General features: G+C 43.4%; 59 protein-coding genes, 1 pseudogene and 1 riboswitch. Of the genes and pseudogenes, 49 read left to right on the top strand and 11 right to left on the bottom strand.

Features of this window, described 5'->3' with window-relative positions; translation table 11 throughout:
- Positions 1-4 precede the first annotated feature (4 nt).
- From dnaG to QN079_RS11235, 12 genes are all read left to right on the top strand, one after another.
- Positions 5-1843, top strand: coding sequence for a DNA primase (gene dnaG / locus QN079_RS11290; RefSeq protein ID WP_015510081.1), 1839 nt, complete (start codon positions 5-7; stop codon positions 1841-1843).
- Positions 1844-1866: 23 nt separating this feature from the next.
- On the top strand, positions 1867-2973 hold the full coding sequence (rpoD, locus tag QN079_RS11285; RefSeq protein ID WP_005229298.1) for an RNA polymerase sigma factor RpoD: 1107 nt from the start codon (positions 1867-1869) through the stop codon (positions 2971-2973).
- A gap of 308 nt (positions 2974-3281) precedes the next feature.
- Complete coding sequence (locus tag QN079_RS11280; protein ID WP_159160878.1) at positions 3282-5177, top strand: cell division site-positioning protein MapZ family protein; 1896 nt, start codon at positions 3282-3284, stop codon at positions 5175-5177.
- A 118-nt stretch (positions 5178-5295) separates the two neighbouring features.
- Positions 5296-6003, top strand: a complete 708-nt coding sequence (locus tag QN079_RS11275) for an AzlC family ABC transporter permease (protein ID WP_289229769.1) — start codon at positions 5296-5298, stop codon at positions 6001-6003.
- Positions 5996-6313, top strand: coding sequence for an AzlD domain-containing protein (locus tag QN079_RS11270; RefSeq protein ID WP_015510078.1), 318 nt, complete (start codon positions 5996-5998; stop codon positions 6311-6313). Before QN079_RS11275 ends, QN079_RS11270 begins: the two co-directional genes overlap by 8 nt.
- A 34-nt stretch (positions 6314-6347) precedes the next feature.
- Positions 6348-7211, top strand: a complete 864-nt coding sequence (locus QN079_RS11265) for a CvfB family protein (protein ID WP_015510077.1) — start codon at positions 6348-6350, stop codon at positions 7209-7211.
- Positions 7212-7320: 109 nt separating this feature from the next.
- Positions 7321-7770 (top strand): ferric iron uptake transcriptional regulator, encoded by a 450-nt coding sequence (gene fur / locus QN079_RS11260; protein WP_015510076.1) that lies wholly within the window; start codon positions 7321-7323, stop codon positions 7768-7770.
- 232 nt (positions 7771-8002) lie between these two features.
- Positions 8003-8893, top strand: a complete 891-nt coding sequence (gene xerD, locus QN079_RS11255) for a site-specific tyrosine recombinase XerD (RefSeq protein WP_015510075.1) — start codon at positions 8003-8005, stop codon at positions 8891-8893.
- Between the two features lie 14 nt (positions 8894-8907).
- Positions 8908-9657, top strand: a complete 750-nt coding sequence (locus QN079_RS11250; protein WP_005229314.1) for a segregation/condensation protein A — start codon at positions 8908-8910, stop codon at positions 9655-9657.
- Positions 9650-10234, top strand: a complete 585-nt coding sequence (gene scpB / locus QN079_RS11245) for an SMC-Scp complex subunit ScpB (RefSeq protein WP_289229768.1) — start codon at positions 9650-9652, stop codon at positions 10232-10234. Before QN079_RS11250 ends, scpB begins: the two co-directional genes overlap by 8 nt.
- Before the next feature lie 2 nt (positions 10235-10236).
- On the top strand, positions 10237-10953 hold the full coding sequence (locus tag QN079_RS11240) for a pseudouridine synthase (protein ID WP_074536680.1): 717 nt from the start codon (positions 10237-10239) through the stop codon (positions 10951-10953).
- A 79-nt stretch (positions 10954-11032) separates the two neighbouring features.
- Positions 11033-11157, top strand: a riboswitch (FMN riboswitch).
- A gap of 150 nt (positions 11158-11307) precedes the next feature.
- Positions 11308-11901, top strand: a complete 594-nt coding sequence (locus tag QN079_RS11235) for an ECF transporter S component (RefSeq protein ID WP_010749232.1) — start codon at positions 11308-11310, stop codon at positions 11899-11901.
- 59 nt (positions 11902-11960) lie between these two features.
- On the opposite strand, the gene QN079_RS11230 is transcribed toward QN079_RS11235, so the two are convergent.
- Positions 11961-12176 (bottom strand): ferredoxin, encoded by a 216-nt coding sequence (locus QN079_RS11230; RefSeq protein WP_005229322.1) that lies wholly within the window; start codon positions 12174-12176, stop codon positions 11961-11963.
- Positions 12177-12202: 26 nt separating this feature from the next.
- Between QN079_RS11230 and QN079_RS11225 the strand changes: the two genes are divergently transcribed.
- The 15 genes from QN079_RS11225 to QN079_RS11155 all read left to right on the top strand — a co-directional run bounded on the left by QN079_RS11225 (position 12203) and on the right by QN079_RS11155 (position 29243).
- Positions 12203-13198: a helix-turn-helix domain-containing protein gene (locus tag QN079_RS11225; RefSeq protein ID WP_289229767.1), complete on the top strand. Its 996-nt coding sequence runs from the start codon at positions 12203-12205 to the stop codon at positions 13196-13198.
- Positions 13192-14574: a RecQ family ATP-dependent DNA helicase gene (locus tag QN079_RS11220; RefSeq protein WP_289229766.1), complete on the top strand. Its 1383-nt coding sequence runs from the start codon at positions 13192-13194 to the stop codon at positions 14572-14574. Before QN079_RS11225 ends, QN079_RS11220 begins: the two co-directional genes overlap by 7 nt.
- A gap of 72 nt (positions 14575-14646) precedes the next feature.
- On the top strand, positions 14647-15270 hold the full coding sequence (locus tag QN079_RS11215; RefSeq protein WP_015510072.1) for a LysM peptidoglycan-binding domain-containing protein: 624 nt from the start codon (positions 14647-14649) through the stop codon (positions 15268-15270).
- 105 nt (positions 15271-15375) lie between these two features.
- On the top strand, positions 15376-16047 hold the full coding sequence (gene cmk, locus QN079_RS11210; RefSeq protein ID WP_289229765.1) for a (d)CMP kinase: 672 nt from the start codon (positions 15376-15378) through the stop codon (positions 16045-16047).
- Positions 16048-16259: 212 nt separating this feature from the next.
- Positions 16260-17474 carry a 30S ribosomal protein S1 gene (rpsA, locus tag QN079_RS11205; RefSeq protein ID WP_005229333.1) on the top strand — a complete coding sequence of 405 codons (1215 nt, stop codon included), beginning with the start codon at positions 16260-16262 and terminating at the stop codon, positions 17472-17474.
- Positions 17475-17637: 163 nt separating this feature from the next.
- Positions 17638-18948, top strand: a complete 1311-nt coding sequence (der, locus tag QN079_RS11200) for a ribosome biogenesis GTPase Der (protein ID WP_289229764.1) — start codon at positions 17638-17640, stop codon at positions 18946-18948.
- Between the two features lie 234 nt (positions 18949-19182).
- Complete coding sequence (hbs, locus tag QN079_RS11195) at positions 19183-19458, top strand: non-specific DNA-binding protein Hbs (protein ID WP_003126821.1); 276 nt, start codon at positions 19183-19185, stop codon at positions 19456-19458.
- 567 nt (positions 19459-20025) lie between these two features.
- Positions 20026-21714: a dihydroxy-acid dehydratase gene (gene ilvD, locus QN079_RS11190; RefSeq protein WP_015510070.1), complete on the top strand. Its 1689-nt coding sequence runs from the start codon at positions 20026-20028 to the stop codon at positions 21712-21714.
- Between the two features lie 2 nt (positions 21715-21716).
- Complete coding sequence (ilvB, locus tag QN079_RS11185; RefSeq protein ID WP_115232578.1) at positions 21717-23417, top strand: biosynthetic-type acetolactate synthase large subunit; 1701 nt, start codon at positions 21717-21719, stop codon at positions 23415-23417.
- Between the two features lie 4 nt (positions 23418-23421).
- Positions 23422-23898 carry an acetolactate synthase small subunit gene (ilvN, locus tag QN079_RS11180; protein WP_005229349.1) on the top strand — a complete coding sequence of 159 codons (477 nt, stop codon included), beginning with the start codon at positions 23422-23424 and terminating at the stop codon, positions 23896-23898.
- 50 nt (positions 23899-23948) lie between these two features.
- Positions 23949-24938 (top strand): ketol-acid reductoisomerase, encoded by a 990-nt coding sequence (gene ilvC, locus QN079_RS11175; protein WP_005229350.1) that lies wholly within the window; start codon positions 23949-23951, stop codon positions 24936-24938.
- Positions 24939-24949: 11 nt separating this feature from the next.
- Positions 24950-26203: a threonine ammonia-lyase IlvA gene (ilvA, locus tag QN079_RS11170; RefSeq protein ID WP_289229763.1), complete on the top strand. Its 1254-nt coding sequence runs from the start codon at positions 24950-24952 to the stop codon at positions 26201-26203.
- A gap of 163 nt (positions 26204-26366) precedes the next feature.
- A complete protein-coding gene (locus QN079_RS11165; RefSeq protein WP_005229354.1) occupies positions 26367-27416 on the top strand; it encodes a hypothetical protein in 1050 nt (349 codons plus the stop codon).
- Positions 27417-28676 (top strand): tetratricopeptide repeat protein, encoded by a 1260-nt coding sequence (locus tag QN079_RS11160; protein ID WP_005229356.1) that lies wholly within the window; start codon positions 27417-27419, stop codon positions 28674-28676.
- A gap of 9 nt (positions 28677-28685) precedes the next feature.
- Entirely contained in the window at positions 28686-29243 is a 558-nt protein-coding gene (locus QN079_RS11155) for a YpiB family protein (RefSeq protein ID WP_005229358.1), read from the top strand.
- Between the two features lie 44 nt (positions 29244-29287).
- Here the strand turns inward: QN079_RS11155 and QN079_RS11150 are convergent, their stop codons facing one another.
- Positions 29288-30193 carry a YitT family protein gene (locus QN079_RS11150; protein WP_289229762.1) on the bottom strand — a complete coding sequence of 302 codons (906 nt, stop codon included), beginning with the start codon at positions 30191-30193 and terminating at the stop codon, positions 29288-29290.
- A 137-nt stretch (positions 30194-30330) separates the two neighbouring features.
- Between QN079_RS11150 and QN079_RS11145 the strand changes: the two genes are divergently transcribed.
- The 4 genes from QN079_RS11145 to QN079_RS11130 all read left to right on the top strand — a co-directional run bounded on the left by QN079_RS11145 (position 30331) and on the right by QN079_RS11130 (position 32784).
- Positions 30331-30681: a nucleotide pyrophosphohydrolase gene (locus QN079_RS11145; RefSeq protein WP_005231912.1), complete on the top strand. Its 351-nt coding sequence runs from the start codon at positions 30331-30333 to the stop codon at positions 30679-30681.
- A complete protein-coding gene (locus QN079_RS11140; RefSeq protein WP_289229761.1) occupies positions 30668-31882 on the top strand; it encodes a CCA tRNA nucleotidyltransferase in 1215 nt (404 codons plus the stop codon). The genes QN079_RS11145 and QN079_RS11140 overlap by 14 nt, the downstream gene beginning before the upstream one ends.
- 7 nt (positions 31883-31889) lie before the next feature.
- Positions 31890-32258 (top strand): thioesterase family protein, encoded by a 369-nt coding sequence (locus QN079_RS11135; RefSeq protein WP_289229760.1) that lies wholly within the window; start codon positions 31890-31892, stop codon positions 32256-32258.
- Between the two features lie 67 nt (positions 32259-32325).
- Entirely contained in the window at positions 32326-32784 is a 459-nt protein-coding gene (locus QN079_RS11130) for a hypothetical protein (RefSeq protein ID WP_005229368.1), read from the top strand.
- Positions 32785-32818: 34 nt separating this feature from the next.
- On the opposite strand, the gene QN079_RS11125 is transcribed toward QN079_RS11130, so the two are convergent.
- The 8 genes and pseudogenes from QN079_RS11125 to QN079_RS11090 all read right to left on the bottom strand — a co-directional run bounded on the left by QN079_RS11125 (position 32819) and on the right by QN079_RS11090 (position 40801).
- A complete protein-coding gene (locus QN079_RS11125; protein ID WP_005229370.1) occupies positions 32819-33094 on the bottom strand; it encodes a hypothetical protein in 276 nt (91 codons plus the stop codon).
- Positions 33095-33237: 143 nt separating this feature from the next.
- Positions 33238-34563, bottom strand: a pseudogene (locus QN079_RS11120) (Y-family DNA polymerase); the annotation flags it as partial.
- Between the two features lie 113 nt (positions 34564-34676).
- Positions 34677-36539 carry a group II intron reverse transcriptase/maturase gene (ltrA, locus tag QN079_RS11115; RefSeq protein ID WP_002337637.1) on the bottom strand — a complete coding sequence of 621 codons (1863 nt, stop codon included), beginning with the start codon at positions 36537-36539 and terminating at the stop codon, positions 34677-34679.
- A 1033-nt stretch (positions 36540-37572) separates the two neighbouring features.
- A complete protein-coding gene (locus tag QN079_RS11110) occupies positions 37573-37959 on the bottom strand; it encodes a VOC family protein (protein WP_289229759.1) in 387 nt (128 codons plus the stop codon).
- A 64-nt stretch (positions 37960-38023) separates the two neighbouring features.
- Complete coding sequence (gene fosX, locus QN079_RS11105) at positions 38024-38434, bottom strand: FosX/FosE/FosI family fosfomycin resistance hydrolase (RefSeq protein ID WP_289229758.1); 411 nt, start codon at positions 38432-38434, stop codon at positions 38024-38026.
- A 645-nt stretch (positions 38435-39079) separates the two neighbouring features.
- Positions 39080-39283, bottom strand: coding sequence for a hypothetical protein (locus QN079_RS11100; protein ID WP_015510062.1), 204 nt, complete (start codon positions 39281-39283; stop codon positions 39080-39082).
- A 271-nt stretch (positions 39284-39554) separates the two neighbouring features.
- Positions 39555-39704: a 50S ribosomal protein L33 gene (gene rpmG / locus QN079_RS11095; RefSeq protein ID WP_005229384.1), complete on the bottom strand. Its 150-nt coding sequence runs from the start codon at positions 39702-39704 to the stop codon at positions 39555-39557.
- Positions 39705-39841: 137 nt separating this feature from the next.
- Positions 39842-40801: an ABC transporter substrate-binding protein gene (locus QN079_RS11090; RefSeq protein ID WP_289229757.1), complete on the bottom strand. Its 960-nt coding sequence runs from the start codon at positions 40799-40801 to the stop codon at positions 39842-39844.
- Positions 40802-41003: 202 nt separating this feature from the next.
- Here QN079_RS11090 and QN079_RS11085 point away from each other — a divergent pair, with 202 nt between their 5' ends.
- The 9 genes from QN079_RS11085 to QN079_RS11045 all read left to right on the top strand — a co-directional run bounded on the left by QN079_RS11085 (position 41004) and on the right by QN079_RS11045 (position 47261).
- Positions 41004-41795 (top strand): ABC transporter ATP-binding protein, encoded by a 792-nt coding sequence (locus tag QN079_RS11085; RefSeq protein ID WP_289229756.1) that lies wholly within the window; start codon positions 41004-41006, stop codon positions 41793-41795.
- Complete coding sequence (locus QN079_RS11080) at positions 41792-42772, top strand: FecCD family ABC transporter permease (protein WP_086338042.1); 981 nt, start codon at positions 41792-41794, stop codon at positions 42770-42772. The genes QN079_RS11085 and QN079_RS11080 overlap by 4 nt, the downstream gene beginning before the upstream one ends.
- The gene (locus QN079_RS11075) at positions 42772-43749 is read left to right on the top strand and encodes a FecCD family ABC transporter permease (RefSeq protein ID WP_087627760.1); all 978 of its coding nucleotides are present in this window, start codon (positions 42772-42774) and stop codon (positions 43747-43749) included. Before QN079_RS11080 ends, QN079_RS11075 begins: the two co-directional genes overlap by 1 nt.
- 90 nt (positions 43750-43839) lie before the next feature.
- Positions 43840-44379 (top strand): 5-formyltetrahydrofolate cyclo-ligase, encoded by a 540-nt coding sequence (locus QN079_RS11070; protein WP_289229755.1) that lies wholly within the window; start codon positions 43840-43842, stop codon positions 44377-44379.
- A 12-nt stretch (positions 44380-44391) separates the two neighbouring features.
- On the top strand, positions 44392-45060 hold the full coding sequence (locus QN079_RS11065) for a rhomboid family intramembrane serine protease (protein ID WP_005229393.1): 669 nt from the start codon (positions 44392-44394) through the stop codon (positions 45058-45060).
- A 30-nt stretch (positions 45061-45090) separates the two neighbouring features.
- The gene (locus QN079_RS11060) at positions 45091-45300 is read left to right on the top strand and encodes a YqgQ family protein (protein ID WP_005229394.1); all 210 of its coding nucleotides are present in this window, start codon (positions 45091-45093) and stop codon (positions 45298-45300) included.
- Positions 45300-46271: an ROK family glucokinase gene (locus tag QN079_RS11055; RefSeq protein ID WP_005229395.1), complete on the top strand. Its 972-nt coding sequence runs from the start codon at positions 45300-45302 to the stop codon at positions 46269-46271. The genes QN079_RS11060 and QN079_RS11055 overlap by 1 nt, the downstream gene beginning before the upstream one ends.
- A gap of 83 nt (positions 46272-46354) precedes the next feature.
- Positions 46355-46756 carry a rhodanese-like domain-containing protein gene (locus QN079_RS11050; protein ID WP_005229396.1) on the top strand — a complete coding sequence of 134 codons (402 nt, stop codon included), beginning with the start codon at positions 46355-46357 and terminating at the stop codon, positions 46754-46756.
- 148 nt (positions 46757-46904) lie between these two features.
- Positions 46905-47261: a DUF488 domain-containing protein gene (locus QN079_RS11045; RefSeq protein WP_016610725.1), complete on the top strand. Its 357-nt coding sequence runs from the start codon at positions 46905-46907 to the stop codon at positions 47259-47261.
- 56 nt (positions 47262-47317) lie between these two features.
- Here the strand turns inward: QN079_RS11045 and QN079_RS11040 are convergent, their stop codons facing one another.
- Entirely contained in the window at positions 47318-47485 is a 168-nt protein-coding gene (locus tag QN079_RS11040) for a DUF3042 family protein (protein ID WP_017144401.1), read from the bottom strand.
- Between the two features lie 150 nt (positions 47486-47635).
- Here QN079_RS11040 and QN079_RS11035 point away from each other — a divergent pair, with 150 nt between their 5' ends.
- The 9 genes from QN079_RS11035 (at position 47636) to argF (ending at position 56480) form a co-directional block, all read left to right on the top strand.
- Positions 47636-48793, top strand: a complete 1158-nt coding sequence (locus tag QN079_RS11035; RefSeq protein WP_010749309.1) for a galactokinase — start codon at positions 47636-47638, stop codon at positions 48791-48793.
- A gap of 41 nt (positions 48794-48834) precedes the next feature.
- Positions 48835-49833 carry a UDP-glucose 4-epimerase GalE gene (galE, locus tag QN079_RS11030; protein WP_005229400.1) on the top strand — a complete coding sequence of 333 codons (999 nt, stop codon included), beginning with the start codon at positions 48835-48837 and terminating at the stop codon, positions 49831-49833.
- Between the two features lie 3 nt (positions 49834-49836).
- The gene (galT, locus tag QN079_RS11025) at positions 49837-51321 is read left to right on the top strand and encodes a UDP-glucose--hexose-1-phosphate uridylyltransferase (RefSeq protein WP_289229754.1); all 1485 of its coding nucleotides are present in this window, start codon (positions 49837-49839) and stop codon (positions 51319-51321) included.
- A 32-nt stretch (positions 51322-51353) separates the two neighbouring features.
- Positions 51354-52334, top strand: a complete 981-nt coding sequence (locus QN079_RS11020) for a LacI family DNA-binding transcriptional regulator (RefSeq protein ID WP_060792273.1) — start codon at positions 51354-51356, stop codon at positions 52332-52334.
- A gap of 264 nt (positions 52335-52598) precedes the next feature.
- Positions 52599-53324 carry a tRNA (adenosine(37)-N6)-threonylcarbamoyltransferase complex dimerization subunit type 1 TsaB gene (gene tsaB / locus QN079_RS11015; RefSeq protein ID WP_142965321.1) on the top strand — a complete coding sequence of 242 codons (726 nt, stop codon included), beginning with the start codon at positions 52599-52601 and terminating at the stop codon, positions 53322-53324.
- A complete protein-coding gene (gene rimI / locus QN079_RS11010; RefSeq protein WP_005237007.1) occupies positions 53308-53850 on the top strand; it encodes a ribosomal protein S18-alanine N-acetyltransferase in 543 nt (180 codons plus the stop codon). The genes tsaB and rimI (QN079_RS11010) overlap by 17 nt, the downstream gene beginning before the upstream one ends.
- Positions 53843-54316: a ribosomal protein S18-alanine N-acetyltransferase gene (gene rimI / locus QN079_RS11005; protein ID WP_005229417.1), complete on the top strand. Its 474-nt coding sequence runs from the start codon at positions 53843-53845 to the stop codon at positions 54314-54316. The genes rimI (QN079_RS11010) and rimI (QN079_RS11005) overlap by 8 nt, the downstream gene beginning before the upstream one ends.
- Positions 54309-55328 (top strand): tRNA (adenosine(37)-N6)-threonylcarbamoyltransferase complex transferase subunit TsaD, encoded by a 1020-nt coding sequence (gene tsaD / locus QN079_RS11000; RefSeq protein ID WP_015510054.1) that lies wholly within the window; start codon positions 54309-54311, stop codon positions 55326-55328. The genes rimI (QN079_RS11005) and tsaD overlap by 8 nt, the downstream gene beginning before the upstream one ends.
- Positions 55329-55466: 138 nt before the next feature.
- Positions 55467-56480, top strand: coding sequence for an ornithine carbamoyltransferase (gene argF / locus QN079_RS10995; protein WP_005229421.1), 1014 nt, complete (start codon positions 55467-55469; stop codon positions 56478-56480).
- Positions 56481-56524 lie beyond the last annotated feature (44 nt).

Genomic DNA, 56524 nt, shown 5'->3' with positions numbered 1-56524 from the left:
GTGGATGGCACGAATTCCTCAAACGGTCATTGACGACATTCGCGAACGTAGCAATATCGTCGATATCGTGGGACAGTATGTCCAGTTAAAGAAGTCTGGAAAAAATTATTTTGGTTTGTGTCCGTTCCATAATGAAAAATCACCTTCTTTTTCCGTTGCAGAGGACAAACAAATTTTTCATTGCTTTGGTTGTGGTCGTGGTGGAAATGTGTATGGTTTCTTACAGGAGCTTGAAGGGATCAGTTTTCCAGAAGCAGTCGTCAAAGTAGCAGAAATGAATGATATTCCTCTTGATCCGCAATATCAGCAGTCTGAAGGCATCAATGAAGCGACCTCACAAACGAGTCAATTGATTGCGTTACATGAAAAAGCCGCTGAAGTCTATCATCACATGTTGGTGAATACGGCTGCTGGACAAGAAGCGCTTGATTATTTATTAGATCGTGGATTGACGATGGCACTGATCGAAGAGTTCAATATTGGCTTTGCACCGAATGAACGCTCGTTTTTGGAGAAAGTTTTTTTGAATGAAAAAGCCAAAGCAGAGTTTTTTCCTGATACAGGACTCTTTGTTCAGCGCAACGATGGCTCACTGGCGGATCGCTTTTACCAGCGAATCATGTTTCCGATCCGCAATCCTCAGGGGAAAACGATTGGTTTTTCTGGTCGGTGGTTAGCAAGCGAAAAAGTCGGTGATCAAGACCAACCAAAATATTTAAATAGTCCTGAAACGATTCTTTTCAATAAACGCGAGGTTCTTTTCAACTTTGACAAAGCGCGACGAGCGATGCGTAAAGATGGCCAAGTGTATTTATTTGAAGGATTTATGGACGTGATCGCCGCTTGGCAAGCAGGGATCGAAAATGGGATCGCCTCGATGGGGACCAGCCTGACCAATCAGCAGATCGCTCACATCGAGCGAGTGGCACAAGAAGTGATTCTTTGTTACGATGGAGATAGTGCAGGGGTTGAAGCCACGAACCGTGGGATCGATCTTTTGCAAAACAATAGCCGCTTGAAATTATCTGTGGTTCGAGTGCCGGAACGGATGGACCCAGATGACTATTTGCGCAAATATGGGACAGAAGCTTTTTATAAATTAGCTGTACATGGGAAAGAAACCGTCTTTGCTTTCAAAATGGATTACCATCGAGCAAATCGAAATTTGGCCAATGAGAAAGAGCAGCTAGATTATGTCCAAGTCGTTTTAAAGGAATTACAGCGGGTGGATTCTTTGCTGGAGCAAGACCGTTATTTGACTCAGTTGTCCACAGAGTTCAACTTGAGCCGTGAGACCTTGCAGCAGCAGCTCAAGCAAAACCGGCAAGAGCAGCAGCCGCGGCAAGATGCACCGCCGCCAGCGCCAACAACCAATAATCCTATGGTCTTTACGCCGCCAACGCGGCAGCAGCCCAAAACACAGGTAGAAAAAGCACAAGAATTATTATTGTACCGTTTGTTTCATGACAGTACGTTAAACCATCGCTTTCGAGCGAGTGGCATATCCTTTATCCATGATCGTTACCAACAGCTTTATCTGCTGTTTGATGCGTATATGGAAACAGAAGAACACTTTGTTTTAGCAAAGTTCTTAGATTTTTTAAAAGAAGATTCAATGAAAAAAATGGTGATCGATATTGCAGATCTTAAAGCTTCTGAGGAAGGGACTGAACAAGAATTTCAGGACATTCTGCAGGTATTTCAAAAGTCGGGCATTGCTGAAGAAATCAATCAAAAACGAATCCAGCAGCAAGAAGCAAGACAAAAAGGAAACCAGCAATTAGAACTTGAACTTGCGATCGAAATCATTGATTTAACCAAACGGTTGAAACAAGCTAAATAGCGAACTGAAAGGGGCTTTCTTTCATGGCAGAAGAAACAAAAAAAACGTATGACAAAGCAGTTGCCGAATACATCCGAGAAAACAAAACAAAGGGGCAAGTTGTTTACGATGACATTACGAATCGTTTAGCAACGCCGTATACTTTGGATGCTGATGCAATGGACAAATTAATTCAAAAACTGGAGGATTCAGGCATCAGTGTCGTGGATGAAAATGGAGAGCCTTCAGTCCATAGTCTAAAGAGCAATGAAAAACGACAAGAAACACAACCTCAAGAAGATCTGTCTGCACCAACTGGTGTGAAAATCAATGACCCCGTTCGGATGTACTTGAAAGAAATCGGTCGTGTGCCGTTATTGACCGCAGAAGAAGAAGTGGCGCTCGCACTGAAAATCGAAGAAGGCGATCAAGAGGCAAAACAGCGTTTGGCAGAAGCCAACCTACGTTTGGTCGTTAGTATTGCCAAACGTTATGTGGGTCGAGGAATGCAATTCCTTGATTTGATCCAAGAAGGAAACATGGGCTTGATGAAAGCCGTTGAGAAATTCGACTACCGCAAAGGGTTCAAATTCTCGACGTATGCGACCTGGTGGATCCGTCAAGCGATCACCCGTGCGATCGCTGACCAAGCGCGAACCATTCGTATTCCTGTGCATATGGTGGAAACCATCAACAAATTGATCCGTATTCAACGGCAATTGCTGCAAGACTTAGGGCGCGAACCGACACCAGAAGAAATCGGCGCAGAAATGGATCTGCCGACGGAAAAAGTTCGTGAAATCTTGAAGATCGCTCAAGAACCTGTTTCATTAGAAACACCGATCGGTGAAGAAGACGATTCTCATCTAGGTGATTTTATTGAAGACCAAGATGCCACAAGTCCAGCAGAGCATGCGGCTTATGAGCTGTTGAAAGAGCAGCTAGAAGATGTACTGGATACGTTGACTGACCGTGAAGAAAACGTGCTGCGCTTGCGTTTCGGAATCGATGATGGTCGTACTCGGACATTAGAAGAAGTCGGCAAAGTCTTTGGGGTAACGAGAGAACGGATTCGTCAGATCGAAGCAAAAGCATTACGGAAACTACGCCATCCATCTCGTTCAAAACAATTGAAAGATTTCTTAGAATAATCAAGGTTTATCGACTTTCCAAAGGAACCCTTTGGAAAGTCTTTTTTATTCAGATTCTGTCCTCTCGACACAAGATTGGTAAAGAACTTAATAAAAACGTAACCAAGCAAGTGTTGGCTAATTGCCAAGAATGTGATAAATTTAATTTTGTGCATCTGCATCAAAACGTAACAAACAACGAAGTGTCAAAAAAGACCCATTATTTGCTGGTCTAAAAAAAGAAGCAGTAGGTACAGCAAGCGTCTGATGAAAGAGGCGACTGCTTCATAAAAGGAAATGCAAAAAACAAAAGGAGTCAGTTTGAATCAATGAAGAAGACATGTCCTGAATGTGGATTTCAAGCAATAGAAGAAACACCCGTTTGTCCCAATTGCGGGTTCCAATGGAACCAGGCAAAGGAGAATGAACTGGAACCAACATCTGACTCTTCCGTTACGCCAGAAGAGCCACAGAATAAAAATGATGATATTCGCTGGTCAGACTTTAAAAACGTCCCGATCGGAAAAATGGAGGAGCACTTAGGTGATCGGCCATCCTCAAATGAAGAAACGATCGACCTCGCGCAGCAAGGGACTTTTTCCGATGAGCAACATGTAACCCCCACATCAGCCTCTAAAAAAGAAGCTGAGGAAAAAACGGAAGTAGAAAGTTCTAGCGCAACGCAAGAGCATGCGACATCAGCCAGTGAGGAAGCAAGTGAAACCGATGCATTAAGTACGGAGGAACAGCATGACGCTGATATTTTGGCTGCTTATATCCGCCAACACAAACTTGATGAAGAAGAAAAAGCCGCTGCTCTAGAAGCAGAAGCCGCCACTGATGATTTGTCTGCTACTGAAGAAGAAAGTCAGGAACAAGCCAGTGAGGAACCTCTACTGATAAGCGAAGATGAACCAGTGACGGATCCAGTCATTGAAGAAGCGAAGAAGCAGCCAGAACCAGTGATCGATCCAATTCCTGAGCCGATCACCGCAGCGGATGAAGCACCGAAAAAGGCGACTACTGAAGAAAAAACGTCGACGCCTAGCGAAAAAAAGAAGAGTCCTCGCAAAGCACTCTATATTACAGCGGCTTGTTTATTAGTGGCAGCTGGTGGCGGTTGGGCGTATTACTATCAACAGCAGCAACAAGAAACAGCCCGAGAAACGCAACTGGCGCAGGAAAACCGTACACTCGATCAAATTGAAAATGAGCTGAATGATTTTTATACAAATGATGAACGAGTGTTCATTAAAAACGACAAAACATCAGAACAGCTGACGGCTGTGACGAATCAGTTGGCAGAGTTTCAAGACCATGAACGGTACGATGCCTTGTCACAAGAAGCTGCGACGATCGCTGACAAACTAGCAACTTTGACCGAGATCAACAGCTATTTTAGCAGTCCTGCCGTTGTGGAAGATCAATTGGAAGAAGTCTCATTGAAAGAAGCGGCTGCCGTCACAATGGCGAAGCGTGAGAACGGGGATGCCTTTGATGAGTTGATCAATCAAGCCATCGACATGGGACAAAAAGAGTTCAGTGCGATCGAGGAAGTTCAAAATGCGGTGAAGAGCATGGTGGCTTTAAGTGGTGATGGTGAAGCACCTGAAAGTGTCACCCGTGAGAACTACAATGCCTTGATGAAAAAAGTCCAAGCTTTACCGATCGATTCATTGGTGGAAAGTCTCACTGCTGATCTGCGCAAAGTCGATACTGCGTTGACGAAGCGTGAAACCGCTACGCAAGAAGCAGCGGCACAACAACAAGCGGCCCAAGAAGCAGCACAAGCGGCGGCTTCTGAGAACAACGCTTCCGCTTCGAGCGGCGGTTCTACAAGCGCTGCGACGCCTGCACAAAGCACGTCTGAAGAAGAGTATGTGCTTTCGCCAAATACGCCAACAAATACCAATAATCAGCCAATTATTCCAGCCCGTCAAAGTGATTTGAATGATGTAAACAATAGCGCTTGGGTGTGGGCAGATGGTGTCCAAGAAAAAATCATTGCCACAGCGATTGCCCGTGGTTACGTGGTTGATGGTGGTTATACTTTTGAACGTGTGCGGATCGTCAACGGCGAAGGCTATTACAATTTTTATGCGACAAATGCCCAAGGCAGCTTGCTTAAAGGAACGGATGATTCAGCGTTCCCGCTATACTTATTTACGGTAAACGCCAAAACTGGCTATTTCAGAGGCAATGGGAACGATCACACCGTTCGCTAAGTCTCCTGAGTCACTAGAAAACTTTCAGAGTTATTACATGCACATGTGAAAAATACTTGTTTCCCCTCCCTGTTTTCGATATGATGAAAGATAATCGTTCAAACAGGGAGGGTTTTTTGTGCAGAAAATAGAAAGATATGATCGCTTTGAAGATGGGGTCATTGCTTGTGTACCAACGATTCTTGGGTACTTAGGGATTGGTTTTGCGATGGGGGTCGTAGGAAAAGGTGTTGGGTTGTCGATTCTTGAAATTATTTTAATGTCTATTATTGTCTATGCAGGCAGTGCTCAATTTATTATTTGTGCATTACTCGCGATTCAAGCACCTTTCATGACGATCGTCGCAACCGTCTTTTTAGTGAATTTACGACATTTCTTAATGAGCTTATCAGTGGCTTCCTATTTTAAAAAGACTCCTTTGCTTTCTGCTATTGGGATTGGGACGCTTTTGACTGATGAGTCCTATGGCGTTTTGACGACGGCACTGCAACAAGACAAACCAGTCACAGCGAAATGGACCCATGGGTTGAACGTGATGGCGTATTTGAGTTGGATCTTCGCAACCTTTTTGGGCGGACTATTAGGCTCGTTTATTCCAGATCCAGAAGCGTTAGGCTTAGATTTTGCCTTGGTAGCCATATTTGTTGGTCTTTTTTTATTTCAAGTAGAGCGACCCCTCAAGAAGAAAACCCAGCAAACGCTCTTAGTACTCGGGTCAGTTATGGGGACATTGATTTTATTTATGCGTTTTTCTACTGCTGAGATCGCGGTAATTGCTGCGACCTTGGCAGGATGTTTGGTTGGGACGGTGACACATCATGACTAATTTTGTTATACTAATGCTAGCATGTGGGTTGGTTACTTGGATTCCGCGGATCGTTCCTTTTTTATTTTCTAAAAAGCTCGTATTTCCGAAACCTTTCACCATCTTTTTGAGTTACTTGCCGTTGTGTATTTTGGCGGCATTGTTGGTTCAAAATTTGCTGATCTTTCGAGAAGGGCAATTTCCCATCTTGAAAGTCAAAGAAACTATTGCCTGTATCCCAGCATTGTTGGTGGGGTATTATACAAAAGATTTGATGAAGATCGTTATCACAGGCGTTATTGCTATGGCACTGCTGCGTTTCTTTTTCTAGCAACGGGCAGTTTTTATGAAGAAGGAGAGAATAGATGAAAGACTTATTAGCATCCGTATTTAGCGGATTGATCATTGATGAAAATGAACAGAATTATTTTGTTCAAAAAGGCGGGGTTACCTTCCGACTAGCCAAGGAAGAAGGCGAACATCATTTAGGTGAAGCCGTCGAAGGGTTTGGCTATCAAAACCAAAAGCAAGAAAATGTACTCACTACGAATATTCCGAAAAGCCGCAAAGGGCATTATGCCTTTGGTACAGTCACAGGAAGCCGTCGCGACTTAGGTGTTTTCGTCGATATCGGTTTAAAAGACAAGGACATGGTGGTTTCATTAGATGAATTGCCAACAATGCGGGAACTTTGGCCCAAAAAAGGCGATCGTTTGATGGTCAGCTTGCGCGTCGACGACAAAGAGCGTATATGGGCTTCGTTAGCAGATGAGAAAATCTTCAAGGCACTGAGTAAGAATGGTACGGAACAGATGAAGAATCAAGATGTTACAGGTACCGTGTATCGCTTAAAACTAGCGGGAACCTACTTATTGACGGATGATTTTTATATTGGCTTCGTCCACCCATCAGAGCGCTATCAAGAGCCGCGTCTTGGGGAAGTTGTCAAAGGACGAGTGATTGGGGTTCGTCCAGATGGCGTCTTGAACCTTTCGTTGAAACCAAGAGCTCACGAGGCGATTTCAAATGATGCCGCCATGGTCCTAACCTTTTTAGAACGAGCACCAGAAAATAAAATTCCTTTTACCGATAAATCAGCACCAGAAGAGATTTTACAAACGTTTGGTATTAGTAAAGGCCAATTTAAACGGGCGTTAGGAACCTTGATGAAACAGCGTTTGATTGAGCAAAAAGATGGCTTTACGATTCTTGTTAAAAAACCTAATTGAGAATACTTGTTTCTTTTGCTGTTCTAATTTATAATGATTACAATGTTTGTCTTGGGTGATTCTCACTCAAATTAGAATCGTTATAAATTAGCGGCATACGGAGGCAACTATGAACACAACAGCAGCGTTAAAAAAGACCAAGAAACAATTGCACGAGTCGGGGTTCAAATTAACTCCTCAGCGAGAAGCAACGTTGTTGGTCTTATTAGAAAATGAGAAAGATCATTTATCCGCCGAAGAGATTTTCTTCTTTGTGCGCAAAAAAAATTCTGAGATTGGCTTAGCAACCGTCTATCGAACATTGGAGATTTTGACGGATTTGAAAATCGTCGATAAAGTCAGTTTTAATGACGGTGTCGCTCGTTATGACCTACGTAAAGAAGGCGCCAAGCATTTCCATCATCACTTGTTGTGTTTGGAATGCGGCAATATCGAAGAGGTTGAAGAGGATCTGTTGGGCACAGTCGAAGAGATCGTCGAACAAAAGTACCATTTTTTAGTAAAGGATCATCGGTTGACATTTCATGGTGTCTGCCAAAAATGCCAAAACAAAGCCTAGTGTCTGTAGCTGGGTAATTTGAAAAAAATTTGTTATCACCCGAATGATAGTCAGATGGTTTCGATAGGAAGAGTGCTCTTTTTTCCAATTTGAAAGAACCAAAAAATCTGCTATGATTCGGGTGTTTCCTTGGGAAAAAGATACGGGTAGATGCCTCTTTTTTGTTGGCAAGCTACTATCTAAACGAGCCAGAATTTGATATGATAAAAAAGCTGAAAGTAGAGGAAGCCCCATGAACGAACAAATTATTGATTATCTTCATTATTTGACCATTGAGCGCGGGCTATCCCAAAATACCCGTGCCAGCTACCAGCGGGATCTGCAACAGTATCTTGCGTTTTTACAAAAAAAACAAGTGACGCAGTGGCAACAGATCGACCGAGTGATCGTTTTGTCTTTTTTGCAAAGTTTGCAAGAGGCGGGAAAATCCTCGGCAACCGTGATTCGGATGGTTTCCAGTTTGCGAAGATTCCATCAATATTTGCGTCAAGAACGGTTGACAGATCATGATCCGATGCAGCATATTGATTCGCCGAAAAAACAGCAGAAGCTACCTGACACTTTGAGTTTGCAGGAAGTGGAGCGCTTGATCGAAACACCAGATACTCGAGCGGTGTTGGGCATTCGCGATCGAGCGATTTTGGAAGTGATGTATGCGACAGGCTTGCGCGTCAGCGAGTTGATCGGCTTGAAACTGAATGATTTGCATTTAAGTATGGGCTTGTTGCAAACAACCGGGAAAGGCGACAAAGAACGGATCGTCCCACTAGGGGATTTAGCGATTCAATGGATCGAAACGTATCTCAGCGATGCACGTCCGTATTTGACGAGAAAAACACCGGATGAAAGCCACCTGTTTGTAAACAACCACGGTACGCAGCTGTCTCGTCAAGGGATCTGGAAAAATTTAAAAGCCTTGGTTCGACAAGCTGGGATCACCAAAAATGTGACTCCCCATACACTGCGCCATAGTTTTGCGACCCATCTATTAGAAAACGGGGCAGATCTGCGAACGGTTCAAGAGCTGTTAGGACACGCAGATATCTCGACCACTCAGATTTACACGCATATAACGAAGAAACGGATGACGGAAGTGTACAAGCAGCACTTTCCGCGCGCCTAGAAATCGAGGATGGAATGGAAGAAATCAAAATAAAATTAGCTGTCTTTGAAGGACCGTTGGATTTGCTGCTTCATTTGATCAAAAAACTGGAAATCGATGTTTATGACATTCCAGTTGCAACCATCACCGAACAATACATGCAGTATATCCATGCCATGAAAATTTTAGAATTAGAAGTCGCTGGTGAATATTTAGTCATGGCGGCAACTCTGATGGCGATCAAAAGCCAGATGCTGTTACCGAAACAAGAGCTGATTGCTGAAGTGGAAGAGTACGAAGAAGATCCACGAGATATGCTGGTGGCACAGCTGCTAGAATACCGCAAATTTAAGTATGCAGCCGAGCAGCTTTCCGAAAAAGCGGAAGAGCGCAGTTTGTATTATACGAAAGATCCGATGGATGTCGATGAATACAAAGAGGAAGAAGATCAGTTAAGAGCCAATCAATTTAATACGATCGATCTCTTTTTGGCTTTTCAAAAAATGATCGAGAAAAAGAAAAATCGCCAAGTACTAGAAACCAAAATTTCTCCTGATGAAAGCACCATCGATGAAAAGATGGCGGCGATTCAGCTGGAGATGCAACATGTCAGTGCCAAAAAAGGCCGCAGCTTTGATTCGTTTTTTACGACCTACAATAAAACAGAAGTTGTGGTAACTTTTATGGCACTATTAGAATTAATGAAAAAAGGAACGATTCGAGTAGAGCAAACAGACAATTATGCGTCGATTCTGCTCTATCCAACAGGTAAAGAAGATGAGTAAATATAGTGAATTAGAAGCGATCTTATTCGTCGTCGGTGATGAGGGGATCGGACTTGAAGAATTGAGTTACTTAGTCAAAAGCAATACTGCCAGTGTCTATCAGCATTTGCAGGAACTAAATCAGCAATATGAAGAAAATGAACATACTGCGTTGCATATTCTTGAAGTGGGCAATCATTTTATTTTGACCACCAAGAAACAATTTGCCCCTTTATTGAAGAAATATGCTGAATCACCGATGGGCTGCTCGTTGTCGCAGGCCGCTTTAGAAACGTTGTCGATCATTGCTTACAAGCAGCCGATCACTCGGATGGAAGTAGAAGAGATTCGAGGCGTCCAATCTAGCGGATCGGTTCAAAAATTGGTGGCAAAACGACTGATTGAAGAAAAAGGCCGCGTTGACGGACCAGGACGAGCGATCCTATATGGTACGACGGAATACTTTATGGATTATTTTGGCTTAAAAAGTTTGGCTGAATTACCCGATATCCAATCCATGGAAGATGAACTTGAAGAAGATGCACCGTTTGATCTTTTTTACGACCGCTACAAACAAGCAGAAACAGAAGGAGAATGAAGATGGAACGTTTGCAAAAAGTGATTGCCCATGCTGGCATCACCTCAAGAAGAAAAGCTGAAGGATTGATAACCGAAGGCCGAGTGCGCGTCAACGGGCAAGTGATCAAAGAATTAGGGGTCCAAGTTAGTTCAAAAGATGTTGTTGAAGTCGATGGTGTACCAATCGAACAAGAACAACACGTCTATTATCTATTCTACAAACCTCGTGGTGTGATCTCAGCTGTAACGGATGATAAAAAGCGCAAAGTCGTTTTGGATTATTTTGCTGAAGTTCCTGAACGGGTGTATCCCGTCGGGCGCTTGGACTATGATACCTCTGGTTTGTTATTGCTGACAAATGATGGGGAATTGTCACAGACACTGATGCATCCGAAACACGAAGTCGACAAAGTGTACGTTGCCAAAGTCAAAGGGATTGCGGATAAAAAGCAGCTGCTCCCATTGACAAAAGGGATTCGGATCGAAGGTCGTAAGACGGCACCTGCTCGCTTTGAGATCTTGTCGACAGACCAAACAGCGCAATCTAGTATTGTGCAATTGACGATCCACGAAGGACGCAACCATCAAGTCAAAAATATGTTAAAAGCAGTTGGTTTGCCTGTGCAAAAATTAAAACGGGAAAATTATGGTCCGTTAGATTTGAAAGGTCTTCGTCCAGGGGAATACCGAGAGCTGACGAAGAAGGAAGTCAGCCAGCTGAAAAACAGTGCAAAATAATTGAAAAGTATCTGAAAACGTAACTATTGTTAATTTTTAGATTTTGTGTATAATAGGACATGTAATAAATAGAATAAAGGTTCGTCTTCAGGGGCAGGGTGCAATTCCCGACCGGTGGTTATAGTCCACGACCTATTTCTTCGGAAATAGCTGAATCGGTGAAATTCCGATACCGACAGTACAGTCTGGATAAAGAAGATAGAGCGTATTTGATTTGCTTATGGCTATTTCGAATGCCCTCTTTTTTCCCTGTGGAAAAAAGAGGGTATTTTTTGTCTGGCGCCGACAAGAAAGCCGAGGAAATTTAATAGGTTCGTTTGAAGAGGAATCCTGAACTTAGGAGGATTTATACTGATGAACAACAAAACAAGAAAAATGGTGACGATCGCCATGTGTGCTGCTATGGGAACAATTTTGCAATTTATCGCTTTTCCGATTTTCCCAGCATTTAGCTTTTTAAAGATCGATTTTAGTGATATTCCCGTGATGATCATGATGTTTTTATTTGGTCCTTGGAGCGGGGTATTGACTGCTTTCATTCGTTCGGTGCTGCATTTGTTCTTATCTGGTTTTTCACCTGCTGATATGGTGGGGGATACGGCAAGCTTTTTAGCATCATGTGCCTTTACTTTGCCAATGTACTACTTTTTCCGCAAAGGTATTCACACCAAAAACAAAATGGTTGGTGTCATCAGCGGTATCTTGTCGGTAACGATTTTTATGAGTGTGGCGAACCTATTTGTGATCACACCGCTTTACCTGCGCTTTTTCGGGGTTACAGCCGATCAATTTTTAGGAATGTCTTTGCCGCAATATGTGGCGATCGGGATCTTACCTTTCAATTTGGTCAAAGGCGCAATCGTCAGTGCTGTCTTTTTAGCACTTCACGCCAAACTGCTGCCATGGTTGGCTCGTAAGCAGCCCCATCATTCTGCTATAGGAAAATAAAAAAATGAGCCGACTTGCTGTTGCAGACGAAAGGTCTGTCAATGGCAAGTCGGCTTTTTTTATTTTTCCATGATAATCGCACGGGTAGGGCATTTGCGATAAGCAGTTTTGACTTTTTCTTGTTGGTCTTCTATGATAAACTGTTGCCGAGCATTCGGTTCTTGGGCAAATAAAACGATCCCGTCTTCATCATAATCGAAGATCTCGGGGGCATAGATCGCACATAGGCCACAAGCAATGCAGCGCTCAGGAATAATTTTACAGCGTTGTGACATTTTTTAGTCCTTTCTGGAGGGGAAATATGGATTCTTTTATTTTAGCGCTGTTTTCTGATACTGACAAGCTGCGCCCATCGACACTTTATCAAATTCTCATTGGTAAGCGTACTAGCTCTGTCTTGAGTTATGCTTTTTTTTATGATCGCTTAGGTCTCTTTCAATCGTTGCCCCAGTTGAATGAGAAAGCGTATCAACAGACGCTCGCTGACTTGATCCAACGAGGGGCTCTAAGTCGAGATTCAGATGGTCTGCTGCTCAAAACGACCGCTATAAACAGCCAGCAGCCAGGTGAACGATTGTTGCGTTATGCGAATTACTTTCGTTATGGACGAACGACGGAGGAGGCTTGGCGTTTTGTTCGGCTGCTGGTTCAAGCAGCTGCGTATCAAGGCGTGACCAATCAGTATATTCCCGTTGAAAACACGCCACTCTATACAGAACCTGTCCGTCAGCTGATCCGTCACAATCCTGACATCAAAAAGTGCTTGTATCAAGAGTTAACAGCAATTTTTGACCAGCTTCCCGCAGAAGTGGCAGATTTTTTAGCGGGCACCTTATCGGGTCCAGATATTCTAGGGCAGGCGTTTTTTCAGCTTTTACCAGAAAATGTTCGAAGTAAGCCTTGGGACACTCTTTATGTAGGAGCTTCGATCCATCAATTTTTAACCTTGATCGAAAAAACGCCCCAGACGATCCTGTTTCGAGGATTGTCGCCTTTTCTAAAGAGAAGTTTAAACCAAAGCATGGTGGAAAGCCGAGCATTGTTTTTGCGAGGCGATTCTGTCGAGCAGATTATGGAAAAAAGAAGGATCAAACGAGGAACTGTTAATGATCATTTGATTGAGTGGGCATTGCTTGATCCCACGTTTCCTTTTCAGCGCTTTGATACAGCGTTGTTGAAAAAGCTGCCAGAAGCTTCTTGGAAAAATAGCTATCAAGAATTACAGGCGCTTCTTACGACTGATTTTTTGACGATTCGTTTGTTACAGATTGCTCAGAAGCGAGGGATTCGATGTTAGAAGATGCGCTGAATCAGTATTTTGGTTTCAAAACATTCCGCCAAGGACAAAAAGAAGTCATCGAAAGTGTTTTAGCACAGCAAGATACGTTAGCGATTCTACCTACTGGGAATGGCAAAAGTCTGTGCTATCAGCTGCCAGGGTACCTAGTAGACGGGATCGTGATCATTATCTCGCCGTTAGTCTCTTTGATGGAAGATCAAGTCTACGGCTTACAAAAGCAAAGGGAAAAACGCGCGATTGCGTTTAATAGTCAATTGGACCTTGCCGATCGCCAGTATGTGATGCAGCATTTGCAGAAGTACAAGTTTTTGTTTTTAAGTCCAGAAATGATCGTACAAGAAGCTGTTTTGCATCAATTGGAACAGGTTAAGATCGCCATGCTCGTGGTGGATGAAGCCCACTGTGTTTCGCAATGGGGCATTGATTTTCGACCAGAGTACTTGCAGCTTGGTGAAGTAAAGAAACGCTTGAAGGCACCCGTTACGTTAGCCTTGACGGCCACTGCAACAGCACAAGTGGAAGAAGACATACGGCAAGTATTATTAGCAAAGAACGCCAATGTCTACCGTTATTCGATGAACCGCAGCAATATCGGCTTGTTCGTAGAGCAAACGACAGACAAAGATGCGGCATTAGCAGACTATCTCAGCCGCTTAGGCGGGGCTGGGATCATCTACTGTTCCACAAGAAGCAAAGTCGAAGAAGTCTATAACAAACTGCGTCAGCGCTATCTGGTAGGCTATTATCATGGTGGTCTCGCGAGTGATCAAAGAAAAACATTGCAGCAGCAGTTTTCTCAGAATAAATTAAAATTACTCGTTGCTACCAATGCCTTTGGGATGGGGATCAATAAGGAAGATATTCGCTTTGTGATCCATTATGATCTACCTGATTCGTTAGAGAATTACAGTCAAGAAATCGGGCGAGCTGGTCGTGATGGCAAACAAAGCAATGCGATTTTGCTTTATCAGGAACATGATGAGCAGATCCATTACTTCTTTCAGCGAGAAAATAAAGAAGAACGCCTTGCTTTAGAACGAATGATTCAGGAGAAGAGGAAAGAACCCTTGACACCGTTGCAAGAAAAGTGGCAGCAAAAAATGAAAGAGTTGGGGACTTCCTTTTGGCTGGAAACATTAAAACGCAATGAACAGCAAAAACAAGAACAATTACAGAAAATGTTGGCTTATATTCATTTTACAGGTTGTCGCCGACAATTTTTACTGGCGCATTTCGGAGAGGAAGCCCAGGAGAATCCTTATTGTTGCGACAATGACGGGATCGAAATAGCGGGTGAAGAACAGCTGCCCGAGAAAAAGGAAGCCCATCATTGGCAGGAACGTTTAATAAAAATTTTTAAAGATATAAATTGAATCGTATTTTGTAGGACAGTTTTTATTTACCTATGGTATAATACATCGGAAGGAAACTAGGAGGGAATACGAGTGAGCAAGAAAGACAATGACTACAATTCAGAAAATCAAGAACCGTGGGAACAACCAATCTATGATACAGAATACGATGATTCTGCATCAAGATCCCAACAAAGAAAACAAAAGCGTGGGAATTCACTCTTTTTGACGATCGTTTTAGTTTTGCTTTTCTTGATCGTGGCAATTCCGGTTGGTGCCGGTATTTGGGTATTGAACCATAACAATGATGCCCCAACCACAGCAAGTTCGAGCAGTACTGTAGAAAGTACGACAGAGTCTTCAACAACCGAATCATCAACGACGGAATCATCCACTACGGAATCGACAAGTGAAACGAGTTCGTCAACAAGTGAATCAAGTTCTTCATCAAGTAGCAGTAGTTCTGCACCAGCTTCAACGACGCCATCAAGTAGTGAACCGGCGCAACAAGAAAACAATGCGGGACAAGAGAATACGCAAACTGATCAAGGTCAAGGCGCAACTGGTACCGAGGAATACACGACAGTCCAAGCTGGCGAAGGTCCTGAACAAGTGGCAGCCCGTACAGGCATCTCAGTTGAAACCCTATATCAATTAAATGGGATTGATCCAAACAACTACATGCTTTACCCTGGCGACACCTTACGAATTAAATAAAAAACCGCTTTGGCGGTTTTTTTTCTTGAAAGAAAGAAGCCAAGGTGGACGATAAGCAGAAACGATGAAGGAATACACATCGTTGGGAAACGAGGAGTAAGAAAAATGAAAAAAATCAACATCGCTATTGATGGTCCTGCGTCATCTGGGAAAAGCACAGTGGCAAAAATCATCGCGAATGACCTGGGATTTATTTATACGGATACTGGTGCCATGTATCGAAGCATCACGTATTTAGCTTTAAAAACGGGCTGTTCACTTGAAGATGAAGCGGCGATCGCTGCTTTGATCGATCAATACCCCATCACTTTTGAACCGACTGAACACGGTCAAGAGGTCTTTGCAGGAGGAGAGCAAGTCACCGAAGCGATCCGTCAGCCAGAAGTAACCAACGCAGTTTCGAAGGTGTCGGCATACCCTGCGATTCGTGAAAAACTCGTCCAACAACAGCAGTTGATCGCTAAAGATGGCGGTGTCGTGATGGATGGGCGCGATATTGGTACGGCGGTTTTACCACAAGCAGAAGTTAAGATTTTTCTGGTAGCAAGTGTGGAAGAACGCGCACAGCGCCGTTTTAAAGAAAATCAGCAAAAAGGGATCAAAACCGATTATGAGACGTTGAAAGAAGAAATCCAGCAAAGAGATTATCTGGATTCTCACAGAGAAGTCTCCCCTTTGAAACAAGCGGAGGATGCGGTTCGAATCGATACGTCTGGTTTAACGATTGAGCAAGTCGTCGAAGCAATCAAAAATACCATCAAAGAAAAAATTGATTAACAAAAACAATGGGTGTTCCCCATTGTTTTTTTATTTTTCGAAACCAAAAGATGAAAGTGAGTAAGAAAACAGAGGTGAAAAGACTTTTTTAACGAAAAAACCGTAGTTTTTTAGGAAAATAAGAGAAATCGCTTTATTTTTTTTTCATTCTATTTTAAACTAAAAGATGTAGTGCAATTATTGCAGAATTGTTGGTTAGGAGGACATGAGAGATGACAGAATTTGAAAATAATCAGGTTGAGAGTGGAAATGAATCAATGGAAGCCGCTTTAGACAATTTCCAAGAAGTAAAAGTTGGAGATATCGTTAAAGGTGAGGTATTGGCCATTGAGGATAAACAAGCGATCGTAGGGATCGAAGGCGCCGGCGTTGAAGGCGTTGTTCCTGCAAAAGAATTATCAACTTTACCTGTTGAAGACATCAACGAAGCAGTCAAAGTTGGGGATGTCTTAGAATTGGTTGTGATTTCAGCAATCGGTAAAGACAAAGAAAACGGCAGCTATCTCCTTTCTAAACGTCGCTTAGACGCGAAAAAAGTTTGGGAAGATATCGAAAAAGATTTCCAAGAAGGAAAAATCATTGAAGCACCAGTCACCAACGTCGTTAAGGGCGGGTTAGTGGTTGATGTAGGTGTTCGTGGGTTTGTCCCAGCATCAATGGTCGAAGACCATTTTGTTGCGGATTTCGAAGATTACAAAGGGAAAACATTGACCTTCAAAATCGTTGAGATCGAGCCTTCAGAAAACCGTTTGATCCTTTCTCATAAAGCAGTTGTCGAAGCAGAAAAAGCAAAACAAAAAGAAGCTTTATTAGCTGATTTATATGAAGGACAAGAAGTAGAAGGAAAAGTAGCGCGTTTGACCGACTTTGGTGCCTTCGTAGACCTTGGCGGCATCGATGGACTTGTCCATGTCTCTGAAATTTCTCATGGACATGTTGGCAAACCGAGTGACGTTTTATCTGTTGGCGATACCGTCAATGTGCGTATCTTATCTGTTGATGCAGACAAAGAACGTGTGTCACTTTCGATCAAAGACACATTGCCTGGACCTTGGACCAATATTGAAGAGCAAGCGGCTGTTGGCAGTGTCTTGACAGGGACTGTTAAACGCTTGACAAGCTTCGGTGCGTTTGTGGAAGTCTTCCCAGGTGTTGAAGGGCTGATCCATATTTCACAAATCTCCCATAAACACATTGCGACACCACATGAAGTCTTACAAGAAGGTGATGAAGTGCAAGTGAAAGTGCTTGAAGTGAACCCTTCAGAACACCGAATCGCATTAAGTATCAAAGCATTAGAAAAAGCCGAAAACACCAATGAAACACAAGAGGTTTCAGAGGACGACTATCAATTGCCAGAAGAATCAACTGGTTTTACTATGGGTGATATCTTAGGTGATGCCTTAAAAGACAGCGACGAAGAGTAATTGTATGCCATCAGCTTATAACGATTCGATGTTTGAATTTGTTATAAGCTGGTTTTTTGTTTGCCAGGAAAGCTTGCAACTTTCCATGGCTTTAGGTAAACTAAGTAAGATTGAATACAAGAAGCAGCGTACAAGGACTGCTTTTTTAAATGGAGGGTAAAAAATGTCAAATCCAACAATAGCGATCGTTGGACGTCCGAATGTGGGGAAATCGACCATTTTCAACCGGATAGCTGGAGAACGAATTTCGATCGTTGAGGATACTCCAGGAGTGACCAGAGATCGTATTTATGCCACCGGTGAATGGCTAGGCCGTGAGTTTAGCGTAATCGATACAGGTGGGATCGATTTAAGTGATGAGCCGTTTATGGATCAAATCAAGCATCAAGCAGAAATCGCCATCGATGAAGCAGATGTCATTGTTTTTATTACGAGTGCTCGTGAAGGAGTAACCGATGCTGATGAGCTTGTGGCTCGTTTGCTGTACAAAAGCAACAAACCCGTGATTTTAGCCGTCAACAAAGTTGATAATCCCGAGATGCGTACCGACATCTATGAATTTTATGGTTTGGGTCTAGGCGATCCATACCCAATCTCAGGAAGTCATGGATTAGGGATCGGGGATGTTCTTGATGAAGCAGTCAAACACTTCACCAATGAAGCAGAAGAAGAAGATGATTCCATCATCAAGTTTAGTTTGATTGGTCGTCCAAATGTCGGTAAATCCTCTTTGATCAATGCAATTCTAGGGGAAGAGCGAGTGATCGTTTCTGATATCGAAGGAACGACTCGTGATGCGATCGATACCCATTTTACCAGCGAAAGCGGTCAAGAATTTACCATGATCGATACCGCCGGCATGCGTAAAAAAGGGAAGGTCTACGAGTCTACTGAAAAATACAGTGTCATGCGGGCGATGCGGGCCATTGAACGCTCAGACGTCGTCTTGATGGTCTTGAACGCTGAAGAAGGGATTCGCGAGCAAGACAAACGGATCGCTGGCTATGCCCATGAAGCAGGACGTGGAATCATTATTGTTGTCAATAAATGGGATACATTGAAAAAAGAAACGAATACGATGCGTGATTTTGAAGAAGAAATCAGAGATGAATTCCAATATTTGGATTACGCGCCAATCATTTTTGTTTCCGCAGTGACGAAACAGCGCTTGAATAAGCTGCCGCGATTGATTGAAGAAGTCAGCATGAATCAAAACATGCGTATTCCATCTGCGTTGTTGAATGACGTCATTATGGACGCTGTGGCAATCAACCCAACCCCAACAGACAAAGGCAAACGTTTGAAGATTTTTTATGCGACGCAAGTAGCTGTCAAACCGCCAACTTTTGTTATTTTTGTCAACGAAGAAGAACTGATGCATTTCTCTTATGCACGTTTCTTAGAAAATCAAATCCGCAAGGCATTCACTTTTGAAGGAACGCCGATTCGGATCATTCCTCGCAGAAGAAAATAGAGATTTTATCATACTTTGTTTCTTTTTACAAAGAAATCTGTCCTTTTCTAGAAAAATGGGAAAAAACCAAAAAAAAACCCCCTAAAAACGTTAAAATCCTTGATATTACAAGGTTCTTATGATAACGTTATATCAGAATATTGATGGTAATCAATATTTGACAAAAACCTTGGACCACTCAAGATTTTTGTTGATGCATGACATCAAAAAAAATATCAGGAGGTGAAACCATCCATGGCAAATAAAGCAGAATTAATCGAAAAAGTTGCAGCAGCTACTGACTTAACTAAGAAAGACGCAACTGCAGCAGTAGACGCTGTATTCTCAACAATTCAAGACGCTTTAGCTAACGGTGAAAAAGTTCAATTGATCGGCTTTGGTAACTTTGAAGTTCGTTCTCGTGCAGAACGCAAAGGACGCAACCCACAAACTGGTGAAGAAATCAAGATCCCTGCTAGCAAAGTACCTGCATTCAAACCAGGTAAAGCTCTTAAAGACGCAGTGAAATAATTGAGTCTTGTAGAAACCCTTGAGTAATCAAGGGTTTTTTCTTTTGTCTAACTAGGGACTGCCACCATGCAGGCGGATCGAATGGGAAAAGGAACAGTTATTATTGTCAGAAAATTCAAAAATATTTTTTGTTTTTCTTTTGGTCTAAAAAAAACAAGGGTTGCGGGCACACTTTAATTCTCAAGCAAGAATAAAGGTGATTTAAAAGTCATTTTTATCAAAAGAAGCAAGCGATTAAATGACATCTAATGTGAGGAAGGGTTCCTTGGAATTGTCATTATTGAAAAAAAATTCAGAAAATTCGTTGACAAGTGTTTTTGCAAAGGGTATATTGGTAAACAATTACAAGAACGTTACTATTTCTAATGAAGGAGCCATTTTCTATGCGCAATTTTAATCAATATTTATTAGTCATTATTATTGATACCAGGACTTAGAACACGGAAGCAAAAATTATCCGTTTGTTTGAGTCCTATTTGCGTAAGTAAAATGGGATTCTGGCAAAGCATCCCAGTTTTTTATAACCGGGATGCTTTTTTTTATTCCAAAATGCAGGAGATGATGAGTGTGAGAAGTGATCAGATTAAAAAAGGGATCGATGCAGCGCCAGCTAGGAGTCTGCTCTATGCCACAGGACAAGTAAAAAATATCCATGACATGAACAAGCCATTTATTGCGATATGTAATTCCTATATCGATATTGTGCCTGGACATGTGCATTTACGGGAGTTAGCAGATATCGCTAAGGAAGCGATTCGTGAAGCTGGCGGCATCCCTTTTGAGTTCAATACGATCGGTGTGGATGATGGCATTGCGATGGGACATATTGGCATGCGTTATTCGCTACCCAGCCGAGAATTGATCGCTGATTCCGCAGAAACCGTGATCAATGCTCACTGGTTTGACGGCGTATTTTATATCCCGAATTGCGACAAGATCACTCCTGGCATGATTTTAGCAGCGATGCGGACGAATGTACCGGGGATCTTTTGTTCTGGCGGTCCGATGAAAGCCGGTATTGATCCACGGGGCCACCAGATAACCTTGTCTTCCATGTTTGAAGCCGTGGGGACTTACAAGACTGGCAACATGACGAAAGAAGACTTTGAATTTATGGAGCAAAATGCCTGTCCGACTTGCGGTTCCTGTGCAGGGATGTTTACTGCCAATTCAATGAACTGTCTCTTAGAGATCTTAGGATTGGCAATGCCAGGCAATGGTACGATTCTTGCCGTGTCTGAAGAACGACGAGAACTAGTTAGACAAGCCGCCTTTAAGTTGATGGATCTTGTTGAAAAACAAGTGAAACCTCGAGACATCGTGACCAAAGAAGCTATTGATGATGCCTTCGCTTTAGACATGGCGATGGGGGGGTCCACCAACACAGTGTTGCATACCTTAGCGATCGCCAATGAAGCTGAGATCGATTATGACTTAAGACGGGTCAATGAAATCGCTAAAAGAGTGCCTTATCTCTCAAAAATCGCGCCATCATCAGCCTATTCGATGCACGATGTTCATGAAGCTGGCGGCGTTTCGGCAATCATAAGGGAGCTTTGTGATATCGAGGGAGCGATACATCCTGATCGACCGACTGTCACAGGCAAGACGTTACGAGAAAATGTCGCTGAAGCGAAGATCCACAACGAAGAAGTTATTCATCCCAAAGAAAATCCGTATAGTCCTGTGGGTGGTCTATCGATCTTGTACGGTAACATCGCCCCAGAAGGCAGTGTCATCAAGGTCGGTGGGGTCGATCCAAGTGTCCAAGTGTTCAAAGGCAAAGCGATCTGTTTTGATTCACATGATGAAGCAGTTGCTGCCATCGACAATCATACCGTACAAAAAGGACATGTTGTAGTGATCCGCTATGAGGGACCAAAAGGAGGACCAGGTATGCCAGAAATGTTGGCGCCTACCTCAAGCATCGTTGGACGTGGGTTAGGCAAAGATGTCGCCTTGATCACCGATGGTCGCTTTTCAGGAGCGACCCGAGGAATCGCCGTTGGCCATATTTCGCCAGAAGCCGCTGCAGGGGGTCCATTAGGCCTTGTCAACGATGGCGATGAAATCATTATTGATTTACCAAATCGAACGCTGAATCTGCAAGTATCCGATGAAGAGCTTGCCCAGCGTGCGCAAGAACGACCGAAGTTTCGTTCAAAAGTGAAAAAAGGATGGCTTGCACGTTATACCGCTTTAGTGACTTCTGCCAATACGGGCGGGATTATGCGAGTACCTGATGAGGAGGAGTAGCAATGGAAAATATCGAGTATCAAGCATCGCATCTAAGGACTGGCGCACAAGTATTAGTGGACAGCTTACAAGAGCAAGGCGTCGAAATGATCTTTGGCTATCCGGGCGGCGCCGTCCTGCCGTTATATGATCAATTATATGATGCAGCGATTCCGAATATTTTGACGCGTCACGAGCAAGGCGCGATCCACGCCGCTGAAGGCTATGCCAAAGCTACTGGCAATGTTGGGGTCGTTTTAGTGACGAGCGGACCAGGTGCTACAAATGTCGTCACGGGCATTGCCGATGCTATGAGTGATTCCGTACCATTGGTAGTTATCACAGGGCAAGTGGCGGTACCAGGAATTGGCAAAGATGCCTTCCAAGAGGCGGATATTCTGGGTATCACGTTGCCGATCACGAAGCACAACTACCAAGTCCGCTGTGTCGATGAGCTGCCAAAAGTGATCGCTGAAGCCTTCCATATCGCTTCCACAGGGCGAAAAGGACCGGTTGTCATCGACCTTCCGAAAGATATTACATTACAAGAAACCGCTGAAACCTGCTCATTGCCGATCACAAGGAAAAGTTATCAGCCGACGGCAGAGCCATCCCGTCTGCAAATCGAAAAACTGATGCAAGTCTTGGAAAAAGCTCAGCGACCAGTGGTATTGGCGGGTGCAGGCGTGATCGCTGCTGAAGCTGCAGCTGAACTAAATGCATTTATTGCCAAGTACAAGTTGCCGACAGTGACAACGTTGCTTGGCTTAGGCTTACTGCCAAGTGATCATCAATTTTTCTTAGGCATGGGCGGTATGCATGGCACCTATGCGGCGAACATGGCTTTATCAGAAGCTGATTTGATTATCAATATCGGCTCTCGCTTCGATGATCGCCTAGCAACGGCCGGCAGTCAGTTCGGCAAGCAGGCGATCGTTGCTCATATCGATATTGACCCAGTGGAGATCGGCAAGATCGTAACGACAAAGATCCCAATCGTCGGCGATGCCAAGGCTGCTTTGCAGCAAATGCTGCGGTACCCACCAACAAGAGGAACCTGGACGACTTGGTTGGATCTATGCCAAAAACGGAAAAAGGAAAAACCTTATCGCTATGATCGCACTCAGACACAAGAGATCAAACCACAAAAAGTCATCGAAGAAGTAGGGCGTTTGACCAAAGGAGAGGCTTATGTCATCACCGATGTTGGTCAGCATCAAATGTGGGTCGCGCAGTATTATCCTTTTCGCTTTCCCAAACAATTGATCACCAGTGGCGGACTAGGGACGATGGGCTATGGCATCCCTGCAGGAATCGGCGTTCAATTTGCTCATCCAGAAAAAATGGTTGTGGTGTTCGTTGGCGATGGTGGATTTCAAATGACGAACCAAGAATTTGCGATTTTGAATGAGTATGGCTTGAATGTCAAATTTGTGTTATTGAACAACTGCTCTTTAGGAATGGTTCGCCAATGGCAAGAAACATTCCATGGCAAGCGGCGCTCTGCCTCCGTTTTTGCGCAGCAGCCTGATTTTGTCAAACTGGCACAGGCTTATGGCATTGAAGGCTGTCGGATCGATGCCCCAGAGCAACTGGTTGATCAATTGGCAGCAGCTTTTTCTCAAGCAGGGCCGCAGCTGATCGAAGTAATGGTCTCGCCATCTGAGCATGTGCTGCCGATGATCCCACCGGGGAAAGCCAATCATGAAATGATGGGGGTCTAAGGGGATGAAACGGGTATTAGCAGCAATCGTCCATAATGAAGCAGGTGTTTTGAGCCGTATCACGAGTGTCTTGAACCGTCGTCAAGTCAATATCGAGAGTATCTCTGTCGGTACGACAGAACGACCAGAGTTTTCACGTATGACGATCATTGTCAATGTGAACGATTTGGCAGAAACAGAACAAGTGACTAAGCATCTGAACAAGCAGATCGATGTCTTGAAGGTTTCTGATATTACAGAAGTTCCTCATATCGAACGGGAGCTGGTGCTGATCAAAGTCAATGCGCCAACCACAAGCCGTTCGGAGATCCAAGCAGTGATCGATCCATTTCGAGCACACATTGTCGATGTGGCACTAAAAACAATCGTTGTGCAAGTTGCTGGCGATACGAAAAAGGTAGAAGCGTGCATCGAAGTTTTACGTCCATACGGCATCAAACAATTGGCACGGACGGGTGTCACTGGCTTTACAAGAGGGTAAGTGCAATTTTGAATTGCTTAAAATAAAGAAAGAATTCGGAGGAAACAAGTATGGTAAAAGTATATTACAACGAGGAAGTTACAGATAATTTAGGAGACAAGAAGATTGCGATCGTCGGCTACGGCTCTCAAGGGCACGCTCATGCGCAAAATTTACGGGACACAGGTCATGAAGTCTTTATCGGCATTCGTGAAGGAAAATCAGCGGAAGCCGCAAGAAACGATGGATTTGAGGTTTTCCCAGTAGCCGAAGCCGTTCAAAAAGCGGATGTAGTCATGATCTTGGCACCCGATGAGATCCAAGGATCGTTGTATAAAAATGAGATCGAACCGAATCTTTCTGCGGGCAATGCATTAGCATTTGCTCATGGTTTCAATATTCATTTTGATGTGATCGCGCCACCAAAAGAGGTGGATGTTTTTCTAGTTGCGCCAAAAGGACCAGGTCATTTGGTGCGTCGAACCTTTACCGAAGGGTTTGCGGTACCAGCCTTGTTTGCAGTTTATCAAGATGCGACTGGTAACGCACAAGCAACGGCTTTATCCTATGCAAAAGGCATCGGTGCCACACGGGTCGGCGTTTTGGAAACGACCTTTAAAGAAGAGACCGAAACCGATCTTTTCGGTGAGCAAGCCGTACTTTGTGGCGGTTTGACCAGTATGATCGAAGCGGGCTTTGAAACATTGGTAGAAGCGGGGTACCAACCGGAATTGGCTTATTTTGAAGTTTGTCATGAATTGAAACTGATCGTTGACTTGATTTATGAAGGAGGCTTCAAAAAAATGCGCCATTCGATCTCGAATACGGCTGAGTATGGTGACTACGTTTCTGGTGCTCGGGTGATCACTGCACAAGCCAAAGAAAACATGAAAGCCGTATTGACAGACATCCAAAACGGCCAATTTGCGAAAGGATTCATTGAAGACAATCAAAACGGCTTCCCTGAATTCCATAAAATGCGTGAGGAAAACGGCAATCATCAAATTGAAAAAGTCGGCAGCGAGTTACGGAAAATGATGCCGTTTGTTGCGAAAGATTAGGAGGGACGCGTTTGTTGGTGACAGTTTCTGCAATCGAACAAGCCTACGAGCGACTGCGGGGAGCAGTTAGTCATACGCCGCTGCAGTATGATCGCTTTTTATCTGAGAAGTATCAAGCGACGGTCTTGTTGAAGCGAGAGGACTTGCAAAAAGTCCGCTCCTTCAAATTACGCGGTGCCTACTATGCGATCACCCAGGCAGATCCTGAACTGACTCGTCGTGGCGTCGTCTGTGCCAGTGCCGGGAACCATGCGCAAGGTGTTGCTTATACCTGTCAAGAACAGCAGATCCGAGCGGTTATTTTCATGCCGACAACGACGCCACAGCAAAAAATCGCGCAAGTCCTCTTTTTCGGTGGAGATTGTGTCAAAATCGAATTGGTGGGAGATACGTTTGATGCGGCAGCCCAAGCGGCTAAACACTTTGCAAAAGAACAGCAAATGGCTTTCATTGCTCCCTTTGACGATCCTAATATTATCGCAGGACAAGGAACCGTTGCTGTGGAGATGCTGGCGGATGCTGAAAAAAAACAAGTAACGATCGATCTGGTCGTGGCAGCGATTGGCGGGGGCGGCTTGATCAGCGGAACCGCAGCCTATTTGAAAGAAAAGCAACCGAAGATAAAAGTTGTTGGAGCAGAACCTGTAGGGGCAGCCTCGATGCAAGCCGCCTTTGATCATCAAGGACCAGTGGCACTGGAGCATATTGAAACCTTTGTGGATGGTGCAGCGGTCAAACAAGTCGGAGCTCAAACCTATGCCCATGCCAAACGCTACGTGGATCAATTGGTAGCTGTGGAAGAAGGCGCAATCTGTCAAACGATTCTGGAATTGTACAGCAAGCAAGCGATCGTCGCTGAACCAGCTGGTGCCTTGAGTGTGGCAGCTTTGGATCTGATCAAAGAGCAAATCAAAGGCAAAACAGTCGTCTGTATTGTGAGTGGCGGTAACAATGATAGTTCCCGTATGGCAGAGATCGAAGAGAAATCACTGATCTATCAAGGATTGAAACATTATTTTATCGTCAATTTCCCACAACGTCCCGGTGCGTTGAAGGAATTTGTTAGCCATGTATTAGGTCCCGATGATGATATCACTAGGTTTGAATATACAAAAAAAATCAATCGTGGAACAGGACCAGTAATGCTGGGAATCTTGTTGAAACACAAAAAAGATCTCCCCGCATTACTGTCACGAATTGAACAGTTTGACCAAAACTATATCAACCTTCAGCAAAATCAATCACTCTACTCACTTTTGGTTTAAGAAAAAACATGATTTTCCTTTGGAAGAAGAGGAAATCATGTTTTTTGCTTTTTATCGGATCGTTGAACCAATCACAGGAAAATACTTCCTAATCATTAGCGATTTAGTAGGTGTTTAAGCTCCTTCTTGTTATAATAGGAAGTAGTAGCAAAGGAGTGAGCCGATGGAAGCTGTTTTTTTCCGAAATGAACAAGAAACCCAAATTTCTTATGGTGAAACACTAGCATCGGTCATGAGAGAACAGTCGATCGAGCCGCAGCAGGTGATCATTTTGACGAATCAGCGCTATTATGACCGCTTTTCAGAAAAATTGACCCGCCTGTTTTTGCCACGAGAGGTCAATTGGTATATTTGTACCAATCAAATGTATTGCAACAACTTTAGCGAGTTTAAAGCTGCAATGGATTTCTTCGGTCGCTTTTCAAAACAAGAGCCGCTGTTGATCGTCGGTTTTGGCAATGAAGGCGTGTTGGCATTGAGCAGTTTTATCCACGCGACGTCGGTTCTGACGACACAGCTTTGGCTGATTCCCGTTTCCTTGCGGGCCTTAGCTAAAAGTGTGAAAGAAACAGCGATCGTTGTGAAAAAGCCAGATATCCCGATGCTGGAAAATCCTAATACACCCGAATTTGTTATTTACGATCAGACGATCGCAGAAAAACAAATTGATGGGAAATTGGTCGATTTTTTGACTCTGATTCGTTGTGGCGTGCTTGCCGATAGTGAGTTTTTAAAAGAGCTTTATCGAACCTATCCCAGTCATCAGGCGTTGATGAGACATTCGTTGGCTGCGTATACCGATCGGTTGATCCAACTATACCAGCAATCAGGCAGCGAATTGGAGGAGTTTGGCCAACTCTTTGCTGATGCTGCTTATCGAACGGAAAATGGGCACTTGTTGTCTGATGCGATGAAATTATTCTTTGGCTTTTTGTTTCATTTTATGTGGACCGTCCAGCAGCAGCAATTGACTGTCGATCTGCCCGTGTTCTGCCAATGGCTTGCCCGATTGGGTTTTCCTATCGAATTGCCCGAGTCTTTTTCATTAAGCGAATATTTCAGTCATGTACTGGAATTGCAGCAAAAAGAAAAAAAACTGTTATTTTTGGCAAAAGTTGGTACAATAGGGGGCAGAACAAAAATCGAGGAAAAAGATCTCGTCCAGACGATGGAGACTTATCAGCGATTAATCAATGAGATTCGAGGGGTTTAAATGGAAACATATAGTGAAAAAATGTTAAAAGCATTAGCCGCGGAAGAACTGGCTGAAGCACAATTAAATTTTACCGAAGCTCTGCAAAAAGATGATGATGAGACATTAGGCGCTTTAGGTGATGAACTATTGCAGATCGGCTTTTTGGAAGAGGCGAAAACGTTATTTGAAACCTTGCAGCAACGACATCCTGATAATGAAGCTTTGCTGCTTCCTTTAGCAGAAATTGCGATGGAAGAAGACCAGATCGAAACGGCTTTTGCCTATATTGATCAAATACCACCGACCAGTGAAGCGTATTTGCAAGCCTTGCTATTGAGTGCGGATCTTTACCAATTGATCGGTATCCCTGAAGTTAGTGAAGCCAAACTAAAAGAAGCGCAAAGCATTGTGCCAGATGAACCTTTGATACGGTTTGCCTTAGCTGAGTTAGCCTTTTCGACTGATCGCTATCAAGAAGCCGTTGACCTTTATCAAGGATTGCTGGAAGAAGAAATCACGGATATTTCGGGGATCTCGATCGTTGAACGGACGGGTACATCATTGAGTATGGCGGGCAAGTTTGAAGAGGCATTGGAATATTTTGAAGCAAGCCTAGAAGACGAACAGACCGATGAGCGTCTTTTTCAAACAGCTTTAGTCTATTTGCAGCTAAAAGAAAATGAACAAGCGATTCGCTACTTGCAGCAGTTGCGGGTCATGAATCCGCAATACCGTGCCTTGTATCTTTATCTTGCAGAAGCATTGCAAGAAGAAGAGCAGCTGGAAGAAGCGCAGCGTGTGATCGAAGAAGGAATTCATGAAGATCCATATCAAGTGGATTTCTATCATTTTGCTGCCGAGAATGCTTACCGACTTCATGACAGTGAAGCAGCAGAATCATTTTTACTAAAAGCATTGGAGACTGGTGACAAAGAAGATGATACGTTACTGACCTTAAGTAATTTATACTTGAATGAAGAGCGTTGGCAAGAAGCGATCTTGACCATCGAACGAATGGAAGACAATGAGCAGCCGCATGCCCTTTGGAATTTGGCGCAAGCGTATAATGCGCTGGAAGATTTTGACAAGGCAGCAAACTATTACGAAGAAGCCAATGCTGATTTGCACCATGAGCCAGCATTTATGAAAGAATATGGCATTTTCTTACGTGAAGAAGGGCGTTTACCTGAAGCACTTCATTTGCTGCAACATTATTTGGCGCATGAGCCAGGTGATTTAGAAGTACAGTCGATCGTGGAGGATTTATTAGAAAGATAGGTGAGAGAAATGAACATCAATGTACAAGAAAAGAAAAAGTTTCTTAATTGGTTAGTTTCGACCGTTTCCTTCAGCCGCCGAGAAGTCTCTTGGGTGTTAAACTATCTGGCGAACCATGAAGCGATCTTGACCAATGTTCATTTTGTAGAAGGGGCAGCCGCAGCCAAACGGGGCTTGAGTGTCCGCAGTACAGAAATTGGGGGCGAACCGTTTGTCTTGAGCATCGAAGGGCAGACCTTTTATGACATTGATCAGATTTTTCATGAGATTCGCATGAATTGGAAACAACCCTTGTATCTTGAATGTCTCTTCCCAGATTCTTGGTCGCAATCCTTTTATTTAGCAGTTTTAGAAGACAATCCTTATGAACGTTGGAACGACCACTTGGATCAAGAAATGACCCAACATGTTACTCAGTACCTTGAAAAAGAAGAAACAAAAACCAAAATCGATACCTTGTATCGGCAAATCGATCTAGCCTTGGAAAATGGGGATCGTGATGCCTTCTTAGAACTTTCCGATGAAGTAAATCGACACTTGCTCCAGCAAAAAGAAGAAAGCCGTTAACAAGCAAAAAGCAGCCCTTTAACCGGGGCTGCTTTTTTCAGTCTTTATTTCGTTTTAGAAACAGCGGTTTTGCGCTGTAAGAACCGCGACTTAGGTCTTAAGTAGGTAAAGCCTTCACCTTCGACTTCATGGACATTGATGACAGAAACAAACGCTTGCGGATCAAAGTCATGAACGATGCGCTTGACTTCAGAAATCTCCCGCCCGCTGACCACCATATAAATGATTTGTTTCGACACTCTTGAGTAAGCCCCTTCGCCCTGTAAAAACGTGACGCCTCGTTCTAATTCATCCATTAAAATAGGAGCCATCTCTTCGCTATGATTGCTGATCACTAATATCCCTTTGGCTGAATAGCCGCCGTCTAGGATCGAATCGATCACGCGCGTGAAGACATAAGAAAAAATCAAGGTATACATCATGCGGTTCAAATCTATATAAGTCAAAGAAAGCAACAGGACGAACACATCAAAGATCAAAAGCGAACGACCGATCGTCACCCCAAAGTTTTTCTCTAAAATACGTGCCAATACATCGACTCCGCCAGTTGTTCCCCCGACCTTGTAGACGATCCCACTACCGATCCCTGCAATCAAACCAGCCAAGAGCGCAACGATCAGCAGATCGTGCTGCAGATCGATCAACAGGGGAACACTCTGCCAAAATGCCAACCAAAAAGACAAACCAAAAGTTCCTAAAATCGTATACACTAATGAGCGTCGACCAAGAATTTTGCCACCGATCAAAATGATCGGAATATTTAAGATCAGTGTACTGATGGCAGGATTGATTCCCCATAAGGCTCGCAGGATCAAGGTGATCCCCGTCACACCGCCTTCTGCTAAGTCATTTGGGATATTTAGATAGACTAGACCGAAGCCATAGATACTTGTACCAAAAATAATCAAAATAATATCGCGAATCGTTCGCCATGAAAAAAATGCCCGCATCCTGTTTCCTCCGTTATTCAACTTCCACAAGTATCAATGTAGCACGAAATCATTGAATGCACAACAAATCCTGAAGGGGGCTCTATCTAGGCAGGCAGCCATTCTTTTGGTAAGATAAACGAGAAAGGGTGGAGAAAATGACAGAAAAACGTTCTTTGGCATCGATGCAAGAAGAAGTCGATGCGTATATTCAGCAATTCAAAACTGGCTATTTCAGCCCCCTCGCCCAAATGGCTCGTTTGACCGAAGAAGTCGGCGAATTGGCGCGAGAAGTGAATCACTATTACGGGGAAAAAAATAAAAAAAGCGATGAAGTTGAAAAAACAGTGGCAGAAGAGCTCGGTGATGTACTCTTTGTGACGATGATCATGGCCAATTCACTAGACATCGACCTGACTGAAGTGTTTGAGGAAAATATGGCAAAATTCAATCAGCGGGATGCGTATCGTTTTGAAAGAAAAGATGGGAAAGTAAATGAAACTGACTAAACTACCAAAAGAATTTGCAGAAGCTGCACCGCTTTTAAAAAAAATCGAAGCCGCAGGCTATGAAGCATACTTTGTCGGCGGCAGCGTGCGAGACACGATCTTAGGCCAGCCGATTCATGATGTCGATATTGCTACCAGTGCATTTCCAGCCGAAATCAAGGCGCTTTTTCCTCGAACCATTGACATTGGCATCGAGCATGGGACGGTGTTGGTTTTGTGGGAGCAGGCGCAGTATGAGATCACTACGTTTCGAACGGAAGCAGCCTATCAAGATTACCGCAGACCCGACAAAGTGGATTTTGTCCGTTCCCTGAAAGAAGATCTAAAACGGCGGGACTTTACCATCAATGCGTTGGCACTTCAAGAAGATGGTGTCATCATTGATCTTTTCGATGGTCTGGCAGATATCGATAATCAGATTTTACGAGCAGTGGGTCACCCCCAGGAACGTTTCCATGAGGACGCCCTACGAATGATGAGGGGGCTGCGTTTTGTCAGTCAATTGGGCTTTGTTTTAGAAACAGAAACAGTGGCTGCTATCCATGCGAATCATGCTTTGTTGGGAAAAATCTCTGTTGAACGGATCATGATTGAATTCGTGAAATTGCTGTTAGGCAATCATCGGAACCAAGCACTACGGGCGCTAGTAGAAACCGAATGCTATATCTATTGCCCAGGCTTGCGGGAATACGGTGAGGCGTTACTGCGGATGGCAGACCTGCCAGCGATTCCATTAGAAAACGAAACGGCGGCCTGGGTTTTGCTCATTGACCAAATGGGTTTAGCGCCAGAGGCAGTCCGCAGCTTTTTAAAAGCTTGGAAATGTTCCAATGACTGCATCCGCCAAGTACACACGGCTTATCAAGCACTGCTCGCGCGTCGAAACGGCGAATGGAATGACCTAGTGTTGTATCAGTTCGGTCTAGAAGCAACCTGTTTAGCCGAAGGATTATTGCGTTATGACAATCAGCCCAACGATCCAGCAAAAATCAGTCAGCGCTATCAGCAGCTGCCGATCCATTCACTGAAGGAGTTGGCGATCAATGGACGTGATTTACTGCAAACGATCGATCGTTCTTCTGGTCCGTGGCTCAAAGAAGTCTTGACCGCTGCCGAAGCTGCAGTCATCACACGAAAAATCCCTAATGAAAAAGAAGCACTATTAGCGTTTGTCCAAGCGTATTTAGCAAAGGAGGGATAACTGAAGAATGGAAAGCAAAAAAGAATTTATCGTGGGACAGCAAGACACTGCGGCTGTTTTGGGTTCTGGAGGATTAGACGTTTTAGCAACCCCGCGATTGGTAGCAATGGTGGAAAACACCTGTTGGGAAGCCCTTGAGCCTACTTTAGATAAAGGGTTTACTACCGTCGTTACAAAGTTTTCGATCAATCATTTGAAACCTTCACCAGTTGGAGCGACGATCACAGTTCTTGTGCAGTGGGAAAAAGAACAGGGGCTCCAATTTCATTATCAGGTAATAGACGCGAAACAACAGATCATTGCCAATGGGACGCATCAACGAGCAGCAGTGGAAATCTCTCGGTTCATGAAAAAAGTCAACGAAAAACAAAGTTAATTTGTGTCCCGATGGCGACTATGTGTTAGAATTAAAGTGTATTACTAATAAAAAGGAGCGTTTTGTCATGGCTAGAGAAATGAAAGCTTTAAAATTTTATTTCCGTAATGGAGAAACATGGACGATTGAGCGCCGTTACATCGGTGACTTGTGGATCAAACAAATCACGACCAGTTTTGGCCGCATCCACGGAAGCGAATTTGTTGAGATTCATCCATGTGCTGGGTTCAAAATTGAAATCTTCCAAGAAGGCGATCATGTGGCAACGCATGACATCAACTTAGGTGGGCTTGAATTAGGGATGTTTGCCCGTGCGTTGAAATATGAAGATATCGAACGGATGGAAATTCTTTACCGTAACGGTACACCGGATCTTGTGTATTTCCCATATAAGGACAAAGATACGGAAGGATTGGATAACGTATACCAATCAACAAAAATCAGTGAGAAAACGAAGAGCCTTTATATCGTGATCGACCCGAACCAGACAGTCGATGATGTTTATAAAGAACATTTCGAAGAATAAGAAAAACGCAGAACCAGTTGGTTCTGCGTTTTTTTTAGAATGATTCTTGGAACATATCCGTATACTTTTTTAATAAAAGATAATCTTCGGCATATTCATCTTTTAAAACGATCGTATCGCCAAAGAAACTCTTACGCGCATGTTGGATGATACGATGCTGAATATCTTTTTCTAAAAGGTAATCGATCTCAGACTGTTTCAGGTTTTGTGCAGCAGTCGCCCGATTCTTTTCTAAATATTGCAGCAAATCGTACTCAAGGTGTCCCGCACCGTTGATGACTCGTTTGTATTCGATTTTGTCAATTTTCATCTGCTCACACTCCTTGCTATTAAAGTACCTTAGAAAAGAACAAAGGGGGAGGTGGGCGAATCGAAATTACATAAATCTTTAAAAAATGGACCGTTTGTTAATGTTATCTTAAGATTTGTCAGCAAAAAGGAAAGAAAAACGAATCAAGTGCCAGTATTTTTCGAACCATCAGCAAACGGTTCTTTTTCCTTTTGCTGATGGACAGGTCCTATATTAGCGATCCCATCTAGACCACCGGCATGTCCGCCGACTAATTTGCTGCGAGCAATGGCGCGAGCGCCTTCCATTCGGCTTGTGGCATGAACGATCGAAGTGAAGCCATATTTCTCACGAATCTTATCGATAATCAAATCTAATTTACGCTGGCGCAACTGCGCTTCTGCTTGCTCAAAAAGATCCAGCTGGACATTTTCTGTATAAACCAATTTTGAATAGGTAATACCGATGTGGCGAACGACTTGCCCCGTATAAAATTTTCGAAAGAGAAACAGGCAATGAGCGACAAGTTTGCGGGTATTGTCAGTTGGCGGGATCTTCATTTGTCGGGAAAAACCAGAGGCAGTTTCACCAAAGGCTACGCCGATGTAAACATTGATACAAGCGGTCTGACAATGATGACGGCGAATCCGAGCGGCAACTTGCTCCGCCATTTCCTTGATGACGATCTCGATTTCTTCTTGTAAATAATAATTGCGATGTAGGACTTGGCTATTGCCGTAGCTTTTTTCCATCACTTGTGGTGTCGGTTCAGATAAAATCGTGCGATCAATGCCATGGGCGTGATGATAGAGCTGCTCGCCAATGATCCCCATGCGACTGCGTAAAAGATCAGGACTAGTGTGAGCCAATTGCTCGATCGTTTCAATCCCCATCAAGTGAAGTCGTTTTTCTGTACGCCGACCGATCCCCCAGAACTCTGTCATAGGGGCGATCTGCCAAACTTTTGTCGGTACATCGTCATAGGTCCATTCAGCGATCAAGGAACGATTGTGTTTGGATTCGTTATCTAAAGCTAGTTTTGCTAACAATGGATTGTCGCCAATGCCGATGGTGACATACAATTTCGTTGTTTCGTAAATGTCTTTTTGAATTTGCTGGGCAATCAACCAACGTTTTTCTTCGCGAGAGATCGTTTTATCGGGAATGAAAAGATCCAGTGTACGGGTCAGATCCATCATCGTTTCGTCGATCGAATAGAGCAGCAAGTCGTCTTGTCCAACATATTTGCGAAAGACATTATTGACTTTGGTGTTTTCTTTGATATAAAAACTCATGCGCGGCGATGCTTTGTACAAATCGGGATGTGTCGGCAGGTTGTCATTGCGAGTCACATTTGAAATCCCCAATACCGATTTTGCCTTTGGGGAAGCTGCTAAGACTAAGCCGTTACCAGTATTGTCAGAATGTGACATGACGACCAGCATCGCTTGGATAGGATCTAATCCGCGAGAGATGCATTCGACAGAAGATAGCGATAGGTAATCCTTTGATGCAATCTCCAGATTTTCCCCCGCTCCACACCGTACGTGCGACTTTCACCGCATACGGCGTTCCATCAAAGTTTACTAACAGTATCATACAGTTATAGATTCAGCGACAATTCACGATTCTTAGCTTTTTTGCGAAACTGGTTGATTATCTCAAGTTGAGCACTTGTAACTCTCATGTTTTGTATGAGAAGTGATGCTCTTGTTTTATCCTCTTCATGAATAAGTGAGTGAATGTTCCGGTGGACAATGACCAGATTTTGATAATTGTCTTTCCCACCTAGATTTTTAGGGACAATACGGTGGCAGTATATGTCTGCTAGCTCTAAGACTTCTTTCGTTACTCGGCAACGGCCGACTTGGGAAGAGTACTTGGATACACGATTGTCTCTAAACTCAATGCTTTCATTAGGATTAGACATGTTCATGAGTTGGTTGATAATATCGATTGGGAAAGTAAGATACCTGTGTATCAGCACACGACCTTCGGGCGTGTATTTACAGGTTCCTATCTTGGGCAGGGAGGTGTGGCTATGTTTTATGAATCCAAAAGGAAGCATAGGAACACCATTAAGCCACCTCAACTGCTTTGACCGAGCGTAATTTTTTTTAATAAAATCACTCGGTGGAGGACCCTTTCTCTTAATATCTAGTCGATTTTTGATGATAATCATTAGGCGTTGATTTATTCTTGGGCAGTCCACACTGATGTGGGTTGCCTTTTTATAATATTGATGGATACCTACTACCATTGAGTTATAAATACTTAACTGTTTTTGAAGTTCAACTTGGGTAGGTGAATGTTGAATCACCTTAATTTGTTTTGCTAACTTATTAGATGCTGCACTCATGGCTTTGGCGCACATGTGCGTTTCAATCACAAAGCTTTTTCTTTTGCGTACCAGTTTCATTGTGAATCCGAGAAAATCAGATTTCTGTTTCTTTAGATTCACTACCTTTGATTTTTCAGCACTTATATCAAGTTTCAGTCGGTCTTTTAACCATAATTTAGTGGCTAGAAAGATTTTGTCTGCGTCACTTCGTTTTCTACAGAAGATTTTGAAGTCATCTGCGTATCTAACAATATAAATCTCTTTTAGTTTCGAAGCACGCAGTGCTCGATATTTGTTGCTCTTAATCCATTGCTTTCTTGTTTGATGATAACAATCGTAGTTTTTCCTAGTCGGGTGTGTTTCCCATTGAGAAGATATCCACCAGTCCAGTTCATTCAAAACAACATTGGCAAGAAGTGGAGAGAGAACACCGCCTTGCGGGGTTCCTTTCTTTGGATGTTCAATGCGTCCATCCCTATGAATAATAGGTGCTTTAAGCATTGCTCGGATAACACCTAGAAGCCATTTATCACGTACCCCTAATGTCCAAAACTGTTTAATAAGTTTTGAATGGTTTACGTTATCAAAGAATCCTTCTATGTCTATGTCTACTACAAAAGTTAGTTTTGAAAGTTGCGCCATTCGTACTGCTTGAGCGAATGCATGATGTGCCGACCGGTTAGGTCGGAAACCATAGTTCTTATCATGAAACTTTGCTTCCATGATCGGTTCTAAAACTTGTAGTAGACACTGTTGTATGATTCTATCCCATATTGTTGGTATACCTAGTGGTCTAGTTTTCCCATTTGGCTTAGGAATATCTACTCGTTTAACTGGTTGCGGTTTATATTCTGAAAATTTTGTTTGAACAGTTTTTATAAACTCGATATTCGGTATTGCTTTTAAATCATCAATATTCTTTTTGTCGACGCCTGGGGAAGTACTACCAGAATTTCCTTTAACATTCCGAAATGCCAATAGAATGTTATTAGGAGAAGTGACAATTTCCATAAGGTTACTGAAAATTTTGTTCTCGCTACTCTCTTTGTAAAGAGAATCAAAGCTATCAATAAGACCATAATATTCCATATGGCGAATTGAATGTGATGCTGATACGTTTTCCATAGCACCGCCTCCTTTCGGACGTCGGCGTTTATTTTGTCATACTCGATTCTATGGATTGTATCATAACTGTTAGTAAAGCAAATTGACTTGTGGCTATCCCTCCACAGCTTATTATCACTGCTTCATAGGTACTGTGCCACTACTCTCACTAGTGTAAATGAGCTTATTATTCTTCGTCTCAACCGTTTCAAAGGAAGTTAGTCCTCCACGACACTAGCTTTCAACGTTCCAATGATTTTATCCCTGCATTTACTTTTAGGCGCTCACTCTGAACCTGTAACTTTCCAATGCCTACTACATTGCACGGTTGTTCATATCTACGATTCTTACTTAACCGCAAGCTACACCCTTTGTCACAGTAATATTTGTGCGGGTAAGATACATTTCTGTACCCCAAGCTTATAGATTCGTACATTCGCGAGTTCGTCAGTGCAGCTGCACATTCTCACCATGAGTAATTTCTGGACTCCCGGCCTATAGGTTACACCATTCACCGCTGAACAGCTTTCGATTGCATAATGCAACTGCGGTAACTCTCAGCCGACTTTACCGAGCTTTTGACAATTCCTATTCTAACTTAAGGTATTGCCAATCGGAGTATCAGAGGGAGCGCTTCAGGTCGTTACACCGTCATTTCACTCCTCAAATCATTAGTTCTACACAAGAAAATCTTGTGTGCCTAACCTTTTCAGTTAGGAACGTTTCGCACCATAAAAACTTTTGACATCGATAAATAAGATATCGCGTTTTGGCTCGAGCGCATAATTAAAACCACCCATTTTTATCACTCCTTACCGAGATTATACGAACGTTTGTTCTTTTTTGTCAAGCGAACAGGAGCGGATGAGGGGGATTTGTTTTTTTATAGAGAGGTTATTTTTGTTTTATAATGATGGGAAACGTTGGCTTATAAGGAATACATTCATTTCAGATTATCGGAATTCGATTGGACATAAATACGGGGTTTTGTCTTTTTACCCGAAAAACGGATAAAAAAACAGCCGCTCCATTGGACCGACTGTCGTAGCTTAAATCAATTTTCGGCAGATAGGGTTGCAAACAAACTTAAGAGATTGCCGTCTATATCTTTGACAATGGCATAGCGTTGCCCCCAAAAGGCAGACCAAGGTTCTTTGAAAGACTGATACCCGGCAGCAACGACTTTTGCATGAAGGGCATCAACTTCTTCAGGAGAATCACATAAAAAGGCTAATTCAATTGTATCACCCACAGTCATTGGTGCATGTCCGTAGATCCCAGCAACCATCTGGCGGCTATTCAAGGAGATGCGAACCCCGTCGTTTGCTAATTCCATATAATCTTCTGAGTGCTGACCTAATGGCGTGAAGCCAAGTACTTGATAAAAAGCCAGTGCCTGTTCCATGTTTTTTGTGATAATACCGACCATATCTAGTTTCATTGTTTTCTTCCTTTCATGTGGGCGTTCTTTACATAACAGTCAATGCAGTTGCTAGCAATGAAGATCACCTCGTTTCTGTCAGACGGTAATGGTGCAACCGTTCAGTCAACGTACCAGTATGCAATTCAAACAAATGGTTGTCATCGTCATAAAAATAAATAGAAGCACCTTCGCCTTTGCTGCGGGAACGATCTTTTTCGATCTTCAATCCTAGTCCTTGGATGCGCGTAATCAAGGAATCGATTTGAGCTTGATCGATTTTAAAGGCAATATGGTTATACGTTTTCGGCAGCTTCTGAGAGGCATCCTCCATAACGGCAAGCCATAAGCCATCGATCAAAAAGAATTTTTCTGGGAAGTAAGAATGGGTCTGATCTTGACTATCATAAACTTCCTCTGCATCAAACAATGTTTCCAGCATCGTTGTCGTCTTTGCTAAATTCTGTACGATCAACGTGATATGGGAAATCTCCATCGCATCAATACTCCTTTGCTATGACGAAATAGGGGAAAGAGAAACAATCAGTATCAAAAGAAGCACTATGTTAGTGATTGTGAAATACCAAGAGGAAGAGCAGAACATAAAACAGTGCATCTGTTGCGCAAGGAATAAGTTTCTTCGTGTATTTTGTCCAAAAGAAGACATTTATTAAGAAAAGGACAATCACCGTCGGTAGGCTAAAGGTCCAAGCAGGGTGTTTGATGAAAATGAAAAGCATATTTCCAATAAGAGCAAAAAGAAAAGCGCCATAAAACAGACGATAGTTACTAGGTAGATACGCAAAATTGCCAAGCATGGGTTCACCTCCTATAGGCAGTATAGCATGAAAGGGTCGATCGGAGCTCAAAGTATACAGAAAAGGTGGCAACGGGAGAGAGCGGCTTCATATTATAGTTATTGCCAAAATCATCTCGCGCATAATCGCGGGAGAGATACTGCAAAAAATTTCGGAAAATAAAGCTGTCGCTAATCGCCCCTGAAACTTTTGTGGTTGCTCATGGGTTCGCCTTATTCTTCCGCCAGAAAAAAAGCAGCAGTGCATTCACTAAGTGAATTTGGCTACTGCCTGCTTTTTTTTATGATGGACAAAGAGAGACAATAAAACGATGAAAAGAATAGTTATTCGATGTGTTCCAGGAGAAGCTTTTCTGAGCAATTTAGGCAAAGGATCGGCGCGTTTATCAGTGCTAATTCTTTTCTGGGTTTTAGTTGGTAAGCAGAAGCTTTCGGCGGAAACGGCCATTTTGTCCAAACGACTTCCCCTGTGTCGATCACTTTTTTGCAATGGTTGCAACGAAACTCTTTTTCTTCTTTGTTAAACATTTAATTTCTCCTTTTTTCTATACATTATACATTAAAATTTATTTTTGTGACTTTACAAAGAAATGGCTTAAAAGTCCAAAGAAGAGAAGTCAAGAAGCAGCTAAAACAAAGAGTAATCAAGGAGACGATGCAATTACTATCTAAGTTTGAAAGAACAAGGGCTAATAGAAGGGGAGTTCCATTCAAAACCATCACCTCAAAGCTAGTTTTTACAAAAAAAGAAGTTCGCAAACGCCTTGGTTATCAGCGTTTGCGAACTTCTTAAATAGCATTATTTTGTTTCGCGGTGTAAAGTAACTTTTCTTTCGCGTGGGCAATATTTTTTCTTTTCCAAACGATCAGGATTGTTACGTTTGTTTTTGTTTGATAAGTAGTTGCGTTCTTTACAAGAAGTGCACTCTAATGTGATGTTTACGCGCATGATTTTCCCCCCTAACGATACAAGAATCCTCTAAGAAATCTCTCAGACTAAAATATAATAGCATGTTTCGTGAGGGAATGCTAGCTTTTTCCTGAAATTTGTTAAGTAGTTTTACTTGACGAATTTCTTGAAACCCATTAGTCCAATTTGCTCTGGATATCTTCGATCATTTTGGTATAGGCGATCGGACCGTTGTAGAGCCAGCTTGATTCAGGGCCGAATTCCCATAAATGATTGTTTTTGACTGCATCAAGATTTTGCCAGACTTGTTCACTGAAAAAATCAGCGCCTTTATCACTATTCACTAAAATCAGGTAATCGGCATCCAATTCTGCTAATTTTTCCAGAGAAACGGCAGACCAATCAGCAGTGGCACTTTCACTGATTTCCGAAACCAGTGCGGGAACTTCAAACCCGAGTTCGTGATACAGCAGCTGACCGCTTGATTTTGTTTCTGAAACCATGAAGACAGAGTTATTGACCACCCATAAAACAGCGATCGACTTGCCTTGGATTTGATCAGCGTACGTTTCCTTGGTAGCAGCGACTAAGTCATCATAATCAGCTTCTACTTGGGCAGCTTGCTCTTCTTTGTGTAACAACTTTGCGATATCTGTCAGACGTTCCCGCCAAGTCACGTCTTCGCCATTTGTGACCACATAGGTCGGCGCAATTTTATTGTATTGATCATATTTGTCGCCTTCCACCATGAAATTGCTATCCATCAGCAGCAGGTCTGGCTCAAAGCTCAAGACATCTTCAAAGGGCAGATCGTAGTTGATCCTTGGAACCTCCGCCAGTTTGTCTTGCAAGTATGCTTGATCACTGTCATTGCCGACGGTCCATTGAGCAACCGGTTTTACCCCTAAAGCGACCAAATAATCTTCCAAATAACTACCAATCACCCGCTGTGGGTTTTCGGGAACAGTGACTTCATTTCCCATCGCATCGGTAAAGGTTGTTGCTATTTCTGAAGAAGTAGTGGCTGATCCACTGCTATCCGTTGAGTCATTATTCGTGCTGCAAGCACCCAGTAGGGTAAGGGAGCAGGCAGCTAGCAGGGTAAGCCAAGTACTTCTTTTTGACCATTGTTTCATAGAAACATTTCCTCCTTTGTTACATGTTGAGCACTTATTATTTTAATTGAGAATAATTCTCATTTGCTGATAGCTATTATCACGAAGAAACGCGCCTTTGTCAATCTTATTTTTTTATTTCCTTTTTTTAGAACTATTGACGAATAGTAGGATTACATTCATAATTGATAAGCATTATCAATCATTTATTTTGGGGACGAATATGGCGAAATTACGAACAGTTGACTTGAGTGTCGGCTATCAAAAACAAAAAATTGTGCAAAATCTAACAATTGAGATGCCAGAAGGGAAAATCATCGGCTTGATTGGTCCGAACGGCAGTGGGAAATCGACGTTTTTAAAGGCACTTGCCCGAATTTTACAGCCATTGTCTGGTGAGGTCCTTTTAGATGCACAAAACCTGCAAAACATCAAAACCAAAGAAGTAGCGAAAAAGATTGCGCTGCTCTCACAAGTTAGCGATTCATCGATTGGCTTGACGATTCGCGAAATTGTTTCTTATGGTCGTTTTCCCTATCAAAAAGGACTAAATAGTTTATCGGAACAAGATCTTGCGGCGATCGACTGGTCCTTGAAGGCAACGGGTTTGACAGCACTAGCAGATGAAACGATCAGCACGCTGTCAGGGGGACAAAAACAGCGCGTTTGGATCGCCATGGCACTTGCGCAAGATACGGATATCGTTATTTTAGATGAACCAACCACCTTTTTAGATCCAGCGCATCAATTAGAAATTTTGCTCTTATTACAGCAAATCAATAAAACCTACGGAAAAACGATCATTATGTCGATTCATGACCTGAATCATGCCTCACGTTTTTCTGATTATATTTATGCATTAAAAGGTGGAGAACTGTTGGTCTCTGGTACACCAGAAACAGTGCTGACCAAAGAGTGGCTGCAGCGTTTGTTTGAGATCGACGCCATGTTAGGAACCTTTCCTAATAGCACAAAGCCATTGGTCTTGACCTATGAGTTAGGAGCCCAAGCATGAAAAAGTTTTCTTGGTTGCTGCTGCTTTTTAGCGGCTGCTTTATTATCTGTTTCTTTTTGGCGATCACCCAAGGCGCTGCAGACCTTTCCTTTGAAACGATCTGGGATGCTATCTTTGCTTTTGATTATGAGAATCAGCTGCATCAAGTCTTGCGCAATATTCGATTGCCCCGTGTGTTGGCTGCTTTTCTAGTAGGAAGTTGTTTTGCTGTTACGGGAGCTATCATGCAGGGAATTACGAAAAACGCTCTGGCAGATGGCGGTCTTTTAGGTGTCAACAGTGGGGCTGCGATGGGATTAGCGATCGCATTTATCCTATTTCCTAGTATTCAACCGAGTCAAGCGGCGCTATTTTCGTTTTTTGGTGCCTTTGCGGCAACTGCGCTGCTTTTTTTATTGACTCGCTATGCCAAATTGGGTATGTCACCTACAGGTTTGATTTTGGCTGGTGTGGCACTAAGTTCTTTTTTCTCAGCCATCAGTCAGACCCTGTCACTGCAATTTGATTTAAATCAAGAGCTAGCCTTTTGGTTTATCGGTGGTGCCGCAAATGTGACTTGGCAGCAACTGCGTTTTGTGGGCCCCATCTATCTGATTGCCATCGTTTTTGTGCTACGTCTAGGAAAAGCGTTGAATCTGTTAGCGCTAGGAGATGACACCGTCATTTCATTAGGCAAGCACCCGCATTTGATTCGGGCATCTGCCTTACTGTTAGTCGTAGTTTTGGCGGGAATGGCGGTTTCGCTTGTTGGACCGGTCAGTTTTGTCGGCTTAATGGTTCCTCATGTCGTGCGGGGAATGGTGGGCAAAAACTATCAACTGATTTTGCCTTTGACGATTCTTGGAGGGGGAACACTGGTGATGGCCGCTGATCTGGCTGGCCGCCTGATCAATCCGCCCTTTGAGACACCCTTTGGGATACTGATGGCATTGATTGGTGTGCCTTTTCTATTGATCAAGATACGGAGGGAAGGCTGATGAAAAAAACACTCTCTGTTTTTTTCCTACTGCTGATGGTCGCTTTTTTAGGAAGTGTCATGGTGGGAAAAACAATTTTATCCTTTCAGGCATTAGGGGCAATCTTTCAAGGAACGGCATCTTCGAGTCAAGTACTGACTTTTACTGAGTTTCGACTACCACGGGCTTGTCTAGCGCTGATCGCTGGTGGTGCCTTTGGTTTTTCTGGGTTTGTCTTGCAAGGAGTAACGAGAAATGAGTTGGCTGATGCAAGTATCGTAGGAATCAACAATGGGGCAGGGCTCTTTGTGATGATCTACTTAGGTTTTTATACCCAAGGATCGCAGCTTTTGCCTGTCGTTGGGATCATCGGTGGTTTATTAGCTGCTGTACTGGTCTATTTGATTGCCTATAAACACCGCCAATTGTTGTCGATGGAGCGAGTGCTACTGGCGGGAATCGCCGTCAATGCAGGGCTGGCGGCGGCTACCTTACTCTTTACGGTGGAATTATCAAAAGACCGCTATCGCTTTGTAACAGCGTGGCTTTCTGGTTCGATTTGGGGAACTTCTTGGCAGCAAATCACCAGTCTGCTTCCTTGGGTCATCGTATTGTCTGCCGCAGCTTTCTGGACCGTACCAAGGCTTAACTTACTTGGCTTTGGCGAGGAGCAGGCAATTAGCTTAGGGGTTTCTTTGACCCGTTTGCGGACGTGGTTTTTAGTGATCGCGGTTGGTTTGGCTGCCAGTACGGTTGGCTATACTGGTAATTTAGCCTTTGTGGGCTTATTGGCGCCTCATATCGCTAAGGGACTCATCGGCAGAGAATCTCGCAGTGCCTTTTTCTTAGCGGGAATGATCGGCAGTCTGCTAGTCTTAGTCAGTGATACGATCGGTCGTTTGCTATTGACAAGCGGCGAGATCCCAGCTGGTATCATCATTTCTATCGTGGGGGCACCGTACTTTGTCTTTTTGCTGATCCGACGTAAAGAAGGATGAGCAACTAGTCATGATCTTGTCAAGAAATCTGCGATTCTAGTTTGCTATTTGGACACAGTTTTTGGTACTATTTCTGAGAGGAGTGATCCAATGGAAAAACCAGTCATTAGAGAGCACATGATCCAAACATTAAAACAAATGCCAATCAAACAAAAGCAGCAGAAAGAAACGCTGATTTTGCAGTTGCTGTTTTCTTCTCAGATTTGGCAAACAGCTGAGTCAGTAGGTGTGATCCGTTCGTTGCCATTTGAATTTGATACAGCGGCTATTTTTGCTAAAGGATTTGAACAAAACAAACGAATCGCAGTGCCGAAAGCACAACAGCAAAAATTGCAGTTTTATCATGTGGAGCCGACAACACGTTATGAAGCGTCGGCATTTGGAGTTGAAGAGCCGATCAGTGAGCAAGAAGCCCATCACTTGGATTTGCTGATTGTTCCCGGTTTGGCGTTTTCTAAAAACGGCTATCGCATCGGCTTTGGCGGTGGCTATTATGATCGTTTCTTGTCAGCTTTCGATGGCAAGACCGTTTCTTTGGTCTTCGGAGAGCAATTCAACGATCAATGGACACCAGATGTATTCGACATCCCAATCGATAAAATCTATACGGATTTTCTTATTCGCACGTAAAGGAGCACGTCAATGAATTCTCAAATGAAAAGATGGCTGAATCAGCCGGTCTTCACGTATCTGTTTTTAGCTATCCAAACAATAGTGTTTATCTTAGGTTATTTTAGTCCCTCTATTCAATCAGGCGGGGTGATGTTTGGTCCGTTTGTCGTTTATTTAAATGAATATTGGCGTTTCGTTACCCCGATCTTTCTACATTTCGGTTTGGCTCATTTTGCGATCAATTCTGTGATTCTGTATTATATGGGGCAGCAAGTAGAAGCCATCTATGGTCATAGCCGTTTTTTTGCCTTGTATTTGCTAAGCGGCATCATGGGCAATACCATGAGTTTTGCCTTCAACCAAATAGGGGTTCAATCAGCAGGCGCTAGTACTTCTTTATTCGGACTTTTCGGGGCATTTTTGATTTTAGGTTGGCATTTTAGAAATGATTACCGCATCCAAGCAATGGTACGGCAATTTGCCCTATTCGTTGGATTGAACCTGGTTTTTGGGGTGTTTGATCAAACGATCGATATGTGGGGACACATTGGGGGGATCCTCGGTGGGTTATTACTAGGGAATCTTTTGGCATTGCCAAAGAACTACGGAAAATATTCGATCCACACCAGAATCCTCTCTGGCGTACTCTTTGTTTTCTTATTGGCTATTTTTGTGATATATGGTTTTAAAAAATATTAATTACTTGTATAATAAGCAGGAAGTGGTTAAATGGAAACGTTATATGACGTACAACAATTACTGAAACAATTTGGTGTTTACGTATATGTCGGCAAGCGGATCTACGATATAGAACTGATGCAAATCGAGCTGAAAAACTTTTATGACAGTCGCTTGATAGATCGGGATGTATATCTGACTGCCCGGCGAATTCTTACGCGGGAGCATCGAATTGAAGAAAGCCGGGAGGAAAACAAGTGATGGACAAAAAAATCATCGGAATTGATTTAGGCGGAACAACGGTGAAATTCGCTATTTTAACGAGCGAAGGCGAGATTCAGCAAAAATGGAGTATTGACACCAATATTCTTGATGAAGGCTCACATATTGTGCCAGAAATCGTGGCATCGATCAATCATCGCCTAGAATTATATGGCTTACAGCCAGAAGCATTTATCGGTATTGGTATGGGGACACCAGGAAGTGTCGATCGTGACAAAGGAACCGTTATCGGTGCCTACAATCTGAACTGGAAAACACTTCAGCCAGTCAAAGAACTGATTGAAAAAGGCACAAAAATCCCCTTTGCCATCGATAACGATGCCAATGTAGCAGCTTTAGGTGAGCGCTGGAAAGGGGCAGGGGATAACAATCCTGATGTCATCTTTATCACACTAGGTACAGGTGTTGGCGGCGGTATCATCATGGAAGGGCAATTGCTTCATGGTGTTGCTGGTTGTGCTGGAGAAATCGGTCATATCACTGTTGATCCTGAAGGGTTTGAATGTACTTGCGGCAAACGTGGTTGTTTAGAAACGGTTTCTAGTGCGACGGGTGTTGTGCGAGTTGCTCGACAGTTGGCAGAAGAATATGCTGGCGATTCGGCATTGAAACAGCAGCTGGACAATGGGGAAGATGTTTCAAGTAAAGATATTTTTGAAGCGGCTCAAGCAAACGATCCATTTGGCTTGATGGTCGTTGATAAAGTGTGCTTCTACCTTGGGTTGGCATGCGGAAACTTAGGAAACACATTAAATCCATCAAGTATCGTTTTAGGTGGAGGCGTATCAGCAGCTGGTGAATTTTTACGTGAACGGGTTGCTGCCTACTTTGCTCAGTTTACCTTCCCACAGGTAACGGAAAGTACCGAAATCAAATTGGCAGAACTTGGGAATGATGCCGGTGTAATCGGGGCAGCATCATTAGCTTTGCAATTTGCAGCAAAAGCTTAGATGCCAAGCTGCTAGGCAATGATACATTCAAGCAGCATAAATCAAAAAAAGAATGATTGTTACAATAGAGAGGAATAGAAGAAATGACACCAATTATGTGGCTAAACTTGGTTTTGGGATTAATCATCTTAGCAATCGCTTTGAACTGGGCGTATTTTCAAATCATGGGACGCCGTTCAGCAACGATCATCTCAGAAGATGAATTCAAAGCAGGAATGAAGAAAGCCCAAGTGATCGATGTTCGGGAAAAAAATGAGTTTGACAGTGGACATATTTTAGGGGCGCGTAATATTCCTTTTACTGTTTTGACGAATTCCTTCAGCGCATTTCGTAAAGATCAACCGATCTACTTATATGACACGCGTAAATCGTTGAGTATTCGCGCAGCGAATAAATTACGTAAAGAAGGCTTTACCAATGTCTATATCCTAAAAGAAGGATATGAAGGCTGGAGCGGCAAGACGAAAAAGAAAAATAGTTTATAAAACAGAGAACTCAAGGCAAAAGAACACAAGCAAATTTGAATGAGTGACGAAACACCAAACGGAGTGTTTCAAGTAAGTCATTGTTCAATTTACATTGTGGGCTTTTGCCTTTATTTGAACTTAGGTCTATTAATAAGGAGAGTGTGCGTTGATCAAGCGAAAAAGAATTTATGAAGCGGCGGAAACGACAGATGGCTATCGGGTATTGGTGGATCGCATCTGGCCTAGAGGGATGAAAAAGGAAACAGCTCAGATCGATCTATGGCTCAAAGCAGTCGCACCAAGTACTGAATTGCGCAAATGGTTTGGGCATGATCCTGAACGTTTTGATGCGTTTAAAGACCGCTATCTACAAGAATTAGAGAAAGCGCCCGCAAAAGTTGCCTTGGCACAGTTAAACGCGTTGGTTGCTGAACAAGAGACCGTGACCTTACTATACGGAGCGAAAAATGAAGAACAAAATCAAGCCGTGATTTTGCAGGACTTATTGGAGAAGGAAGAATGATTACCTAAAAGAGCCGCCAGCCTATTGAAGGCTGACGGCTCTTTTGTAGCAAATGATTAACGGGCAACGCTTTTACGCATCGCACGTTTCCGTTTTTCATCATGATCCGCTTGTTGTTCATCAATTGGATCAATCACTTGTTTCTTGACCGTCATAACAACACTTGCAGCTGCAGCAACCGTTGCGACTGTTCCTACTAAAAATCCTGAAAGAAATCGTTTCATCATTAAACACCTCGCCTTTAGTTATAGGTTCATTATGAATGAAAACGGAAAAAATATCAAAAAAAATCACTTTTGGGATTGAAAACGCTTGAAATAATTTAGTAAATATTTTACAATAAGTTTACTAAAAAGAAAGTGGGAGTGAGAGAAATGGAGCAATTGCAACAGATATTTATTGATAAATTTGGAACAGAAGGCACAGGCATGTATTTTGCACCAGGGAGAATCAACTTGATCGGTGAACACACGGATTACAATGGCGGTTATGTTTTCCCGGCGGCGATCACATTAGGGACGTATGCAGTAGCGCGAAAACGTGAAGACCAGTTGATCCAACTCTATTCAGAGAACTTTCCAGAAAAAGGCGTGATCTCCTTTTCGTTAGATGAGCTGGATTACCGAAAAGAAGATGATTGGACAAACTATCCGAAAGGGGTCGTTCGTTTCCTAAAAGAAGCAGGGCAAGTGATCGATCGAGGCTTTGACATCGCTTTTTATGGCAACATTCCGAATGGCGCAGGTCTTTCTTCTTCGGCATCGATTGAATTGCTGACGGGGGTTTGTCTAAAAGATCTCTTTGATTTAACCCTGACGACCTTGGACTTAGTTAAAATCGGCAAGAAAGTCGAAAATGAGTTTATTGGCGTTAACTCAGGGATCATGGATCAATTTGCGATCGGAATGGGTCAAAAAGACCATGCATTGCTTTTAGATACGAACACGTTAAATTATGAAGTCGTACCAGCGGCATTTGGCGATTATGTCGTAGCGATCATGAATACCAATAAGCGTCGCGAATTGGCTGATTCTAAATACAATGAACGACGTGCAGAATGTGAAGAAGCATTGGCTCGTTTGCAAAAATCATTAGCCATTGATTCATTGGGCGCATTAGACGAAGCAACCTTTTTTGCAAATACAGCATTGATCGATGATCCACGCTTGATCAAACGGGCGAAACATGCGGTGACGGAAAACCAACGGACATTGAAAGCAAAAGCTGCTTTGACTGCTGGTGATCTTGAAGAATTCGGCCAGTTATTAAATGCCTCCCATGCTTCATTGCGAGATGATTATGAAGTGACAGGGCATGAACTAGATACACTAGTCGCAGCCGCTCAAGCGCACCCTGCTGTTCTAGGTGCGCGGATGACGGGTGCGGGCTTTGGCGGTTGCGGGATCGCATTGGTCAAAGCAAGTGAATGGGCTGATTTCGAAGCGTCAGTCAAAGCAGCCTATTTAGCAGAAATCGGCTACGCAACCGACATTTATCAAGCAAGTATTGATGATGGTGCACGAAAACTGTAGAATAAGAAACGATGAAGGAATGAAGAAAGAAGGCTGAAAATATGGCGATTTTAGTATTAGGAGGAGCCGGCTATATCGGTTCTCATGCAGTCGATCAATTGATCGAACAAGGAAAACAAGTCGTTGTCGTTGACAATTTGCTGACAGGACATCGCCAAGCGATCCATCCAGCAGCAACCTTTTATGAAGGAGATATTCGCGACAAAGCATTTTTACAATCGGTATTTGAAAAAGAAACGATCGATGGCGTGATTCACTTTGCTGCCAGCTCTTTGGTGGGAGAATCTGTGGAAAAACCATTGAAGTATTTCAACAATAATGTGTATGGGATGCAGGTCCTCTTAGAAGTGATGAAGGAACATCAAGTGAAACATATCGTCTTTTCCTCTACAGCAGCAACTTATGGGGAACCTGACCATAGTCCAATCACGGAAGAAACCCCAACAAATCCTAAAAATCCATATGGCGAAAGCAAGTTGATCATGGAAAAAATGATGCGTTGGTGCGATGAAGCTTATGGAATGAAGTATGTCGCATTGCGTTATTTCAATGTGGCTGGCGCGAAGTCGGATGCTTCGATTGGTGAAGACCATGATCCAGAAACACACTTAGTACCGATCATCTTGCAAGCTGCTTTAGGACAACGTAAAGAGGTTGCGATTTTTGGGGAGGATTACGATACTCCAGATGGTACTTGTGTTCGCGATTATGTCCATGTTGAAGATCTGATCGCTGCTCACCTGTTGGCATTAGAATATTTACAAAAAGGCAATGAGAGCAATGTCTTCAATTTAGGCAGCAATCATGGGTACTCTGTGAAAGAAATGGTGGAAGCTGCTCGCAATGTAACGAAAAAAGAGATCCCAGCCAGAGTGGCGCCTCGCCGTGCCGGTGATCCAAGTACCTTAGTGGCATCGAGTGAAAAAGCACGAAAGGTTTTAGGCTGGAAACCAGTCTATACCGACGTCGAAGCAATCATCGAGACTGCTTGGAATTGGCATGTCAGCCATCCAAATGGGTATCAAGGTCAGGAGGAATAACCAATGACGATCAGCCAAACAATCAGCGATTTCGTCACTTTAGCAATCAAGGCTGGCGGCTGGATGGAAATGGATCGTATTTATTTGCAAAACCGAGTACTAGCCATGATCGGGGAAGCTGTTTTTGAGCCCAGTGAAATTCGTTCTGTCGATCGTTCTTCCATTGATTTGATGGACGAGCTGGTGGCATGCGCTTTGAGCAATCAGCAATTTGGCGATTCTCACGCAGAAAGAGAAATCTTTGAAGCCCAGTTGATGGACTTTTTGACGCCACCGCCTTCAGTAGTCAATGCTTTTTTTGCGCAGCATTATGCCAATGATCCTAAAGAAGCGACGGATTATTTCTTTGAGCTGTGCCGTCAAAATGATTACATCAAGACTCGGGCCATCGCAAAGAATATCGTGTTCCCAGTTGATACCGAATATGGGGAGATCGAGATCACGATCAATTTATCAAAACCTGAAAAAGATCCCAAGCAAATAGCGAAAGAAGGAGCTGCTGCTTCTGTAGATTATCCGAAATGTATGTTGTGTTTGGAAAATGAAGGCTACCAAGGACGAGTCAATTATCCAGCGCGGACCAACCATCGGATCATCCGTATGAATTTGGATAATGAAGCATGGGGCTTTCAATATTCGCCCTATGCCTACTACAATGAGCATTCGATTTTTCTCTCTTTAGACCATCGTCCTATGAAAATCAATTTGCAAACCTTCGCTCGCTTGTTGCAGATCATTGAAGTGATGCCGCATTATTTTGTCGGGTCCAATGCCGATCTGCCGATCGTTGGGGGTTCGATCTTGTCTCATGACCATTATCAAGGAGGACGGCACACGTTTGCCATGGCAAAAGCGCCGATCGAGCAACGCTTTTCTTTAACTGGTTTTCCTGATGTCGTTGCGGGGATCGTGAAGTGGCCAATGTCGGTGATACGACTACAAGCGAAAAACAAACAAAAATTAGCCGCCGCTTGCCAATATGTGTTAGCCCAATGGCAACAGTACTCAGATCCAAGTGTTTCGATCAATGCCTTTTCAGAAGATGGAACGCCTCATCATACGGTGACACCGATCGCACGCAAGCAAGGAGAGCTGTTTGAAATGGACTTAGTCTTGCGGGATAATAATGTTTCCAAAGAACATCCTGACGGCATTTTTCATCCGCATCAAGAAGTGCAGCATATCAAAAAAGAAAATATTGGATTGATTGAAGTCATGGGCTTGGCAGTTTTACCGCCGCGTTTAGCTCCTGAACTAGAAGAAGTGACTGCTTATCTATTGGATCAGCCCAATCAAATCGCGGCATACCATGTTCCTTGGGCAGATGCGATCAAAGCCCAGCACCCAGAATGCAATGCCGAAAACGTGTCGCAGATTTTACGTAATGCATTAGGGGAAGTCTTTACACAAGTATTGACGCATGCAGGCGTCTTCAAGCGAGACCAGACAGGGCAAGCGGCCTTTGCTCGCTTTATAGCTACTTTATAAAAAAGTTCCCCGCAAAAAAAGGAGGCTGGAAGATGGCAACGATTAAAGATATTGCACAACAGGCTGGCGTCTCGCCAGCCACTGTATCACGGGTGCTGAATTACGATTCAGAATTATCGGTCAGTTCTGAAACCAAAGAGAAAATTTTTAAAGCCGCAGAAGCACTCAATTACACAAAACATAAAAAAAAGAGTCAGCCAGAAACCAGTAGTATGCGCTTGATCCAATGGTTTGATACCGAGGAAGAATTAGCGGATCTTTACTACTTAGCGATCCGTATCGGGATTGAAAACAAAACCGAAGAATTAGGGATTCGTTTGCTGAAAGAACCCTACGAAGGATTGACTGATACCGCAGTCGATGGAACGATTGCACTAGGAAAATTCGATGATCACCAGATTCGACAATTGAAAAAAAGCCAATCCAATTTGTTGATGGTCGATTTTGACGCATTGGCTCAGGGCGTCAATTCTCTGGTAGTGGACTTTCAACAAGCGGTGGATTTAGTGATCGATGACTTTATTGCAAAAGGCCACCAAAGGATCGGCTTGTTATCAGGCGTTGAGTTTACCAAGGATCATCACCAAGAAATCGAAGACCCTCGGCGCCGAATTTTTGAGGAACGGCTCCGTCGGTTGAAGCTGCACCACCCACAATATCACCTAAGCGCACCGTTTACAGTAGAGGGCGGTTATGAGGCGATGAAAGAGTATTTGCAGCAAAACAAAGAGTTGCCAAGTGCTTTATTTGCTTCCAGTGATGCCTTAGCGATTGGCGCTATGCGTGCTTTGCAAGAAAAAAACATCAAGATTCCTGAGGAGATCGCAATTATCGGCTTCAACGATGTCAGTGTTGCAAAGTACGTCTTTCCGACGCTATCAACCATCAAAGTTCATACGGAATGGCTGGGGGAGCTGGCAGTGACGACCTTGCTGGATATCATTACGAATGCAGCTCCCGTACCTCGCAAAGTTACGATCGCAACGGAACTGATTACGCGCCAATCCTCCTAGCAACCAGTTGAATTACCGAAGGATGTCGTTACACACGTCAACTGAGTTTTAATGGAATAACAAAAAAATGACTATCGTCTTACCCGAACCTTTAAACAGCCTCGTCGGTTTGCAGCTGCAGCCGTGCTTGCTTTTTTCAAAGGTTCGGGTATTGTTGTCCTATTGCTTTTTTTCTAAACGCAGGCATCTTTTTGGAGACTTGGTTGGGCATTTGATTAGAATATGGTAGAATATGAGAGAGTTTTTTGAATGGGGAGAAGATAGATGAAAACATTAGCGATTGATACCTCAAACCAGACACTGGCGGTTGCGGTGGTCGATGGTCAAGAAGTGTTGGGACAAAGCCAGACGATGGCGATCAAAAACCACAGCACAGCATTGATGCCTGCCATTGATGGATTGATGCAAGCGGTGGGGATGGCACCTAAAGAGCTGGAGCAAATCGTTGTTGCGAAAGGTCCTGGTTCATATACAGGTTTGAGAATCGGCGTCACAACAGCAAAAACGCTGGCGCAAACATTGAACATCCCGCTGATTGGTGTTTCTAGTTTGAAAGCAGTCGCTGCCAATTGTGTGGGCGTATCGCAAGTGATCGTGCCGTTGTTTGACGCTCGCCGTCAAAATGTCTACGCAGGTGCCTACCAATGGCATAATGGGACCTTAGAAAAAAGGATCAAAGACCAGCATATCTCACTGTCTGAATTATTGACCCAGTTAAAAGCAGTCGATGGTCAAGAAGTGCTATTTGTCGGCGCCGATACCATCAAATTTAAAGACATGATCGAGGCGGAACTGCCGACAGCCCATATCAATCAAGTATCGTTATGGAATTACCCGAATGGCGTTGTTTTAGCTGCTATTGCGAAAGAAGAAGCGCCGGTCGCTTCGATCCATGATTTTGTACCAGACTATTTAAAATTAGTTGAAGCCGAAGAAAAATGGTTAGCCTCGCATGAACCGGGAGTGGATGCCTATGTTGAAAAAATTTAAAACGATGACGGGAAAGCTGGCTCTTTTCCGTCAGATTCAATACCCAGAGCGTAAAAAAGAGATACGAGGGGAAACGTACGTTGTTCGTGAATTAGTCGGAGATGACATTAAAGAGCTGCTGCAGGTGGAGCGTCTCGTGTATGCTGGGGAACTGCCTTGGACCAAGAGCGCCTTTTTGTCAGAGCTTTATTCACGGGTCAAACATCTTTATTTGGGCATCTTGCATAATGAGCGGATGATTGGGTTTATCGGGGTGCGGATTTTAGGCGCTGATGCCCATATCACCAATATCGCGATCATTCCTGATTATCAAGGAAAAGGAATCGGTTCTTTCTTGCTAGGAGAAATCGAACGTTATGCACGGAAAAACAAATGCGACCGTTTGACATTAGAAGTTCGCCTGGGCAATCGTGATGCGCAACGTTTGTATCGGACCCTTGGGTTTGTTTCACAGGCGATTAAAACGGCGTACTACACCGAAGGCAATGAAGACGCATTGGATATGGTGAAATTTTTAAATGACTAACGAACAAGCAGATCAAACGATCCCGACACCGCAAATGCTCTGGTCATTGGCAGATCAGAGCTATCCCTTTGGCTCGCCTTGGAATGTGCAGCAATTTCAACAAGATTTGCAAAACAGCAACAGTCGCTATTTGTTCCGTTATGGAAAAACCAATCAAGAGCTGATTGGGTTTCTCTGTTTTCAGCAAGTGCTGGATGAAGCAGAGCTGTTTAATGTAGCGGTTTTACCAGCGTATCAAGGTCGCGGTTTGGCGAAAGAATTGTTGAAGCAAATGGAATCGCTCGTGGAACAAACCGATGGTCGGCGCATCTATCTTGAAGTGCGTGTGTCGAATTTGCAAGCACAAGCTCTTTATTTACGTATGGGCTATACAGTCATCGGTCGTAGAAAAAAATATTACAGTCATCCAGAAGAGGATGCGTTGATTATGGAAAAGAAAGTAGGCGGACAAAAATCAAATGAATGAATTGATTTTAGCCATTGAAAGCAGTTGTGATGAAACCAGTGTGGCAGTGATTAAAAACGGCGACACCATTTTAAGTAACATTGTTGCTTCGCAGATCAAGAGCCACCAGCGCTTCGGCGGTGTCGTACCAGAAGTCGCTAGTCGTCACCATGTCGAACAGATTACTTTATGTATCGAAGAAGCATTGACACAGGCCGACACCCAACCTGAAGAGTTGTCAGCTGTTGCTGTTACCTATGGTCCAGGGTTGGTTGGGGCACTGTTGATTGGGCTTTCTGCAGCAAAAGCCTTTGCGTGGGCCCACAGCTTACCGCTGATTCCGGTCAATCACATGGCAGGACATATTTATGCAGCTCGCCTAGTGAAGCCATTGGTTTTTCCTTTAATGGCATTATTGGTCAGTGGTGGCCACACAGAATTGGTGTATATGGCAGAAGATGGCTCTTTTGAGATCATCGGTGAAACGAGAGATGATGCCGCTGGTGAAGCCTATGACAAAGTCGGTCGTGTTCTGGGGTTGCCTTATCCTAGTGGGAAAGAAATTGATCGCCTTGCGCATCTAGGCAGTGATACGTATCACTTTCCTCGAGCAATGATACAAGAAGATAATTTTGATTTTAGTTTCAGCGGCTTAAAGAGTTCCTTTATCAATTTTGTGCATAATGCACAGCAAAGAGAGGAAGCTTTGTCAGTAGAAAATCTAGCAGCTAGTTTCCAAGCCAGCGTTGTCGAAGTATTGGTTCACAAAACGTTGCGGGCGTGCCAAGCTTATCCTGTAAACCAGCTGATCGTTGCTGGGGGAGTCGCGGCGAATCAAGGCTTGCGTGACGCTTTACAAAAAGCGATGCAGGAATTGCCGGAAGTGGAATTGTTGATTCCACCGTTGCGTCTTTGCGGAGATAATGCGGCCATGATTGGAGCTTATGCCCATGTTGCGTTGAAAAAGCAGCGCTTAGCAGATCTTTCATTGAATGCTGATCCAAGTGTCAGCTTTGCCCATACGATTTCTTAAGATGATTGCACCTAAGATCCGTTCTTAGGTGTTTTTTTTTTTGTTTCTTTATGAGCAAATAGAAGATTTTGTTGTATTTTATTTCATCATTTGATATTATCATGTATAATTATTAGTTAATTGAAGGGCGGGTATGCAATGACATCGGTTTTTAAAGGACGCAGTTTTTTAGCAGAAAAGGATTTTACAAAAGAAGAACTACAATATTTGATTGATTTTTCCCAGCACTTGAAAGGGATGAAGGCCAACAATCAACCACATCGTTATTTAGATGGCAAAAACATTGCACTTTTGTTTGAAAAGAATTCGACACGGACGCGAGCAGCCTTTACGGTTGCAGCGGTGGATCTGGGGGCACATCCGGAATTTTTAGGGGCCAATGATATTCAGTTGGGGTCTAAAGAATCTGTTGAAGATACCGCCAAAGTATTCGGCCGCATGTTCGACGGGATCGAGTTTCGCGGCTTTAGTCAACAGGTTGTCGAAGATCTGGCCAACTATTCAGGTGTACCTGTTTGGAATGGCTTAACGGATGAATGGCATCCAACGCAAATGATTGCTGACTTTTTAACCATTCAAGAAAACTTTGGTGAGCTGACTGGCTTGACCATCGCATACTGTGGGGATGGGCGCAACAATGTCGCTAATTCTTTATTAGTGACCAGTGCGATTTTAGGGGTCAATATTCATGTCGTCACCCCGAAGGCCTTGCAGCCAGAAGCAACCATCATCGCACAGGCACAAGCCTATGCCAAGCAATCGGGCGCAAAGATTTTGGTGACTGATGATGTGGATCAAGGTGTTCTAGGCGCTGATGTCGTGTATACCGATGTTTGGGTATCAATGGGTGAAGAAGAAAAATTCCAAGAGCGGATCGAACAGCTGCTGCCGTATCAAGTCAACCAATCGTTGATGAAAAAAACACAAAACGATCAAGTGATTTTTATGCATTGTTTGCCAGCATTTCATGATGATCAGACCACGTATGGCAAAAAAGCAGCGCAGGCGTATGGAATTTCTGAGATGGAAGTCACTGATGAGGTCTTTCGCAGTAAGTATGCCCGTCAATTTGATCAAGCCGAAAATCGTTTGCACTCAATCAAAGCGATCATGGCAGTGACTGCTGGAGATCTATTTATTCCTAAAGTATAAAATAATTTTTTTTGAAAATGCCAAAATCTCGCTAGCCAAACAAA

Source organism: Enterococcus sp. FZMF (assembly GCF_030263915.1).
GTDB classification, from domain to species: domain Bacteria; phylum Bacillota; class Bacilli; order Lactobacillales; family Enterococcaceae; genus Enterococcus_D; species Enterococcus_D casseliflavus.
The sequence above is the reverse complement of the archived record's forward strand: the minus strand, read 5'-3'. Positions and strand labels throughout refer to the sequence as shown.

What these genes read in the sequence shown, in the direction of transcription:
- hbs (WP_003126821.1), top strand. Translation starts at nt 19,183, where the DNA reads ATGGCAAATAAAGCAGAATTAATCGAAAAAGTTGCAGCAGCTACTGAC.
- QN079_RS11130 (WP_005229368.1), top strand. Translation starts at nt 32,326, where the DNA reads ATGGCTAGAGAAATGAAAGCTTTAAAATTTTATTTCCGTAATGGAGAA.
- QN079_RS11165 (WP_005229354.1), top strand. Translation starts at nt 26,367, where the DNA reads ATGGAAGCTGTTTTTTTCCGAAATGAACAAGAAACCCAAATTTCTTAT.
- QN079_RS11140 (WP_289229761.1), top strand. Translation starts at nt 30,668, where the DNA reads ATGAAACTGACTAAACTACCAAAAGAATTTGCAGAAGCTGCACCGCTT.
- xerD (WP_015510075.1), top strand. Translation starts at nt 8,003, where the DNA reads ATGAACGAACAAATTATTGATTATCTTCATTATTTGACCATTGAGCGC.
- rpoD (WP_005229298.1), top strand. Translation starts at nt 1,867, where the DNA reads ATGGCAGAAGAAACAAAAAAAACGTATGACAAAGCAGTTGCCGAATAC.
- QN079_RS11035 (WP_010749309.1), top strand. Translation starts at nt 47,636, where the DNA reads ATGGAGCAATTGCAACAGATATTTATTGATAAATTTGGAACAGAAGGC.
- QN079_RS11240 (WP_074536680.1), top strand. Translation starts at nt 10,237, where the DNA reads ATGGAACGTTTGCAAAAAGTGATTGCCCATGCTGGCATCACCTCAAGA.
- QN079_RS11135 (WP_289229760.1), top strand. Translation starts at nt 31,890, where the DNA reads ATGGAAAGCAAAAAAGAATTTATCGTGGGACAGCAAGACACTGCGGCT.
- rpsA (WP_005229333.1), top strand. Translation starts at nt 16,260, where the DNA reads ATGACAGAATTTGAAAATAATCAGGTTGAGAGTGGAAATGAATCAATG.
- QN079_RS11230 (WP_005229322.1), bottom strand. Translation starts at nt 12,176, where the DNA reads ATGTCACAACGCTGTAAAATTATTCCTGAGCGCTGCATTGCTTGTGGC.
- argF (WP_005229421.1), top strand. Translation starts at nt 55,467, where the DNA reads ATGACATCGGTTTTTAAAGGACGCAGTTTTTTAGCAGAAAAGGATTTT.
- QN079_RS11080 (WP_086338042.1), top strand. Translation starts at nt 41,792, where the DNA reads ATGAAAAAGTTTTCTTGGTTGCTGCTGCTTTTTAGCGGCTGCTTTATT.
- QN079_RS11280 (WP_159160878.1), top strand. Translation starts at nt 3,282, where the DNA reads ATGAAGAAGACATGTCCTGAATGTGGATTTCAAGCAATAGAAGAAACA.
- QN079_RS11235 (WP_010749232.1), top strand. Translation starts at nt 11,308, where the DNA reads ATGAACAACAAAACAAGAAAAATGGTGACGATCGCCATGTGTGCTGCT.
- scpB (WP_289229768.1), top strand. Translation starts at nt 9,650, where the DNA reads ATGAGTAAATATAGTGAATTAGAAGCGATCTTATTCGTCGTCGGTGAT.
- rimI (WP_005229417.1), top strand. Translation starts at nt 53,843, where the DNA reads ATGACTAACGAACAAGCAGATCAAACGATCCCGACACCGCAAATGCTC.
- QN079_RS11150 (WP_289229762.1), bottom strand. Translation starts at nt 30,193, where the DNA reads ATGCGGGCATTTTTTTCATGGCGAACGATTCGCGATATTATTTTGATT.
- QN079_RS11020 (WP_060792273.1), top strand. Translation starts at nt 51,354, where the DNA reads ATGGCAACGATTAAAGATATTGCACAACAGGCTGGCGTCTCGCCAGCC.
- cmk (WP_289229765.1), top strand. Translation starts at nt 15,376, where the DNA reads ATGAAAAAAATCAACATCGCTATTGATGGTCCTGCGTCATCTGGGAAA.
- rpmG (WP_005229384.1), bottom strand. Translation starts at nt 39,704, where the DNA reads ATGCGCGTAAACATCACATTAGAGTGCACTTCTTGTAAAGAACGCAAC.
- QN079_RS11250 (WP_005229314.1), top strand. Translation starts at nt 8,908, where the DNA reads ATGGAAGAAATCAAAATAAAATTAGCTGTCTTTGAAGGACCGTTGGAT.
- QN079_RS11265 (WP_015510077.1), top strand. Translation starts at nt 6,348, where the DNA reads ATGAAAGACTTATTAGCATCCGTATTTAGCGGATTGATCATTGATGAA.
- QN079_RS11220 (WP_289229766.1), top strand. Translation starts at nt 13,192, where the DNA reads ATGTTAGAAGATGCGCTGAATCAGTATTTTGGTTTCAAAACATTCCGC.
- QN079_RS11040 (WP_017144401.1), bottom strand. Translation starts at nt 47,485, where the DNA reads ATGAAACGATTTCTTTCAGGATTTTTAGTAGGAACAGTCGCAACGGTT.
- ltrA (WP_002337637.1), bottom strand. Translation starts at nt 36,539, where the DNA reads ATGGAAAACGTATCAGCATCACATTCAATTCGCCATATGGAATATTAT.
- fur (WP_015510076.1), top strand. Translation starts at nt 7,321, where the DNA reads ATGAACACAACAGCAGCGTTAAAAAAGACCAAGAAACAATTGCACGAG.
- fosX (WP_289229758.1), bottom strand. Translation starts at nt 38,434, where the DNA reads ATGGAGATTTCCCATATCACGTTGATCGTACAGAATTTAGCAAAGACG.
- QN079_RS11075 (WP_087627760.1), top strand. Translation starts at nt 42,772, where the DNA reads ATGAAAAAAACACTCTCTGTTTTTTTCCTACTGCTGATGGTCGCTTTT.
- der (WP_289229764.1), top strand. Translation starts at nt 17,638, where the DNA reads ATGTCAAATCCAACAATAGCGATCGTTGGACGTCCGAATGTGGGGAAA.
- QN079_RS11090 (WP_289229757.1), bottom strand. Translation starts at nt 40,801, where the DNA reads ATGAAACAATGGTCAAAAAGAAGTACTTGGCTTACCCTGCTAGCTGCC.
- QN079_RS11125 (WP_005229370.1), bottom strand. Translation starts at nt 33,094, where the DNA reads ATGAAAATTGACAAAATCGAATACAAACGAGTCATCAACGGTGCGGGA.
- tsaD (WP_015510054.1), top strand. Translation starts at nt 54,309, where the DNA reads ATGAATGAATTGATTTTAGCCATTGAAAGCAGTTGTGATGAAACCAGT.
- galT (WP_289229754.1), top strand. Translation starts at nt 49,837, where the DNA reads ATGACGATCAGCCAAACAATCAGCGATTTCGTCACTTTAGCAATCAAG.
- QN079_RS11110 (WP_289229759.1), bottom strand. Translation starts at nt 37,959, where the DNA reads ATGAAACTAGATATGGTCGGTATTATCACAAAAAACATGGAACAGGCA.
- dnaG (WP_015510081.1), top strand. Translation starts at nt 5, where the DNA reads ATGGCACGAATTCCTCAAACGGTCATTGACGACATTCGCGAACGTAGC.
- QN079_RS11225 (WP_289229767.1), top strand. Translation starts at nt 12,203, where the DNA reads ATGGATTCTTTTATTTTAGCGCTGTTTTCTGATACTGACAAGCTGCGC.
- tsaB (WP_142965321.1), top strand. Translation starts at nt 52,599, where the DNA reads ATGAAAACATTAGCGATTGATACCTCAAACCAGACACTGGCGGTTGCG.
- QN079_RS11060 (WP_005229394.1), top strand. Translation starts at nt 45,091, where the DNA reads ATGGAAACGTTATATGACGTACAACAATTACTGAAACAATTTGGTGTT.
- galE (WP_005229400.1), top strand. Translation starts at nt 48,835, where the DNA reads ATGGCGATTTTAGTATTAGGAGGAGCCGGCTATATCGGTTCTCATGCA.
- rimI (WP_005237007.1), top strand. Translation starts at nt 53,308, where the DNA reads ATGTTGAAAAAATTTAAAACGATGACGGGAAAGCTGGCTCTTTTCCGT.
- QN079_RS11270 (WP_015510078.1), top strand. Translation starts at nt 5,996, where the DNA reads ATGACTAATTTTGTTATACTAATGCTAGCATGTGGGTTGGTTACTTGG.
- QN079_RS11155 (WP_005229358.1), top strand. Translation starts at nt 28,686, where the DNA reads ATGAACATCAATGTACAAGAAAAGAAAAAGTTTCTTAATTGGTTAGTT.
- QN079_RS11055 (WP_005229395.1), top strand. Translation starts at nt 45,300, where the DNA reads ATGGACAAAAAAATCATCGGAATTGATTTAGGCGGAACAACGGTGAAA.
- ilvC (WP_005229350.1), top strand. Translation starts at nt 23,949, where the DNA reads ATGGTAAAAGTATATTACAACGAGGAAGTTACAGATAATTTAGGAGAC.
- ilvN (WP_005229349.1), top strand. Translation starts at nt 23,422, where the DNA reads ATGAAACGGGTATTAGCAGCAATCGTCCATAATGAAGCAGGTGTTTTG.
- QN079_RS11050 (WP_005229396.1), top strand. Translation starts at nt 46,355, where the DNA reads ATGACACCAATTATGTGGCTAAACTTGGTTTTGGGATTAATCATCTTA.
- QN079_RS11065 (WP_005229393.1), top strand. Translation starts at nt 44,392, where the DNA reads ATGAATTCTCAAATGAAAAGATGGCTGAATCAGCCGGTCTTCACGTAT.
- ilvB (WP_115232578.1), top strand. Translation starts at nt 21,717, where the DNA reads ATGGAAAATATCGAGTATCAAGCATCGCATCTAAGGACTGGCGCACAA.
- QN079_RS11100 (WP_015510062.1), bottom strand. Translation starts at nt 39,283, where the DNA reads ATGTTTAACAAAGAAGAAAAAGAGTTTCGTTGCAACCATTGCAAAAAA.
- QN079_RS11145 (WP_005231912.1), top strand. Translation starts at nt 30,331, where the DNA reads ATGACAGAAAAACGTTCTTTGGCATCGATGCAAGAAGAAGTCGATGCG.
- QN079_RS11085 (WP_289229756.1), top strand. Translation starts at nt 41,004, where the DNA reads ATGGCGAAATTACGAACAGTTGACTTGAGTGTCGGCTATCAAAAACAA.
- QN079_RS11160 (WP_005229356.1), top strand. Translation starts at nt 27,417, where the DNA reads ATGGAAACATATAGTGAAAAAATGTTAAAAGCATTAGCCGCGGAAGAA.
- QN079_RS11070 (WP_289229755.1), top strand. Translation starts at nt 43,840, where the DNA reads ATGGAAAAACCAGTCATTAGAGAGCACATGATCCAAACATTAAAACAA.